General features: G+C 66.9%; 49 protein-coding genes and 2 pseudogenes (2 of these 51 cut by a window edge). 33 read left to right on the plus strand and 18 right to left on the minus strand.

From position 1 onward, the window contains the following. The 7 genes and pseudogenes from G6N46_RS14010 to G6N46_RS14040 all read left to right on the plus strand — a co-directional run. Positions 1 to 490: the 3' portion of a hypothetical protein gene (locus G6N46_RS14010; RefSeq protein WP_138248037.1), read on the plus strand. It extends 101 nt beyond the left edge of the window; only the last 490 of its 591 coding nucleotides appear in the window; the start codon falls outside the window, past its left edge; it ends in the stop codon at positions 488 to 490. Between the two features lie 83 nt (positions 491 to 573). Next, a complete protein-coding gene (locus tag G6N46_RS14015) occupies positions 574 to 1,686 on the plus strand; it encodes an ATP-binding protein (protein ID WP_064860737.1) in 1,113 nt (370 codons plus the stop codon). Positions 1,687 to 1,689: 3 nt separating this feature from the next. Beyond that, positions 1,690 to 2,775, plus strand: coding sequence for a MarR family transcriptional regulator (locus G6N46_RS14020; protein ID WP_138248036.1), 1,086 nt, complete (start codon positions 1,690 to 1,692; stop codon positions 2,773 to 2,775). Positions 2,776 to 2,847: 72 nt separating this feature from the next. After that, positions 2,848 to 3,462, plus strand: a complete 615-nt coding sequence (locus G6N46_RS14025) for a TetR/AcrR family transcriptional regulator (RefSeq protein ID WP_082934905.1) — start codon at positions 2,848 to 2,850, stop codon at positions 3,460 to 3,462. A gap of 69 nt (positions 3,463 to 3,531) precedes the next feature. After that, positions 3,532 to 5,040: pseudogene (locus G6N46_RS14030) on the plus strand (alpha/beta fold hydrolase); the annotation flags it as partial. Between the two features lie 54 nt (positions 5,041 to 5,094). Beyond that, positions 5,095 to 6,365, plus strand: a protein-coding gene (locus tag G6N46_RS14035; protein ID WP_109557393.1) for an IS3 family transposase whose coding sequence is annotated in 2 segments (ribosomal slippage) — positions 5,095 to 5,368 and positions 5,368 to 6,365 — 1,272 coding nt in all. Because the reading frame shifts where the segments join, the coding sequence is not laid out codon by codon here. 21 nt (positions 6,366 to 6,386) lie between these two features. Further along, positions 6,387 to 6,758: pseudogene (locus G6N46_RS14040) on the plus strand (alpha/beta hydrolase family protein); the annotation flags it as partial. Between the two features lie 66 nt (positions 6,759 to 6,824). On the opposite strand, the gene sucD reads toward G6N46_RS14040, so the two are convergent. Together sucD and sucC are read right to left on the minus strand one after the other, a co-directional pair. Beyond that, entirely contained in the window at positions 6,825 to 7,727 is a 903-nt protein-coding gene (gene sucD / locus G6N46_RS14045; protein WP_020099021.1) for a succinate--CoA ligase subunit alpha, read from the minus strand. Positions 7,728 to 7,742: 15 nt separating this feature from the next. After that, positions 7,743 to 8,906, minus strand: coding sequence for an ADP-forming succinate--CoA ligase subunit beta (gene sucC, locus G6N46_RS14050; RefSeq protein ID WP_138248035.1), 1,164 nt, complete (start codon positions 8,904 to 8,906; stop codon positions 7,743 to 7,745). A 269-nt stretch (positions 8,907 to 9,175) separates the two neighbouring features. Between sucC and G6N46_RS14055 the strand changes: the two genes are divergently transcribed. Both G6N46_RS14055 and G6N46_RS14060 read left to right on the plus strand, forming a co-directional pair. Next, on the plus strand, positions 9,176 to 10,261 hold the full coding sequence (locus G6N46_RS14055; protein WP_138248034.1) for a M23 family metallopeptidase: 1,086 nt from the start codon (positions 9,176 to 9,178) through the stop codon (positions 10,259 to 10,261). A 3-nt stretch (positions 10,262 to 10,264) separates the two neighbouring features. Continuing rightward, a complete protein-coding gene (locus G6N46_RS14060; protein ID WP_322790399.1) occupies positions 10,265 to 10,969 on the plus strand; it encodes a hypothetical protein in 705 nt (234 codons plus the stop codon). Positions 10,970 to 11,034: 65 nt separating this feature from the next. Here the strand turns inward: G6N46_RS14060 and pcrA are convergent, their stop codons facing one another. Then, on the minus strand, positions 11,035 to 13,374 hold the full coding sequence (pcrA, locus tag G6N46_RS14065) for a DNA helicase PcrA (RefSeq protein WP_138248033.1): 2,340 nt from the start codon (positions 13,372 to 13,374) through the stop codon (positions 11,035 to 11,037). Positions 13,375 to 13,606: 232 nt separating this feature from the next. Between pcrA and G6N46_RS14070 the strand changes: the two genes are divergently transcribed. Beyond that, entirely contained in the window at positions 13,607 to 13,900 is a 294-nt protein-coding gene (locus G6N46_RS14070; protein ID WP_020099016.1) for a chorismate mutase, read from the plus strand. Positions 13,901 to 14,115: 215 nt separating this feature from the next. Here the strand turns inward: G6N46_RS14070 and G6N46_RS14075 are convergent, their stop codons facing one another. Next, positions 14,116 to 15,564, minus strand: a complete 1,449-nt coding sequence (locus G6N46_RS14075) for an NAD-dependent succinate-semialdehyde dehydrogenase (RefSeq protein ID WP_138248032.1) — start codon at positions 15,562 to 15,564, stop codon at positions 14,116 to 14,118. Between the two features lie 50 nt (positions 15,565 to 15,614). Here G6N46_RS14075 and pgi point away from each other — a divergent pair, with 50 nt between their 5' ends. Beyond that, a complete protein-coding gene (pgi, locus tag G6N46_RS14080; RefSeq protein ID WP_138248031.1) occupies positions 15,615 to 17,279 on the plus strand; it encodes a glucose-6-phosphate isomerase in 1,665 nt (554 codons plus the stop codon). Between the two features lie 52 nt (positions 17,280 to 17,331). Here the strand turns inward: pgi and G6N46_RS14085 are convergent, their stop codons facing one another. Beyond that, positions 17,332 to 18,081: an SDR family oxidoreductase gene (locus G6N46_RS14085; protein ID WP_138248030.1), complete on the minus strand. Its 750-nt coding sequence runs from the start codon at positions 18,079 to 18,081 to the stop codon at positions 17,332 to 17,334. 60 nt (positions 18,082 to 18,141) lie between these two features. Here G6N46_RS14085 and G6N46_RS14090 point away from each other — a divergent pair, with 60 nt between their 5' ends. Continuing rightward, a complete protein-coding gene (locus tag G6N46_RS14090) occupies positions 18,142 to 18,687 on the plus strand; it encodes a chorismate mutase (RefSeq protein WP_138248029.1) in 546 nt (181 codons plus the stop codon). Position 18,688: 1 nt separating this feature from the next. On the opposite strand, the gene G6N46_RS14095 is transcribed toward G6N46_RS14090, so the two are convergent. Further along, the gene (locus G6N46_RS14095) at positions 18,689 to 19,552 is read right to left on the minus strand and encodes an Fpg/Nei family DNA glycosylase (RefSeq protein WP_138248028.1); all 864 of its coding nucleotides are present in this window, start codon (positions 19,550 to 19,552) and stop codon (positions 18,689 to 18,691) included. 40 nt (positions 19,553 to 19,592) lie between these two features. Here G6N46_RS14095 and G6N46_RS14100 point away from each other — a divergent pair, with 40 nt between their 5' ends. Further along, positions 19,593 to 21,377 (plus strand): FUSC family protein, encoded by a 1,785-nt coding sequence (locus tag G6N46_RS14100; protein ID WP_138248027.1) that lies wholly within the window; start codon positions 19,593 to 19,595, stop codon positions 21,375 to 21,377. Between the two features lie 43 nt (positions 21,378 to 21,420). Continuing rightward, entirely contained in the window at positions 21,421 to 22,512 is a 1,092-nt protein-coding gene (locus G6N46_RS14105; RefSeq protein WP_036429724.1) for an IS630 family transposase, read from the plus strand. A 51-nt stretch (positions 22,513 to 22,563) separates the two neighbouring features. On the opposite strand, the gene G6N46_RS14110 is transcribed toward G6N46_RS14105, so the two are convergent. Together G6N46_RS14110 and cobF are read right to left on the minus strand one after the other, a co-directional pair. Continuing rightward, positions 22,564 to 22,959 carry a phage holin family protein gene (locus tag G6N46_RS14110; RefSeq protein WP_138248022.1) on the minus strand — a complete coding sequence of 132 codons (396 nt, stop codon included), beginning with the start codon at positions 22,957 to 22,959 and terminating at the stop codon, positions 22,564 to 22,566. Beyond that, positions 22,956 to 23,702 (minus strand): precorrin-6A synthase (deacetylating), encoded by a 747-nt coding sequence (gene cobF, locus G6N46_RS14115; RefSeq protein ID WP_138248021.1) that lies wholly within the window; start codon positions 23,700 to 23,702, stop codon positions 22,956 to 22,958. The genes G6N46_RS14110 and cobF overlap by 4 nt, the downstream gene beginning before the upstream one ends. 115 nt (positions 23,703 to 23,817) lie before the next feature. On the opposite strand from cobF, the gene G6N46_RS14120 reads away from it, so the two are divergent. Both G6N46_RS14120 and G6N46_RS14125 read left to right on the plus strand, forming a co-directional pair. Continuing rightward, complete coding sequence (locus G6N46_RS14120) at positions 23,818 to 25,014, plus strand: diiron oxygenase (RefSeq protein WP_138248020.1); 1,197 nt, start codon at positions 23,818 to 23,820, stop codon at positions 25,012 to 25,014. Positions 25,015 to 25,073: 59 nt separating this feature from the next. After that, positions 25,074 to 25,949, plus strand: a complete 876-nt coding sequence (locus tag G6N46_RS14125) for an LLM class flavin-dependent oxidoreductase (RefSeq protein WP_138248019.1) — start codon at positions 25,074 to 25,076, stop codon at positions 25,947 to 25,949. A 10-nt stretch (positions 25,950 to 25,959) separates the two neighbouring features. On the opposite strand, the gene G6N46_RS14130 is transcribed toward G6N46_RS14125, so the two are convergent. Next, positions 25,960 to 26,319 (minus strand): DUF5709 domain-containing protein, encoded by a 360-nt coding sequence (locus G6N46_RS14130; RefSeq protein ID WP_064860749.1) that lies wholly within the window; start codon positions 26,317 to 26,319, stop codon positions 25,960 to 25,962. Positions 26,320 to 26,385: 66 nt separating this feature from the next. After that, entirely contained in the window at positions 26,386 to 27,546 is a 1,161-nt protein-coding gene (locus tag G6N46_RS14135) for an acyl-CoA dehydrogenase family protein (protein WP_064860750.1), read from the minus strand. Between the two features lie 94 nt (positions 27,547 to 27,640). Here G6N46_RS14135 and G6N46_RS14140 point away from each other — a divergent pair, with 94 nt between their 5' ends. The 4 genes from G6N46_RS14140 to rnhA all read left to right on the plus strand — a co-directional run bounded on the left by G6N46_RS14140 (position 27,641) and on the right by rnhA (position 29,585). After that, complete coding sequence (locus tag G6N46_RS14140; RefSeq protein ID WP_064860751.1) at positions 27,641 to 28,219, plus strand: TetR/AcrR family transcriptional regulator; 579 nt, start codon at positions 27,641 to 27,643, stop codon at positions 28,217 to 28,219. Then, a complete protein-coding gene (locus tag G6N46_RS14145) occupies positions 28,216 to 28,836 on the plus strand; it encodes a VOC family protein (RefSeq protein WP_138248018.1) in 621 nt (206 codons plus the stop codon). The genes G6N46_RS14140 and G6N46_RS14145 overlap by 4 nt, the downstream gene beginning before the upstream one ends. Before the next feature lie 108 nt (positions 28,837 to 28,944). Continuing rightward, on the plus strand, positions 28,945 to 29,124 hold the full coding sequence (locus tag G6N46_RS14150; protein ID WP_138248017.1) for a helix-hairpin-helix domain-containing protein: 180 nt from the start codon (positions 28,945 to 28,947) through the stop codon (positions 29,122 to 29,124). Then, positions 29,121 to 29,585 carry a ribonuclease HI gene (gene rnhA / locus G6N46_RS14155; RefSeq protein ID WP_138248016.1) on the plus strand — a complete coding sequence of 155 codons (465 nt, stop codon included), beginning with the start codon at positions 29,121 to 29,123 and terminating at the stop codon, positions 29,583 to 29,585. Before G6N46_RS14150 ends, rnhA begins: the two co-directional genes overlap by 4 nt. Here the strand turns inward: rnhA and ligD are convergent. Then, positions 29,572 to 31,788: a non-homologous end-joining DNA ligase gene (ligD, locus tag G6N46_RS14160; protein ID WP_138248015.1), complete on the minus strand. Its 2,217-nt coding sequence runs from the start codon at positions 31,786 to 31,788 to the stop codon at positions 29,572 to 29,574. The genes rnhA and ligD overlap by 14 nt on opposite strands. A gap of 46 nt (positions 31,789 to 31,834) precedes the next feature. Here ligD and ku point away from each other — a divergent pair, with 46 nt between their 5' ends. The 4 genes from ku to G6N46_RS14180 all read left to right on the plus strand — a co-directional run bounded on the left by ku (position 31,835) and on the right by G6N46_RS14180 (position 36,578). Then, positions 31,835 to 32,674: a non-homologous end joining protein Ku gene (gene ku / locus G6N46_RS14165; RefSeq protein ID WP_138248014.1), complete on the plus strand. Its 840-nt coding sequence runs from the start codon at positions 31,835 to 31,837 to the stop codon at positions 32,672 to 32,674. A gap of 248 nt (positions 32,675 to 32,922) precedes the next feature. Continuing rightward, on the plus strand, positions 32,923 to 33,714 hold the full coding sequence (locus tag G6N46_RS14170) for an SDR family oxidoreductase (RefSeq protein WP_138248026.1): 792 nt from the start codon (positions 32,923 to 32,925) through the stop codon (positions 33,712 to 33,714). A gap of 11 nt (positions 33,715 to 33,725) precedes the next feature. After that, complete coding sequence (locus tag G6N46_RS14175) at positions 33,726 to 34,802, plus strand: NAD(P)H-dependent amine dehydrogenase family protein (protein WP_138248013.1); 1,077 nt, start codon at positions 33,726 to 33,728, stop codon at positions 34,800 to 34,802. Between the two features lie 126 nt (positions 34,803 to 34,928). Next, positions 34,929 to 36,578: a hypothetical protein gene (locus tag G6N46_RS14180; protein ID WP_138248012.1), complete on the plus strand. Its 1,650-nt coding sequence runs from the start codon at positions 34,929 to 34,931 to the stop codon at positions 36,576 to 36,578. A 68-nt stretch (positions 36,579 to 36,646) separates the two neighbouring features. On the opposite strand, the gene G6N46_RS14185 is transcribed toward G6N46_RS14180, so the two are convergent. Beyond that, positions 36,647 to 37,534, minus strand: a complete 888-nt coding sequence (locus G6N46_RS14185; RefSeq protein ID WP_138248011.1) for a LysR family transcriptional regulator — start codon at positions 37,532 to 37,534, stop codon at positions 36,647 to 36,649. Between the two features lie 74 nt (positions 37,535 to 37,608). Here G6N46_RS14185 and G6N46_RS14190 point away from each other — a divergent pair, with 74 nt between their 5' ends. Beyond that, complete coding sequence (locus G6N46_RS14190) at positions 37,609 to 40,149, plus strand: AAA family ATPase (RefSeq protein ID WP_138248010.1); 2,541 nt, start codon at positions 37,609 to 37,611, stop codon at positions 40,147 to 40,149. A 73-nt stretch (positions 40,150 to 40,222) separates the two neighbouring features. Then, positions 40,223 to 41,458 carry an Nramp family divalent metal transporter gene (locus tag G6N46_RS14195; RefSeq protein ID WP_138248009.1) on the plus strand — a complete coding sequence of 412 codons (1,236 nt, stop codon included), beginning with the start codon at positions 40,223 to 40,225 and terminating at the stop codon, positions 41,456 to 41,458. On the opposite strand, the gene G6N46_RS14200 is transcribed toward G6N46_RS14195, so the two are convergent. Genes G6N46_RS14200 through G6N46_RS14210 form a run of 3 tightly spaced genes read right to left on the minus strand, consistent with a single transcriptional unit; the run spans position 41,448 to position 45,031 of the window. Next, complete coding sequence (locus G6N46_RS14200; protein ID WP_456093941.1) at positions 41,448 to 42,674, minus strand: lysine N(6)-hydroxylase/L-ornithine N(5)-oxygenase family protein; 1,227 nt, start codon at positions 42,672 to 42,674, stop codon at positions 41,448 to 41,450. The two genes, G6N46_RS14195 and G6N46_RS14200, sit on opposite strands and share 11 nt — an antisense overlap. Continuing rightward, positions 42,661 to 43,470 (minus strand): GNAT family N-acetyltransferase, encoded by an 810-nt coding sequence (locus G6N46_RS14205; protein WP_064858317.1) that lies wholly within the window; start codon positions 43,468 to 43,470, stop codon positions 42,661 to 42,663. Before G6N46_RS14205 ends, G6N46_RS14200 begins: the two co-directional genes overlap by 14 nt. A 46-nt stretch (positions 43,471 to 43,516) precedes the next feature. Then, positions 43,517 to 45,031, minus strand: coding sequence for an MFS transporter (locus G6N46_RS14210; RefSeq protein ID WP_306308002.1), 1,515 nt, complete (start codon positions 45,029 to 45,031; stop codon positions 43,517 to 43,519). Between the two features lie 64 nt (positions 45,032 to 45,095). On the opposite strand from G6N46_RS14210, the gene G6N46_RS14215 reads away from it, so the two are divergent. Beyond that, positions 45,096 to 45,917 (plus strand): TIGR03621 family F420-dependent LLM class oxidoreductase, encoded by an 822-nt coding sequence (locus G6N46_RS14215; protein ID WP_138248008.1) that lies wholly within the window; start codon positions 45,096 to 45,098, stop codon positions 45,915 to 45,917. Here G6N46_RS14215 and G6N46_RS14220 read toward each other — a convergent pair. Further along, entirely contained in the window at positions 45,898 to 47,601 is a 1,704-nt protein-coding gene (locus G6N46_RS14220) for an alpha/beta hydrolase family protein (protein ID WP_163692762.1), read from the minus strand. The two genes, G6N46_RS14215 and G6N46_RS14220, sit on opposite strands and share 20 nt — an antisense overlap. Before the next feature lie 144 nt (positions 47,602 to 47,745). Between G6N46_RS14220 and G6N46_RS14225 the strand changes: the two genes are divergently transcribed. The 5 genes from G6N46_RS14225 (at position 47,746) to G6N46_RS14245 (ending at position 53,416) form a co-directional block, all read left to right on the plus strand. Continuing rightward, positions 47,746 to 48,396, plus strand: a complete 651-nt coding sequence (locus tag G6N46_RS14225; protein WP_167526411.1) for a TetR/AcrR family transcriptional regulator — start codon at positions 47,746 to 47,748, stop codon at positions 48,394 to 48,396. 22 nt (positions 48,397 to 48,418) lie between these two features. Then, positions 48,419 to 48,976, plus strand: a complete 558-nt coding sequence (locus G6N46_RS14230; protein WP_133426582.1) for a type 1 glutamine amidotransferase domain-containing protein — start codon at positions 48,419 to 48,421, stop codon at positions 48,974 to 48,976. A gap of 22 nt (positions 48,977 to 48,998) precedes the next feature. Next, entirely contained in the window at positions 48,999 to 51,143 is a 2,145-nt protein-coding gene (locus tag G6N46_RS14235) for an MDR family MFS transporter (protein ID WP_166428034.1), read from the plus strand. A gap of 324 nt (positions 51,144 to 51,467) precedes the next feature. Beyond that, positions 51,468 to 51,851: a heme-binding protein gene (locus G6N46_RS14240; RefSeq protein ID WP_138248007.1), complete on the plus strand. Its 384-nt coding sequence runs from the start codon at positions 51,468 to 51,470 to the stop codon at positions 51,849 to 51,851. A 2-nt stretch (positions 51,852 to 51,853) separates the two neighbouring features. Then, positions 51,854 to 53,416 (plus strand): FAD-dependent oxidoreductase, encoded by a 1,563-nt coding sequence (locus tag G6N46_RS14245; protein WP_138248006.1) that lies wholly within the window; start codon positions 51,854 to 51,856, stop codon positions 53,414 to 53,416. A gap of 33 nt (positions 53,417 to 53,449) precedes the next feature. Here the strand turns inward: G6N46_RS14245 and G6N46_RS14250 are convergent, their stop codons facing one another. Next, a complete protein-coding gene (locus G6N46_RS14250; RefSeq protein WP_407665106.1) occupies positions 53,450 to 53,788 on the minus strand; it encodes a MerR family transcriptional regulator in 339 nt (112 codons plus the stop codon). A 258-nt stretch (positions 53,789 to 54,046) separates the two neighbouring features. On the opposite strand from G6N46_RS14250, the gene G6N46_RS14255 reads away from it, so the two are divergent. After that, the gene (locus G6N46_RS14255; RefSeq protein ID WP_138248005.1) at positions 54,047 to 54,334 is read left to right on the plus strand and encodes a hypothetical protein; all 288 of its coding nucleotides are present in this window, start codon (positions 54,047 to 54,049) and stop codon (positions 54,332 to 54,334) included. Between the two features lie 19 nt (positions 54,335 to 54,353). On the opposite strand, the gene G6N46_RS14260 is transcribed toward G6N46_RS14255, so the two are convergent. Continuing rightward, on the minus strand, positions 54,354 to 57,671 hold the 3' portion of the coding sequence (locus G6N46_RS14260) for a serine/threonine-protein kinase (protein WP_138248004.1). Its footprint extends 192 nt past the window's final position; 3,318 of the gene's 3,510 nt are visible here — the last part of the coding sequence; its start codon lies off the right edge, out of view — the gene reads right to left on this strand; it ends in the stop codon at positions 54,354 to 54,356.

Here is a 57,671-nt window from a genome sequence, read left to right on the forward strand (position 1 = left end):
TGGCGAGTCCGCTTCTGAATCGGCCCACGAAATCCCTGACTTCTCCGGATACGCCTCGGTCGATTGGCAACAGTTCGCCTCCGACGGCAGCCCCGGCAATGGGTACCTCGTACGCTTCAGCACGCCCGACGGGTCAACACGCTGCAGCATACTGAACGGCCTTTCGGCGTCATGCGTGGGCAATATCGTCGGGATGCCGAACTCTGCTCCCGATTACTCCAGAGATCGAGACACCTTCGCCGGTAACGACAGCGGCAGTTGCTCCGGCGTCTTGCACGACATCTCTGACTCCCAGAATCCCCAGTACGCGTTCCGCAAGAACGGCGGTGGATGCCCGCCCTTTGCCGACACCAAGACGCTCGGTACAGGCCAGAAACTCGTCAAGTACCAGATGACATGCGCCCTAGGCGAAGGCAGCCTCACTGCCTGCATCAATACCGCAACCAATCACGGCTTCGTTCTGCGACCATCCGGCAGCTGGACCTTCTAACCCACGTCAATCCAGACGTACAACCATCTAGACGTACATCTAAATCGACGTACAATTACGTCATGAACTGGCCCCTCAGACCCATGTCCCTCGTGGTCGGCGGCGTCGTCCCACCCGAGAACGTGGTGGGCCGCGTCCGTGAGCAGCAGGAAATCCTGGCCAGCCTGCCCGATGGCGGGGCGGCGCTCGTCGGCGACCGCCGGCACGGCAAGACATCGCTCGCCCGCCTCGTTGCGCACACCGCACGGCTGCAGGGCCTGACCGTCGTCTCGGTCAGTGCCGAGCGGCAGACCTACGCCGAGTTCGTCACCGCTCTTGCCGCGGAGCTCGGCCGCGTCGACAACGCCCTGCGCCAGGAGGTCGACCGCTGGAAAGTCGCTGTCGGCACCGGGCCGTTCAAGTTCGAGCGGGTCCGCGCCGACGCTGCGCTCGACGATCTGCTGCAGCGCGCCGTCGCCCGCACCAAGGATGGCCCACTGGTGCTGTTCATCGACGAGGTCACCGTGCTCGCGCGCAACCTCGAACGCGAAAAGCCCGGTGGCGGAGACGCATTCCTGCACCTGCTACGCCGCTTCCGACAGGAACACTCCGGGCGGCTGGCCACAGTCCTGTCCGGTTCCATTGGCTTCCACCATGTTTCGGAGGACGCACTCAGCTCAGTCAACGACATCCGTAAAGTCACCGTCGGCCCGATCCGTCACGACCACGCCACGTATCTGGCCGAGTGCCTGCTGCTCGGCGTGAACGTCCCGACCACCGACCGGCATCAGGTCGCGGAATCCATCGCGGCGGCGGCAGAGAACGTGCCGTATTACATCCAGCATCTGGTCGCGGGGGCGGCACGAGAAGGTTCGGTCAAGCCGGACCGCATCGCGGAACTGCTCGCCGCCGCCATCACCGATCCCCACGACCCCTGGGATCTGAGGCACTACCGCGACCGTCTGCGCAACTACTACGGCGACGACGCCCTCGCCATCGCGGGACTCCTCGACATCTACGCCCATGCGCCAACAGCGTTGAGCGTCAACGCAACACTGCAATTCCTGAAGACCGAGGGCTCACCCATCACCGATCGCGACCAGTTGGTGTCCTTCATCGAGCGGCTGGAACAGGACCACTATCTGCGCCGCGTCGGCGACGACGACTGCTTCGCCTCCGGCTTGGTGCAATCAGCGTGGCGGGCCATGAGGCGGTAGACGATGACCCACCCCGCCTTCTCCCCCGGCACCGTCGACCCCGACGACCTCGACGCCCGCACCGTCGGCCGCGGGCCGCTACTGAAGCGGTTGACGGACCGCATCATCAGCTCGGCACAGGACGGTTCGCGTCCGCACACCTTGCTCGTCGCACCGCGCGGCGCTGGTAAGACGCACACCCTCCAGGTCGCGCTCCATCGCGCGCTGAAACAGCGCAAAGCCGCCAAAGCCACACTGCTGCTAGAGCTTTCAGAGGATGCTCTCGCCATCGGCAGCTACCCAGATCTCCTCGTCGAGCTGCTGCGCACGCTGGGCCCAGACGTCCACGAGCGAGCACGGCAGCTTCGCGGCGACGCACTGGAGCTGGAACGGGAAATCCTCGACCTCGCTGCGGGCCGCATGGTGCTGGTCGCGATCGAGAACGCCGACCGAATCTTCGACGCCATCGGTGAAGCCGGGCAGGGCAGCTTCCGCGCCTGGGTCGAAACATCCACTGCCGTCCTGGTTTTCGCGACATCCCCGGCACTGTTTCCCGCCGTGTCCTCCCGCACCCACCCGTGGTACGGGTCCTTCATCATCGAGGAACTCCCCGATCTCACCGACGCCGACGTCGCCGAACTCCTCACGCAGCACGCCCGCGACCGCGAATTGGTTTCGTACGTCGGAACTTCCGAGGGTCGGCACAAGATCGACGACGTCGCCCAGATCGTCGGCTGGTCGCCCCGGGTATGGCAGATCATCGCCGATACCGTCGACAAAACCGGCCTACAAGAAGTAAGGCCCGCCGCAGACGCCGCACTGGAACAACTCACGCCGCACTATCAGCAGGTCCTCTGGCAGCTGCCCGCCGGCGAGCAACGCCTCATCGTCGAACTCGCCCGCGCCGACGGTGGCCGCACCGTCACCGATCTCGCTGCCGCCGTTGGCATTTCAAATCAGTCGGCGTCGGCCGCCCTCGGCCGCCTGACCACCGGCGGCTGGGTCCACCCCAGAAAAGCGGACTCGGGCGACCGTCGCGCCACCTGGTACGACCTCAGCGACCCGCTGCTCCGCAACTACCTGCACTACCGCGAGCGCCGCCAACGCTGACGCTCGACTCCTTGACGAACCTATCACTTAGTGACACAGTTGAACTGTCACTAAGTGACAGGAGGGCGGGCTATGAGCGACAAGCAGGACCAGGCACGGATTGCGGTGTCACGCATTGCCTGCGCCCTGTTCTGGGAGCGGGGCGTCGCCGGAACCAGCGGTGACGACATCGCCGCGGCCGCCGGGCTCTCGACCCGCACCATCTGGCGCTACTTCCGCAGCAAGGAGAGTTGCGTCGAACCCCTGCTCGCCAAGTCGGCCGACCGCTTCGTGGCGAGTGCCCGGCGCTGGCCGCACGAGCTGTCGTTGTCGGAACACCTTGCGGCAGATGCCATTGCGCATCCGCTGTCGCCGCAGGACATCGAGGACGAGCTCAGCGCGATCCGGCTGGCGACCATGACGGAATCCGACCCCGCGCTGCGCACTGCGTACCTGATGGTCCACGACCGCATGGAGCGGGGACTCATCCCGGTCATCGCCGACCGATTGGGCTTACCCGACGACGATCTCACCGTCCGCCTGTGCGCGGCAGCAGTCACCGGCGCCTTCCGCGTCGTCGACGAAGACGTGAGTAGGGCAATCGTCGTCGACGGCAAGAAGGTCAGCCAGGAAGAGGCGCTGACGCTCATGGACCGGGCGATCCGCGAAGCCACCAATGGCAGGCTGGGCGGCCCCGTCCAACGCTGAAAATCCCATATCCCTCACGAGCCGGCGACAACCGGCCCGGCGAACAAGCTTGTCCAAGAAAGGATTCCCATGGCGCTACCCGAACTCATCTCGGTCGAAGAACTCTTCAGCGCACCCGAGCGCACGGCGGCGACGATCTCGCCGGACGGCACCAGGATCGCGTACCTGGCACCGTGGAAGAACCGCCTGAATGTCTGGGTACAGGACGTCGACGACGACGCGACAGCGCGCTGCGTCACGGCCGACGAATCGCGCAGTGTGTACATCTACCGGTGGACCGACAACCCACGATGGCTGCTCTACATGCAGGACACCGGAGGTGACGAGAACTGGCACGTCTACCGCATCGACCTGGAGAACCCCGATACGCCCGCGGTGGACCTGACCCCGTTTCCAGGAACGCGGGCGAGTTTCGAACTACCCAAGAGGTTGCCGGGAAAGGCCATCGTCCAGATCAACAAGCGTAACCCCGAACTGTTCGATGTGTACGAACTCGACATCGCCACAGGCGAACTCACGCTCCGCGCGGAGAACCCGGGCAACGTCGTCACCTGGCTGAGCGGGCCGAGCGGCGACCTGTTCACCAACACCCTGACCGCGGACGGCGACGTCGAGATCTCGCATTGGGACTCGGCAACGAGCACCCTGCGTCCGGTCAAGGTCTACGACGGCAGCGACTACCCGGTGGGCATCTTCCCAGTCACCGTCACGCCGGACGGCAAGGGCATCTGGCTGCCTTCCTACGAGAACAGCGACCGGTCTCGACTGGTTCTGGTCGACGTGGCCAGCGGCGCCGAGACCGAGGTCGACAGCCACCCGACGTTCGATCTGGGCAACCAGATGGTCCTGCCGTCACCGTTCATCCTGTGCCAGCGGACCGGTGATCTGATCGGTGCCCGCTACTACGGCGAACGTCAGGTCATCCACCCGCTGGAGCCGAATTTCGCTGCGGTACTGGAGAATCTGGTCAAACTCTCGGACGGTGATCTCGCCACCGTGTCGTCCGACGACCGTGGCCGGCGGTGGGTGGTCAGCTTCACCCACGACCGCGATCCGTGGGCCACTTATCTGTACGACCACTCGACCGGCGAAAGCCGGCTGTTGTTCCGGCCATACGCGCGTCTGGATCCCGAAAAGCTCGCCCCGATGACACCCGTGACCATCACGTCGCGCGACGGGCTGGACCTGCATGCGTATCTGACCCTGCCGGTCGGGATCGAACCCCGTGATCTGCCGTTGGTCCTGCTGGTCCACGGCGGTCCGTGGGCGCGCGACTGCTGGGGCTTCCAACCCGATGTGCAGCTGCTGGCCAATCGCGGATATGCGGTGCTGCACGTGAACTTTCGCGGCTCGACAGGCTACGGCAAGGCCTTCACCAAGGCTGCGATCGGGGAGTTCGCGGGCAAGATGCACGACGACCTGATCGACGCCGTGGACTGGGCCGTCAAGCAGGGCTACGCCGATCGGGACAAGGTGGCGATCTACGGCGGCTCGTACGGTGGCTACGCCGCGCTGGTCGGCGTGACGTTCACCCCCGATGTGTTCGCGGCGGCCATCGACTACGTCGGAATCTCGAGTTGAACCGCCCCGAGTTTGATGCACACCTTCTTTCGAGGGAAGGTAGTTCGCATCATGCCGAAGAAGTACGACGAGGAGTTCAAGGTCCGGGCGGTGCGGTTGGTCGCTGACCATGCCGAGGAGTACGACACCCGCACGGCCTGCATCACCGCGGTCGCCAAACGGTTGGGCGTCTCCTACGAATCGCTGCGCCGCTGGATCAACCAGAGCGAGGTCGACGCCGGGGACCGGGCAGGGGTGCCCACCGACATTGCGCGCGAGAACAGAGAGCTCAAACGCAAGAACCGTGAGCTTGAAGAAACCATCGAAATCCTCAAGGCGGCAACAAGTTTCTTCGCGCGGGAGAGCGACCCGCGACGCCGCTGATCTGTGCGTTCATCGCCGAGCATCGTGCTCGGTTCGGGGTCGCTCCGATCTGCCGCGTGCTGTCCGAGCACGGCTGCCAGATTGCCCCGAGAACGTTCTACGCCTGGCTGGCGCGGCCGCCATCGGCGCGGGCCTTGTGGGATATGGCTATTACTGAGGTGCTGGCCGGCTACTACGAACCCGACGAACACGGACACCGCAAGCCCGAGTCGTTGTACGGCGCGGTCAAGATGTGGGCCCATCTGCGCCGTCAGGGCATCGAGGTGGCCCGCTGCACGGTAGAGCGCCTCATGCGGGACAACGGGTGGCGTGGGGTGACCCGCCGTAAGAAGGTTCGCACCACCATCGCTGACCCGGCTGCCGGGCGAGCCCCGGATCTGGTGGACCGCCAGTTCCGCGTTGAGACGCCCAACAGGTTGCTGGTAGCCGATTTCACCTACGTCAGATTGGCCGCCGGGGTGTTCGTCTACACCGCGTTCGTCATCGATGCCTACTCCGGGCGGATCGTGGGCTGGACCTGCTCAGCGGGCAAGAGTGATGCGTTCGTACGGCGGGCAATACGCCACGCCGCGCAACTCCGGCATCGTGAGGGTAATCCGTTGTCGGGCAGTACTATTCACCACTCAGATGCGGGCTCTCAGTATACGTCGGTGCGGTTCGGGGAAACCCTGTCCTTGTCCGGATTGGTGCCGTCGATCGGATCGGTCGGCGATGCCTTCGATAACGCGTTGGCCGAGACCACCGTCGGGCTGTACAAGAACGAAGCCGTCCGCGACGACTCCCCATTCCGTCGCGGCCCGCTGCACCGACTGACCGACGTAGAACTGCTCACCGCCGACTGGGTCCACTGGTACAACAGCGACCGGCTCATGCACCGCCTGGGCCGCATCCCACCGATCGAATACGAGACCATCTACTACGCTACGAACACAGCCCAATCAGAGGCTGCGCACCAATAAACCGGTGTGCACCAAACTCGGGGCGGTTCAAGTCTCGCGAACTTCATGCGCACCCTGCCCAACGTGGCCCGGCCCTTCCTCGCCACCAACTGGCACACGTATGTGGGTGACGCCAATGACCCCGTGCAGGAGGCCGACATGCTGGCCCGCTCGCCCATCACCAAGGTGGATCAGATCCGCACACCACTGCTGGTTATCCAGGGCGCCAACGATTCTCGCGTCGTGCAGGCAGAATCCGACAACCTCGTCGAGGCACTGCGCGCCCGCGGAGTCGAGGTCGAGTACATGGTCAAGGCCGACGAAGGACACGGATTCCTCAACCCCGACAACCAGATCGACATGAACCACGCCGTCGAGCGCTTCCTCGCCCAGCACCTCGGCGGTCGCATCTGACTTCACATTCAGCGCAAACACAACAGGCCCCCACCAGAAGGTGGGGGCCTGTTGTGCAGAAAGGAATTACAGCGACTGCAGGATCTCGCGAGCCAGCGCAGCGGTGGCCGACGGGGTCTTGCCGACCTTCACGCCGGCAGCCTCGAGGGCTTCCTGCTTGGCGGCGGCGGTGCCCGACGAGCCCGAGACGATGGCGCCGGCGTGGCCCATGGTCTTGCCCTCCGGAGCGGTGAAGCCCGCGACGTAGCCGACGACCGGCTTGGTGACGTTGGCCTTGATGTAGTCGGCGGCACGCTCTTCGGCGTCGCCGCCGATCTCGCCGATCATCACGATGACCTTGGTCTCCGGGTCCTTCTCGAACGCCTCGATGGCGTCGATGTGGGTGGTGCCGATGACCGGGTCGCCGCCGATGCCGATGGCGGTCGAGAAACCGAAGTCACGCAGCTCGTACATCATCTGGTAGGTCAGGGTGCCGGACTTGGAGACCAGACCGATCGGGCCCTTGCCGGTGATGTTGTTCGGCGTGATGCCGACCAGCGCCTCGCCGGGGGTGATGATGCCCGGGCAGTTGGGGCCGATGATGCGGGTCTTCTGACCCTTCTCGACGTTGTAGGCCCACGCGTACGCGCTGTCCTGCACCGGGATGCCCTCGGTGATGACGACCAGCAGCGGGATCTCGGCGTCGATGGCCTCGATGATGGCGTCCTTGGAGAACGCCGGCGGGACGAAGGCGATCGACACGTCGGCGCCGGTCTCCTTCATGGCCTCGGCGACCGTGGCGAACACGGGCAGCTCGATGTCGTTGCCGTCCTTGTCCACATGCGAGACCTTGGTGCCGGCCTTGCGCGCGTTGACGCCACCGACGACCTGGGTGCCGGCCTTCAGCATCAGCTTGGTGTGCTTGGTGCCCTCACCGCCGGTGATGCCCTGGACGATGACCTTGGAATCCTTGTTCAGGAAGATAGACATAAGTTGTTGGCTCCCTTACTTGTTCGCCAGCTCGGCGGCTTTGTCGGCACCGGAGTCCATGGTCTCGGCCTGGATCACCAGCGGGTGGTTGGCCTCGGCCAGGATGCGGCGGCCCTCTTCGACGTTGTTGCCGTCGAGACGGACGACCAGCGGCTTGTTGGCCTCGTCGCCCAGCATTTCCAGCGCCTTGACGATGCCGTTGGCGACTGCGTCGCACGCGGTGATGCCACCGAAGACGTTGACGAAGACGCTCTTGACCTGGCTGTCGCCGAGGATGACGTCCAGACCGGCAGCCATCACCTCGGCCGAGGCGCCACCACCGATGTCCAGGAAGTTGGCGGGCTTGACGTTGCCGTGGTTCTCACCGGCGTACGCGACGACGTCGAGCGTCGACATGACCAGACCGGCACCGTTACCGATGATGCCGACCGAGCCGTCGAGCTTGACGTAGTTGAGGTCGTGCTGCTTGGCCTTGAGCTCGAGCGGGTCGGTGGCTTCCTTGTCCTCGAACTCGGCGTGGCCGGGCTGACGGAAGTCGGCGTTCGCGTCCAGGGTGACCTTGCCGTCGAGGGCGAGGATCTGGTCGTCGGGGGTGCGAACCAGCGGGTTGACCTCGACCAGGGTGGCGTCTTCGGCGACGAAGACCTCCCACAGCTTCTGGATGGTCACGGCCGCGGCGTCGAGCACCTCGGCGGGCAGGTGGCCCTTCTCGGCGATCTCGCGGGCGAAGGCCAGGTCGACACCCTTGACGGCGTTGACGGGAACCTTGGCGAGACGCTCCGGCTTGGTGGCGGCGACCTCTTCGATCTCCATGCCACCCTCGACCGAGCACATGGCCAGGTAGGTGCGGTTGGCGCGATCGAGCAGGAAGGAGATGTAGTACTCCTCCGCGATGTCGCTGGCTTCGGCGACGAGCAGCTTCTTGACGATGTGGCCCTTGATGTCCAGACCGAGGATGTTCTGCGCGTGAGTGAGGGCGTCCTCCGGGGTGGCGGCGTACTTCACGCCACCGGCCTTGCCGCGGCCACCGACCTTGACCTGCGCCTTGATCATGACGGGCTTGCCGATCTCCTCGGCGATCGCCTTGGCGTCATCGGCGGACTCGGTGACCCGGCCCGGTGTAGTAGGGACGTTGTGCTTGGCGAACAGCTCTTTCGCCTGGTACTCGAAGAGATCCATGAGCTCTGAGAAATCCCGTTCTGTCTGCGTTGACGGTTGAATTCACTTCAGCATTGGGCCGCACTGGCTCGCTCGGCACTTTAGCCACGTACTACTGAGTAGCCAGCACCGCCTACTACCCATGTGGTACATCTCACCTGAGAGCCACGAGTGAGGCAAATCACAGTTCCCGGCCAATGACATCTATAGGTTGCCAATCGGTTCTGATTTTCAGTACCGTCATGGGCGGTCTCGGTAACGGTACGGTCACGGAGCAAAGGAATTTTCGGTTGGCTGAGCACGATTCGTCTGGCACTCCCCTCGGAGAGGCGACGGACGCCGGCATCACCGAGAACGCTACCCGCACCACCATCAAGCTTTCCCGCGCTGTGAGCCCTGCCGAAGTGACCGACATCATCCCGTTCAACGAGTTCGGCGATCTGCACGATCTGGACCTGTCCGAGAGCGCCTTCGACCGCGATTCCCGCGTCAACGCCGCCCCTGAGCTCGACGATCTGAACGACACCGACGACGAGACCCCCCTGACGCTGACCGTCCCGGCCGAATTCCAGCAGCCCGAGGGTGCCCAGCGGCTCTCCGCGAGCGCCTACCGCGACAGCCACACCGATACCAGCAACGGTCTCGACGACACCGACATCATCGATCTGCGCGCGAGCCGCGGCACCCACCGCAAGCCTGAGCCCGTCAATGGCGTGAAGGGCCGTCTGGTCGCCGCCGCGATGGCCGTGGGCGCCACTGCCGCCGCCGGGTACTCGATGATGACCAGCGCCGATCAGCCGACCAGCACGAAGCTCGCCGCTGACCAGGTTGTCCGGGCGGACGGGTCATCCGATGGCATCCAGATCGTCAACGTCGAACCCGCGGCGTCGTCCGGCGCGGTGCACGCCCAGGAGCTCGCCAACGGCGCGGCGTTCGCGCAGGAGCGCGCCGAGCGCGAAGCCCGACTGGCCCGCCCGCTGTTCGTGATGCCGACCAAGGGTGTGTTCACCTCCGGCTTCGGTTACCGCTGGGGCGCGCTGCACGGCGGCATCGACATCGCCGGCCCGATCGGCACCCCGATCGTCGCCGTGTCCGACGGCGTCGTCGTCGCAGCAGGCCCAACCGCTGGTTACGGCGCGTGGGTCAAGGTCCGCCACTCGGATGGAACCGTCACGCTGTACGGCCACGTCAACACCTGGGTCGTCTCGGTCGGCCAGCGCGTCTTCGCCGGCGACCAGATCGCCACCATCGGGAACCGCGGCAACTCGACCGGCCCGCACTGCCACTTCGAGGTGCTCCTCGGCGGCAGCTCGCGCATCGACCCCGTGCCGTGGTTGGCGCAGCGTGGCCTGAGCCCGGGTAACTACGTCGGCTGATCCGTGACGGACGACAACTCCGCCGATGGGCCGTTGTCCGACCCCACCCAAACATTTGGGCGACAGTCTGACGACGAACCCAAGACCAGTCTGATCCGTCGCGCCCCGACGGGTGCCATTCCGATCGTGCACCCCGCCGACGACAGCGCACCGGCGACCAGCATCATCCGACGCACGCCCACCGGCGCCATCCCCGTCGCCAATCCCGATACCGACGCTCCGCAGACCAGCTTCATCGAACCCTCCTCCACCGGCCTGATCCTGTCCGGGCTGGTCGAACCCGAAGCGCCGGGGACCGCCAACGTCGCGGCGCCGAGTGCGCCCAAGCCGAAGCCGCCGCCCGGGCCGTTCGCCGCCTGCGCCACCGCCACGGCCTGCATCTTGAGTGGCTGGGCCACCGCCGTCATCGCCACTTCACTGATCTCCGGGTGGTGGCGCACCGATCCGCTGTTCTGCGTCGCCATCGGCTTCCTCGCCGCGGTCGGCTGCGGCGCCACCATCGGCGGCCAGATCGCGGTGCTGCTACGCCACCGGACCGGACGGATGCTGGTGGTGGTCGGCGCCCTGGTGACCTTGGTGATCTTCGCCAGTTTGTTCGTCGCGGGGGCAAAACTGCCGCAGATCGTCTACGGCATCCCGATGCTGCCCATCGCGAGCATGGTGCTCGCGATGCTTCCCGTCACCGGGCGTTGGTGCACCAAAACCTGACGCGCACAGGCGAATCCGGTTAAAAATCAGCGCGATCGCGTGAGCCCTTTAGGCTCTCGGCGACGCTAGAGCTTCTGCACCGGCGCGTGGTTGTGCATCAGCTTGACCCGGCCGGAGCTGCCGAAGTCGATGAGCGACATGGCCGATTCACCGACGCCGCTGACCTCCTCGACGCGCCCCAGCCCGTACTTGTCGTGCGTGACGCGGTCACCCGGCGAGAGCACCACCAGTGGCTTGTTGCGGTTCGGCGCCGGCCGCATGGGCGACGGCCGTCCACCACCGAGGCCACCACCCGATCCGCCGGATCCGTAGCGGCTGGGCGCCGACAACGACGGTGGCGGCTCGACCCGGCGCCAGTCGATCAGCTCTTGCGGAATCTCCTGCAGGAAACGCGATTCCGGGTTGAGCATGGGCTGCCCCCACGACGACCGCACCTTGGCGCGGCTCAGGTACAGCCGCTGCCGGGCCCGGGTGATGCCGACGTACGCCAGCCGGCGTTCCTCGGACAGTTCGGTGGGATCGCCGAGCGCGCGCATGTGCGGAAACATGCCGTCCTCCCAGCCGGTCACGAACACCACGGGGAATTCGAGACCCTTGGCGGTGTGCAGCGTCATCATGGTGACGACGCCGTCGCCGTCTTCGGGGATTTCGTCGGCGTCGGCGACCAGCGAGACCCGCTCCAGGAACGCGGCCAGCGCCCCGGTGTCGGGCACGTCCTCATCCAGTTCCTCTTCCTGCAACGCCTGCGCGTTGGCCAGGTCGGTGCTGAATTCGTGTGCGACGCTGACCAATTCGTTCAGGTTGTCCAACCGCGCCTGGTCCTGCGGGTCACTGGACGCTTCCAGCTCGCGGCGGTAGCCGGTGCGGTCCAGCACCGTCTCGACCAGGTCGCCCAATTCACCGTCGAGCCCGCCGCGCAGGCTGTCCATGAGCTCGACGAAGCTGGCGATCGCCTTCTCCGAGCGGGAGTTCAGCATCGGCACCCGCCCCTCGGCTGCGGCCTGCAACGCGTCACTGAAGCTGGCGCCGGTGTTCTCGGCGTATACGGCGACGCATGCTTCAGCGCGGTCGCCGATACCCCGGCGGGGGGTGTTGAGAATGCGCCGCAGGCTTACCGCGTCGCCCGGGTTGTCCAGCACCCGCAGGTACGCGACGATGTCGCGAATCTCCTTGCGCTCGTAGAAGCGCATGCCCCCAACAACTTTGTACGGGATACCGGCCCGGATGAAGATGTCTTCCACCGACCGTGACGAGTTGTTGGTGCGGTAGAACACCGCGACGTCGCCGTAACTGAATTTCGTGTCGATCCCGCTGCCCTTGGTGGTCAGCGTGTCGATCTCCTCGGCGATGAACCGCGCCTCGTCGTGCTCGTTGTCGGCGACGTAGCCGACGATCAGCTCACCCTCGCCCGCGTCGGTCCACAGCTTCTTGTCGCGGCGCCCGGCGTTGCGGCTGATGACGCCGTTGGCGGCCGACAGGATGTTCTGCGTCGAACGATAATTCTGTTCCAGCAGAATGGTTTTCGCATTCGGGAAGTCGCGCTCGAAATCCTCGATGTTGCGGATGGTCGCGCCGCGGAACGCGTAGATGGACTGGTCGGCGTCACCGACGACGCACAGCTCGGCGGGTGGGACGTCGTCGGCGCCTTCGGGCGCGTGGTGTCCGACGAGTTCGCGCACCAGGACGTACTGAGCGTGGTTGGTGTCCTGGTACTCGTCGACCAGGATGTGCCGGAAGCGCCGCCGGTAGTACTGCGCGATCTGCGGAAAGCCTTGCAGCACAGCGACGGTCTCGCCGATCAGGTCGTCGAAGTCCATGGCGTTCGCGGCCCGCAGCCGGCGCTGGTATTCGCCGTACACCTCGGCGACGATCTTCGGCAGGTCCTCGTCGGCCTCGGACGCCTCCGAGGCCGCCTGCAGCGGATCGATCAGTTCGTTCTTCAGGTTCGAGATCGCGGTCGCCAGCATGCGCGGCGAGTACCGCTTGACGTCGAGGTTGAGATCCTTGCCGACCATCATCAGCAGCCGGCGCGAGTCGTCGGCGTCGTAGATCGAGAAGTTGGAGTTCAGTCCGGGCAGCAGCGAGGCCTGGTTGCGCAGGATGCGGACGCAGGTTGAGTGGAACGTCGACACCCACATGGACTTGGCCCGCGGACCGATCAGCTGGACGACGCGCTCACGCATCTCGGCGGCGGCCTTGTTGGTGAACGTGATGGCCAGGATCTGACCGACGCCGACGTCGCGGTTGGCCAGCAGGTAGGCGATGCGCCGGGTCAGGACCGCGGTCTTGCCCGAGCCCGCGCCGGCCACGATCAGCAGCGGCGAACCTTCGTGCAGCACAGCTGCACGCTGCTGCGGGTTGAGGCCTTCGAGAAGCTGATCGATGTCGGGGGCTGTGCTCGTCATATCAGTTCAAACTTACCGCCGGGGTGCGACAACCCACGCATTTGCCCGGCCGCTTCTGTCACCTCTTTGCGCTGGCACCGGCCGGGATGGCACACTCAGAACGTGCTCAATGCGCAGCAGCGATTTTTCTACGGGTACCGGACGCCGGTACCCGGGGTTTAGCTGCTTCCCTTCAGCCCCGTGGTCCGCATCCGGATCCGGGGCTCGTTTGTTGTGTGAGGCCTGAATTCGGATGACACCAGAATCCACCAACAGCGAGGAAACCATGTCGACCGAAACTGAACTCCCCAACATCGACGAGCTCCGCCTGGAGATCGACGAGCTCGACGCCACCATCCTGGCGGCCGTCGCCCGTCGGACCGAGGTCTCCAAGATGATCGGCAAGGCCCGGATGGCCTCCGGCGGCACCCGGCTGGTGCACAGCCGCGAGATGAAGGTCATCGAGCGCTACAGCGAGCTGGGCCCCGAGGGCAAAGACCTCGCGATGCTGCTGCTGCGCCTGGGCCGCGGCCGCCTCGGCCACTGAGCGACACCCGCGCTACCTCCCGCGAGCCAGAGCCTGGGGTACTTCCCGCCACCCGCGAGCGCCCGTGTTTGTACAGCAACACGCCGCCTTGAGCGTGTGGCTTGGGACCCCTCGCGGCCGGTGAGCGGCCCCATTTGCACACGCAACCACGGTGTGTCGCGTACAAACGCGGCCGCTCGCGGGAGGGGCGGCTACACGGTCGGGGAGTGAGGGCGTCAGGAGGTCAGGGCGATGTACTTGGTGTCGAGGTACTCCTCGATGCCTTCGGTGCCGCCTTCGCGGCCGAAGCCTGACGACTTCACCCCGCCGAACGGCGCCGCCGGGTCCGAGATGACGCCCCGGTTCACGCCGACCATGCCCGACTCCAGCGCCTCGGACACCCGCAGTGCCCGATCCAGCGACTGCGTGTAGATGTACGCCGCCAGGCCGTACTCGGTGTGGTTGGCGGCCGCGATCGCCTCGTCCTCGGTATCGAAACCCGTCACCGGAGCGACGGGCCCGAACACCTCTTCCTTGAGGATGCGGGCATCGGCAGGCACATCCGCCAGGACCGTCGCGGGATAGAAGTAGCCCGGGCCGCCCGGTGCGGTGCCGCCGACGGCCACGGTCGCGCCGCGCGACACCGCGTCGGACACCAGTTCGGTCACGGTGCCGACCTGTTTGGCGTTGATCAGCGGGCCCAGCGTCGCGTTCTCGTCGAGCCCGTTGCCGAGCGTGAACTCGCTCATCCGCTGCACCAGCTTGGTGGTGAACACCTCGCGGACCGAGTTGGCGACGTGGAAGCGGTTGGCCGCGGTGCAGGCCTCGCCGCCGTTGCGCATCTTGGCCAGGATCGCGCCGTCGACCGCGGCGTCGATGTCGGCGTCGTCGAACACCACGAACGGTGCGTTGCCACCGAGCTCCATCGACATGCGCAGCAGCTTCTCCCCGCCCTGCTGCACCAGCGCCCGGCCGACGCCCGTCGACCCGGTGAAGGTCAGCTTCCGCAGCCGACCGTCGTTCAGCAGGGCGGCGGTCAGTTCGCCCGGGCTGGTGGTCGGCAGCACGGACAGCACGCCCTTGGGCAGGCCGGCGTCGGCCATCAGCTTGGCGAGCAGCAACATGGTCAGCGGGGTTTCGGCAGCGGGCTTGACCAGCATGGTGCAGCCGGCGGCCAGGGCCGGGCCGATCTTGCGGGTCCCCATGGCCAGCGGGAAGTTCCACGGTGTCACCGCGTAGCACGGGCCGACGGGCGACTTGGTGACGACGATGCGCCCGGTACCGGCCGGGCTCGGGGTGTAGCGGCCGCCGATGCGGACGGCCTCTTCGGCGAACCAGCGGAAGAACTCGGCGCCGTATTTCACTTCGCCCCGACTCTCGGCCAGCACCTTGCCCATCTCGAGCGTCATCAACGTGGCCACGTCCTCGGCGCGGGCGGTGATGGTCTCGAACACCGATCGCAGGATCTCGCCGCGCTCACGCGCGGGGGTTGCCGCCCATTCCTTTTCGACGGCCGCCGCGGCGTCGAGTGCGGCGATGCCGTCCTGCGGGGTGGCGTCGGCGACGTGGGCGATGACGCCCTCGGTGGCCGGGTTGAGCACTTCGAATGTGGATTGACCGGCGCGCTCCTCACCGCCGATCCAGAGGCCAGTTGGGACAGACGACAACAGCGCGGCGATGTCCATACACCCATCATGTACGGCGGCGTTTCCTACGTCACACTAGGGTTTGGGGCATGGCTGATCACTCTCCCGCTGCCGACATCTCGACCACCTCAGCCTGGGAGGCGCTCACCGCGCACCACGCCGCGGTCGAGGCGACCACGCTGCGCGAGCTGTTTGCCGACGACCCGGACCGCGGCCGCGAGCTGACGCTGACCGTCGGCGACCTGTACATCGACTACAGCAAGCACCGGGTGACCAGGGAAACCCTTGCGCTGCTGCTCGATCTGGCCCGGGCGGCCGGGCTAGAGCAGCGGCGCGACGCGATGTTCGCCGGCGAGCACATCAACACCTCCGAGGACCGCGCGGTGCTGCACACCGCGCTGCGGCTGCCCCGCGGGGCGTCGTTGGTGGTCGACGGCCAGGACGTCGTCGCCGACGTGCACTCGGTGCTCGACGAGATGGGCACCTTCACCGATCGGCTGCGCAGCGGCGAGTGGACCGGGGCGACCGGCAAGCGCATCACGACCGTCGTCAACATCGGTATCGGCGGTTCCGACCTGGGGCCGGTGATGGTCGATCAGGCCCTGCGCCACTACGCCGATGCCGGTATCTCGGCCCGGTTCGTATCGAACGTCGATCCGGCCGACCTGGTGGCCAAGCTCGACGGACTCGACCCTGCCACAACGCTTTTCATCGTCGCCTCCAAGACGTTCTCGACGTTGGAGACGCTGACGAACGCCACCGCCGCCCGCCGCTGGCTCGTCGCCGCACTCGGTGATGACGCTGTCGCCAAGCACTTCGTCGCGGTGTCGACCAACGCAAAGCTGGTGTCCGAGTTCGGCATTGACACCGCGAACATGTTCGGTTTCTGGGACTGGGTCGGCGGCCGCTACTCGGTGGACAGCGCCATCGGGCTCTCCGTGATGGCCGTGATCGGCAAGGAGCGGTTCGGCGAGTTCCTGGCCGGCTTCCACCTGGTCGATGAGCACTTCCGCACCGCACCGCTGGAGGCGAATGCGCCGGCGCTGCTTGGCCTCATCGGCCTCTGGTACTCGGATTTCTTTGGCGCACAAGCACGTGCGGTGCTCCCCTACTCCAACGACATGGCCCGCTTCGCCGCCTACCTGCAGCAGCTGACCATGGAGTCCAACGGCAAGTCGGTGCGTGCCGACGGCACCCCGGTGAGCACCGACACCGGCGAGATCTTCTGGGGCGAACCGGGCACCAACGGCCAGCACGCCTTCTACCAGCTGCTGCACCAGGGCACGCGGCTGGTGCCGGCCGACTTCATCGGTTTCAGCGAGCCGACCGACGACCTGCCCACCGCCGACGGCACCGGCAGCATGCACGACCTGCTGATGAGCAACTTCTTCGCCCAGACGCAGGTGCTCGCCTTCGGCAAGACCGCAGACGAGATTGCCGCCGAGGGCACCCCGGCTGACGTCGTCCCGCACAAGGTGATGCCCGGAAACCGGCCCACCACTTCGATTTTGGCGACCAAGCTGACGCCGTCGGTGGTTGGCCAGCTGATCGCCCTGTACGAGCACCAGGTCTTCACCGAGGGCGTCATCTGGGGCATCGACTCGTTCGATCAGTGGGGCGTCGAACTGGGCAAGACCCAGGCCAAGGCCCTGCTGCCGGTCATCACGTCCGAGGCCGCGCCGGCCCCGCAGTCCGACAGCTCGACCGACGCCCTCGTGCGTCGCTACCGAGCGGAGCGCGGCCGCGTTTCCTGAGGGATTTGTGCACGATTTTCCGCGGCCGGCGCGGAAAATCGTGCACAAGTCCCTACGCGAAGTACTTGGTGAAGCGCGGCGGCATCAACTTCATCACCTCGACCAAGGGCCACCACGGCCAGCCGGGGACGACGGCGCGACCCTTCTCCTTCTCGATGGCGTCGACCATGGCCTTCACACCGGTCTCGTTGTCGACCATGAGCATGGTGGAGTTGGATTTGGCGGTCATCTCGGACTCGATGTAGCCGGGCTCCAGAACGGTGACCTTGATCGGACCGGACGGGTATTCGGCACGCAGCGACTCACCCAGCGACGTGACGCCGGCCTTGCTCGCGGCGTAGGCCGCCTTGTGCCCGGGCACGCCGACGTTGCCGAGCACCGACGACACCAGGACCAGGTGGCCCCGGCCCGCAGCCTTGAACATCTCCAGCGCCGTCTCGATCTGTACCAGCGCCGCAACGAGATTCGTCTCGATGGTCGCCTTGTTGGCCCACAATTTGCCGCCACCGAGCGGGTAGCCCTTGCCGATGCCGGCGTTGACGATGACGCAGTCGATACCGCCGAGCGCGTCGGACAGCTCATCGAAGACCTTGGGCACCTGGTCGTGGTCGTTGACGTCGAGCGCGGCGATGGCCACGTTCACCCCGGGGTACTGCGCCGTCAACTCGGCCTTGAGTTGTTCGAGGTTGTCCAGCCGGCGGGCACACAGGGCCAGGTCGCGGCCCTTGGCGGCGAACTGCCGGGCCATACCGGCGCCCAGGCCCGAGCTCGCGCCGGTGATGAGAATTTTCTGCCGAGTCATGCACTGCAGCGTAACCAACTCGACACGTGTCAAGAAAGGCCGCGGGTGCAAGATCGAGGTATGAAGCTCGCCGCCCTGTTGATCGCCGTCGTGGGCCTGACGTCAGCGCCTCTCGCACACGCCGACGACGATCCGCTGCTCCGCTTGGTCGACACCGCGGCCCAACGGCTGCAGACCGCCGATCCGGTGGCCGCGGTCAAGTGGCTCAAGGGCGGCTCGATCGAGGATCCGGCGCGGGTCGATCAGGTGCTGACAGCGGTCGGCGCCCAGGCCACAGCGTCAGGCGCCGACCCAGCGTTCGTGCAGAAGGTGTTCACCGACCAGATTCACGCCACCGAGGGCATCGAGTACCTGCGGTTCAGCCAGTGGAAGTTCGATCCGGCGACGGCTCCCACGACGGCGCCTGACCTGTCCGAATCACGCACGGCGATAGACGGTTTCAATCGCACCATGGTCGCCGAGCTGGCGGCACAACAGGGCCTCCTGCACGGCCCGGGGTGCGCGGCCGCGGTCGATGCCGCCCGAGCACAGGTAGTGACGAACCAGCACCTCGACGCGCTGTACCAGCAGGCGCTCACAGCGGCGACCAGGAATTACTGCAACTGAATCACTTGAGCAGCTTCGACATGCGCCGGTCGGCCAGCACCTTGCCACCGGTCTGGCACGTCGCGCAGTACTGAAAAGACTTGTCCGCGAAGGACACCTCACGGACGGTGTCGCCGCAGACCGGGCACGGTAATCCGGTGCGGGCATGGACCCGGAGCCCAGAGCGCTTCTCCCCCTTGAGGGTTGCCGCTCCTTGTCCGACACTTCGGGTCACGGCATCGGTGAGCACCGAGATCATCGCGTCATGCAAGGTCGCCAACTGTTCCGCGGTCAGCTTGCCCGCGGTCGCGAACGGCGACAGCTTGGCCACATGCAGGATCTCGTCGCTGTAGGCGTTGCCGATTCCGGCGATGGTCCGTTGGTCGGTGATGACGTTCTTGATCCGCCCGGTGTTCCCGGCCAGCACCGCGCCGAGTTCCGCCGGGCCGAGCGACAGCGCGTCGGGTCCCAACGTGGCGATCTGCGGCACGGCCAGCGGATCGTTCACCAGCCAGACCGCCAGCCGCTTCTGCGTTCCCGCTTCGGTGAGGTCGAAACCCGGTGCCTCACCTGGCTTTCCGAGATGCACCCGCAGCGCGATCGGCCCCTTACCCGGCTTCAGCGGTGCGGCCGCCAGCTTCTCCGACCAGCGCAGCCACCCCGCCCGGGACAGGTGGGTGATCAGGTGCAGATCGCCCACCTGCAGTCCGAGGTACTTGCCCCAGCGGTTGGCGCCCGTCACTTCCTTGTCGTACAACGCCGTGGGCGGCGGGTCGAAGGTCTTGAGCACGGACAGAGCGGAGACGTCGACACGGCCCACCGGCAGTCCGACCGCATGACGACGCAGGTGATCGGCGAGCGCCTCGACCTCGGGAAGTTCCGGCATGGGTTCAGGCTAGCGACTGGATGTACCGCATGCTGTACACATGGCAGACCGCTCGGCACCCGCCCCGGCCACCAATCCGTTGCGACGCATGCTGGTCATGAATGCCGTACCGCGCCGCTGGCCGTTCGCGCTACGGGCCTCGTTCTGCATGATGGTGCCGATTCTCGTCGGGTGGGCGGCCGGTGACGTGTCGGCCGGGCTCGTCGCCACCATCGGTGGCTTCACCTCGCTTTACGGCAGCGGACGGCCGTATCTCAACCGCGCCATGTATCTCGGCGCCATCGCCGTGTCGTTCGCGGTGGTCGTGGCGCTCGGCGATTGGGCGGCCGCAACCCCGTGGTCCGCGGTGCTCGTGGTGACCGTCATCGCGATGATCGCGGTCCTGATCTGCCAGGCGCTGTCGGTCGGACCGCCCGGCGCCTACATGCCCGTGCTGGCGTGCGCGGCGGCGGTCGGGATCGCCACCCAGCACTTGAGCCCGTGGCGACTGGGTGCGCTGGTGCTGGCCGGCGGCGCGTTCTCCTGGGTGGTGCACATGGCCGGAGTACTGGTCCGCCCGCGCGCGCCGGAACGGGCCGCGGTCGCCGGCGCCGCCGAAGCCGTGGCCACCTATATCGAAACCTCGTCGCCCGACGCCCGGCACCGCGCCGCCCAACTTCTGCACGAAGCGTGGATCACTCTCGTCACGTTCCAGCCCGTGCGACCCAAGCCCGACGACACCCTCTACCGGCTGCGGATGACGAACCGCCGGCTGCACGTGTTGTTCGCCGAAGCCATGGCCGCCGCCGACCGCGGCCAACCGATGTCCGTCGACGGCGCCGCGCTGGCCCGGAATCTGGGTACGGTGCCCGACGACATCGGCGGCAGTTTCGAGGGCCTGATCCCGCTGGGACGGCCGTCCGTCGCGACGCTGCTGCGCCGGGCGGTGACGCCGGGGTCTCCCGCACTGACCGCGGCACTGCGCACCGCGGTCGCCGTTGCGATCGCGGGCACCGTCACCGTCGGCCTGAACATGGACCACGCGTACTGGGCCATGGCGGCAGCGGTCCTGATGCTGCATCAGGGTTTCGATTGGCGGCGCACCGTACAACGCGGCATCGAACGCACTCTGGGCACGTGGCTCGGCCTGCTGCTGGCGGGCGGCGTCCTGCTCGCCGCGCCGGGTGGACCGTGGCTCGCCGTCATCGTCGGCACGCTGCAGTTCCTCATCGAGATGTTCGTGGTGCGCAACTACACCGTCGCGGTCATCTTCATCACGCCCGCGGCATTGACCATCGCGTCGGGCGGACACCACATCACCGACGTGCCCGCCATGCTGCTCGCTCGGGGCGTCGACACCGTGATCGGTTGTGCGGTGGCACTTCTCGTGTTGCGGCTGACCAGGCGCGGCCACCCCGCGGCGCGCCCCGCCGAGTCGATCGCGACGACGCTGGACGCCGTCGCCATCGTCGTCGGCCATCTGGCCGCGGGCGCCGTCACCACTGACCAGGCCCGCAACGACCGTCGCGACCTACAACTACGTGCAATGGCCATGCTTCCGGTGTACGACACCGCCATCGGCGGCTCGACCCGGAGCCGGGTTGCGGCAGAACGACTTTGGCCGACCATCGTCGCGACCGAGCAACTCACCTACCGGACGCTCGCCGCGGCATGGGCCACTGAGCATGCCGAGGCGCCGTTCACCCCCGACGACGCCGAGCGGTTGACCGCGACCATCGGCGACCTGGCCGACGCGGTCCGCACCGGTCGCCCAGCTGCGGACATCGCCGAGCTACCAGCCTTCGGCGCCAACGAATTACGCGCGATCTGGGCGTCGCTGGCCTAGTGTCCTGCGCCGTAAATTAGTTGATTAATTGTAGAATTGGCGGGTGGGAACCAGGGGTAGGCCGGTAGTCGAGTTGGTGTTGACCGACGACGAACGTGAGACGTTGCAGCGGTGGGCCCGTCGATCGAAGTCCTCGCAGGCGTTGGCCCAACGTTGTCGGATCGTGTTGGGTTGCGCGGCAGGGAAATCCAACAAGGAAGTCGCCGCTGATGAAGGTGTGTGGCCGCAAACGGTCGGCAAATGGCGTGGACGGTTCCTGGAGGCGCGACTGGAGGGTCTGGCCGATGAGCCGCGTCCTGGTGCGCCGCGCAAGATCACCGACGAGGCGGTCGAGCAGCTGATCGTGGCCACGTTGGAGCGTCAACCCAAAGGCGCCACGCACTGGTCGCGGTCTTCGATGGCGGCTGAGACCGGGTTGTCGAAGTCAACGGTCGGACGGATCTGGAAGTCGTTCGGCCTCAAGCCGCATCAGGTGGACACCTTCAAGATCAGCAACGACCCGCAGTTCGTCGACAAGGTCCGTGACGTCGTGGGGTTGTATCTGGACCCGCCGGAGAAGGCACTGGTGCTCTGCGTCGATGAAAAATCGCAGATCCAGGCCTTGGATCGCAGCGCGCCGGTGCTGCCGATGATGCCCGGCATGCCCGAGCGCCGCACCCATGACTACGTGCGGCACGGAATCACCACCTTGTTCGCCGCCCTGGATGTGGCCACCGGCGAGGTCTACGGCTCGATTCACCGCCGGCACCGCGCGATCGAGTTCAAGAAGTTCTTGACCAAGTTGGACAACACCGTGCCCGCTGACCTGGACGTCCATCTGATCTGCGACAACTACTCGACGCACAAATCGCCGACAGTAACCAAATGGCTTGCCGCCCATCCCCGATTCCACATGCACTTCACCCCGACCTACTCGTCGTGGCTCAACCAGGTCGAGCGGTGGTTCGGGTTACTCACCGACCAGAAACTGCGCCGCGGCGTTCACCGCTCAATTCAGGCCCTCGAGAAGGACATTCGCGAGTGGATCGCAGACTGGAACGACAACCCCCGCCCGTTCAACTGGACGAAGACCGCCGACGAGATCTTCGAACGACTCGGTTCATATCTTCAACGAATTCCCGGCGCAGGACACTAGGGATTTGTGCACGAAAATCCGCGCTTGCCGCGAAAAAAAGTGCACAAATCCCTACTTCTCGATGGCGCGCTGCACCAGACCCAGTGCCCAGCCGACGATCGACAGCAGAATCGCCGCCCAGATCGCGGTGAACCAGAACTGGTCGATGCCCAGGCCCCAGTGTGTGGTGTTCTCGGTGATCCACGACGTGATCCACAGCATCCAGGCGTTGATGACGACGTGGATCAGGCCGAGGGTGAGGATGTACAGCGGAATCGCGAACAACTGCACGATCGGCTTGATGATGGCGTTGACCAACCCGAAGACGAACGCCACGACCAGAATGATGCCGACGCGCTCGAGTTGCGAAGCGCCCACCGGGAAGACGAAGTAGATGCCCGACACCATGCGCGTGACCACCCACAACGCGAGGCCGGTCACCGCGGCCCGCAGCAGCAACGATTTCATGATGTCGATTCTGCCCGCAGCAGATAGATGTCCATGATCCAGCCGTGCCGCATCCGGGCCTCGGCCCGCTCCCGGGCGATCTGTTCCCCGACCGCGCCGACGGTGCCGGCGATGAGTATCTCGTCCGGTGTCCCGAGGTAGGCGCCCCACCAAATCCGGGTCTGCGGCGGGCATTCCAGAAAAGAGCATTCACCGTCGAGCATCACCACAGCGGCCCCAGTCAGCCCGTGCTCCCGCAGCTGACGGCCGGTGGTGATCAGCACCGGTTCGCCAATATCGTTGAGCGGGATGCGATGTCGGGCGGTGAGTGCCTGGATGGCGGTGATGCCGGGAATGACGTCGAACTCGAACTCGACGTGTTCGGCGACGCGGTCCAGGATGCGCAGGGTGCTGTCGTAGAGCGACGGGTCGCCCCACGCCAAGAACGCGCCGACACCGTCTGGACCGAGTTCGGTCTCGATGGCGTCGGCCCACAGCCGGGCCCGCGCGGCATGCCATTCGGCCACGGCCTCGTGGTACTCACGGTCTTTGGCCCGCTTGGGATCCGGCAGCGCCACGAACCGGTAGCCGGGCTTCTCGATGAACCGCTCACAGATCAGGCGGCGCAGCGCGACGAGGTCATCCTTGGTATCGCCCTTATCCATGGCGAAGAACACCTGAGTGTCGTTGAGCGCCGTGACGGCCTGGGCGGTGACGTAGTCCGGGTCGCCGGCGCCGATACCGATGACGTGGATGGTGCGCATCCGCGAAGGCTAGCCGCCCGCGGCAGCCGCACATTTATCCAGTACCGCAGGTATTGACTACCTCTGGTATCGGACGTAGCTTCGGATTACGGACACTTTCGAAGGGATGTCAACGATGACAGCTTCGGTCAAGGGCCAGACGACTCGCGAGGAATTCGCCGAGCGCCTGCTCAAGGGCTCTGTACGTAAGTCTTACGCGCCGATTGTCGACATCGACTGGGACGCGCCGATCGACCCGGACAAGTACTTCCTGCCACCGAAGGTCGTCTCGCTGTACGGCACCCCGATCTTGGAAGCGATGAGCCGGGCCGAGCAGATCGAGCTGTCCCGCCAAGAACTGGTGAACACCCTGTCGGCCGGCATCTGGTTCGAGAACATCCTCAACCAGGCCCTGCTGCGCAAGGCGATGCATCAGGACCCGACAGCGAGCGCCACCCACTACGAGCTGACCGAACTCGGCGACGAGACCCGCCACATGGTGATGTTCGGCAAGGCCATCGAGAAGGTGGGCGCCGACCCGGTGCGGCCCAAGTGGTACCAGCGCACGATCATCAACATGCTGCCGTTCGCCTTCCAGGGCTCGGTGCTGTGGGTGGCGGCACTGATCGGCGAGGAGATCTTCGATTCGCTGCAGCGGCAGATGATGGACGATCCGGAGTTGCAGCCAATGGTGCAGCGGCTCATGCGAATTCACGTCACCGAAGAGGCCCGGCACATCCAGTTCGCCCGCGACGGGCTGCGTAAGCGCGCGCCGGAGATGTCGTGGCCGAAGCGCTTCTGGATCGGCAACCTCAACGGGGTCGGCGGCCTGTTCTTCCGGTTCCTGTTCACCAACAAGGTGCAGTACCGCCGCGTCGGATTGGACGCCCGAGCCGCGCGCCGGATGGCGCGGACCTCGCCACACCGGATCGAGACGCAGATCGCGGGCTTCGCCCCACTGGCCTCGTTCCTGGAGGAAGTCGGACTCCTGGGCCCCATCGCGCGACGGTTGTGGCGGCGCAGCGGTTTCCTGCCCGGCGGCAAGATTGCGCCGGCGACGCGGGCCGAGATTGCCGAACCCGAGGACCTGTACGACGGGCCCGCCACCATCGACGGCCGCGAGGTGCGGGTCCGGCTGGCCGGGCACCTGGATCCGATCGACGGCCAGTACCACTGGCGCGGAACGGTTTTCGAGACGCTCGACGAGTTGCCGCGCACGGCCGTCACCGTGGCGGTCGGCGAACGCACCGCGACGGCGCGCGTCACCGAGCGCAGCCAGCAGGGCGGCTACGCGATCTGTGGCGCCGGCTTGCCGCCGTTCCCGCTCACCTGACAACCACTGAATGGGCGGTACCCATTCCGCAAAACTAGAACACGTTCTAGCATCGGTTCATGAGGTTCACCTACGCCGAAGCGATGACCGATCCGAAGTACTACATCCCGCTGGCCAAGGCGGCTGACGACGCCGGCTACCACGCGATGACCATTCCGGACAGCATCGCGTACCCCTTCGAGTCCGACTCGTCCTACCCGTACACCGCCGACGGCAGCCGCGAATTCCTCGACGGCAAGTCGTTCATCGAGTCGTTCTCGCTGATCGGCGCCCTGTCGGCCGTCACGACCAAGCTGCACTTCAACATCTTCGTGCTGAAGCTGCCCATCCGGCCGCCGGCCCTGGTCGCCAAGCAGGCCGGGTCGCTGGCCGCACTGTTCGACAACCGCCTGGGCCTGGGTGTCGGCACCAGCCCGTGGCCGGAGGACTACGAAGTCATGGGCGTGCCGTTCGCCCGCCGCGGCAAGCGTATGGACGAGTGCATCGACGTCATCCGCGGTCTGACGTCGGGCGACTACTTCGAGTACCACGGCGAGTTCTACGACATCCCCAAGACCAAGATGACGCCCGCGCCGACCAAGCCGGTGCCGATCCTGGTCGGTGGCCACGCCGACGCCGCGCTCAAGCGGGCCGCCCGCAACGACGGCTGGATGCACGGCGGCGGCGACCCGGCCGATCTCGACCCGCTGCTCAAGAAGCTCGCGCAGTACCGGGAATCCGAGGAGCGCATCGGGCTGTGTGACGAGTTCCAGATTCACGTCATCTCGATCGACGGCTTCACCGTCGACGGCGTGAAGCGTCTCGAGGACAAGGGCGTCACCGACGTCATCGTCGGCTTCCGCGTGCCCTACATCATGGGCGAGGACACCCAGCCGCTCGACGAGAAGATCAAGCACCTGGAGATGTTCGCCGAGAACGTCATCGCGAAGGTCTAGTCACACTTCGCTACTCGTCGACGATGTGGACCGCGGCCTCTTCAGCGGAGGCCGCGCTCCCGTCGATGCCGACGTCCCCCGCGAGCAGCTCACCGTCCTGCTCGCCGGCCACGAGCCGACCGGACCGCCGGTCGCCGACCTCGTCCTCTCCCCACTGCTCGTCGGGATCGTCCACCTGGTCCAGTTGCATGGCCGGGTCCGGCTCTTCCTCGGCGAGCAGTTCATCGAGAGTCTCGTCATCCCGGGGCTCGCGCCACTTGTCCGGCGGCACGTAGCCCTCGTCCAGCAGGTCGTCGACGCCGCGGTCGATCAGCATGTCCTCCTGCGTCAGCTGATCGTCATCCTCGTCGGTGTAATCGCCTGAGCTCATGGCCCCAGAATGCCATCGAACGGCCCCTTTCGCGAGCGGGTGGTACCACCCGCTCGCGGAACGGGATCACAGCGTGCGGCTGATGATCTCCTTCATGATTTCGCTTGTGCCGCCATAGATCTTGTTGACACGTGCCGCGGCGTAGGCCCGTCCGATGGGGTACTCCATCATGTAGCCGTATCCGCCGAAGAACTGCACACAGCGGTCGACGACGGCCACGGCCCGGTCGGCGGCGATGAGCTTGCCCATGGAGGCGATCGCGGGATCGTTGTCGCCGTCGATCAGCGCCTGCACGCAGTAGTCCACCGTGGTCTTGATGGACAGCACCTCGGCCTTGAGCTCGGCGAGCTGGAATCGGTTGTGCTGGAAGTTGATCAGCGGCTTACCGAACGCCTCGCGCTGCTTGGTGTACTTGATGGCCTCCAGCACCGCAGCCTCGGCCATGCCGGCGCAGATCGATCCGATGACGAGCCGCTCGCGGGCCAGCTGCGACATCAGTTGGTAGAAGCCCAGCCCCTCCTGCTCACCGAGCAGGTTGGCGACGGGAACCCGCATGTCGGTGAAGAACAGCTCGCGGGTGTCCTGGCCATGCTGACCGACCTTCTCCAGCACCCGGCCGCGCTCGAAGCCCGGCAGGTCGTTGACCTCGGCGACGATCAGCGACACCCCGGCCGCACCCTGCGTGGGATCGGTCTTGGCGACGATCACCACCATGTCGCACAGAGATCCGTTGGAGATGAAGGTCTTTGAGCCGTTGATGACGTAGTGGTCGCCGTCGCGAATAGCGGTGGTACGGACGGCCTGCAGGTCGGAACCGGTCCCGGGCTCGGTCATCGCGATGGCCAGCACCGTCTCACCGCTGATGATCTTCGGCATCCAGCGGGCCTTCTGCTCGGCGTTGCCGTAGGTGTCGATGTAGTGCGCCACGATCGGCGAGTGCACCGACCAGCCCGAGGCCGAATCATGCGCCAGCGCAAACTCTTCGGCCACCACGGCCGAGAACCCGAAGTCGCCGCCGGCGCCGCCGTACTCCTCGGGCAGGTCCAGGCCGAGCAGGCCGGCGTCGCCGAGTTTGTTCCAGAACTCGCGGTCGACCTGGTGATTCTTCGCCCACCGCTCCTGGTTGGGCGTGGCCTCCTTGGCCAGGAACGCCGCCGCGTGCTGCCGCAGCTCGCGGTGCTGATCGGTCTCCCAGCTGGCCCGGTACTTCGGGAAGAGCTCTGACATTGGTCCACCTCGCTAGTTTTCCGCGCGCTATACAACTGTATAGGCCCCTGTTCATGTGTACAGTACATTGATCTGGTTGCCGACGGGAGGTCTGATGGTTGATCCGAGGGCAACTGTCGACGACCTGACAGCCAAGGCGCGCATTCGCAACACCGCGCTGGACCTGTACGCCACCCACGGCGAAGACCGAATCTCGTTGCGCGCCATCGCCGCCGAGGCGGGCGTCGCGGTCGGCCTGGTGCAGCATCACTTCAAGACCAAGGCCGGCCTGCGCAACGCCGTCGACCAGTTGGTGGTCGACTACTTCGCGGGCGCCTTGGCCGAGGTGCCCGAGGACGCCTCCACCGCCGTGCGCGACGACGCCGTCCGCGCCATGCTGCGGGCCAACCCCGCCGTCGTCGCGTATGTCCGCCGGGCGTTGCTGGACCCCGCCGCCTCGACAAGCCATCTGGTCGACGTGCTCGTCGACCTGACCCAGCGCGAAGTGCGGGCAGCCCGCACGACAGGTCGCGCATCTACCGCCCGCCGCGAGAACACCCAGGTCGTCGCCGTGTTGGCGCGCCAAATGGGCGAACTACTGTTGGCACCCATGGTCGATGCGGTGTGGGCCCGGGTGGCGCCGGATACGAAACCGCCACGGCTGCGAGTGACGGTCGACGAGGCCGGGCAATGAGCGTCAGCGTCGACGAGTTCCAGGTCGCGGACACCGCCGATTCGTGGACCGCCGCCGGCTTCACCGTCGACCCCGATGGCGTGTGCCGGATCGGCGGCGTCCGCATCCGACTGGCCGGACGCGAGCGCGGCACGGGCATCGTCGGATGGTCGCTGCGCGGCGTGCCGTCCGATCAGCCGCTCGACGGCATTTCCACGGCCCGCTCGGATGCGCCGCCCTCGGCGCCGGCCGCGCACGCCAATGGCGCCGTGGCGGTCGACCACGTCGTACTGCTGTCACCCAACCTAGACAGGACGGTCGCCGCGCTGGCGGCCCTCGATGTCGACCCGCGCCGGGAACGGGACGGCCAACTGGGCGGCCGGCCGATGCGGCAGATCTTCTTCCGGGTGGGTGAAGTAATCCTCGAAGTCGTCGGCTCGCCTGACGCCACGGGAGACGGCCCGTCGACGTTGTGGGGTCTGACGTACGTCGTCGAGGACATCGACGCCACGGCCGCGTACTTCGGTGACCGCACCGCGCCGGTCAAGCCTGCGGTACAACCCGGACGCCGGATCACCACACTGCGGCATCAGGAATTCGGGATGTCGGTGCGCACGGCGATGATCTCGGCGCGCTGAGTCCCGACGCAATGTCGGTCTGAGAGCGCCGATAATACGTATATACGGTTAGCGACACGCTCAGACCGACATTGTGATCGCGCCGGCCCGGGACGCTAACCTCGCTCCATGACCGACCGCGGGCCCGTCTTCGACGGCATCTCGATCGGCAGGCCCGCGACCGGGGCACTGATCGACGCCGGCTACCGCACCATCGCGGACCTGCCCGCTGATCTCGATGAACTTCTTCCCCTGCACGGTGTCGGTCCGAAAGCCGTGCGGCTTCTCAAGGAGGCGCGCCAGTCATGAGCGACGACGTCGTGGTCATCCACACCGACGGCGGCTGCCGCCCCAATCCCGGCCCGGGCGGCTGGGGCGCGGTGCTGCGCATGCGCCACCACGTGCGGGAAATGTTCGGCGGCGAGCCCGGCGAGACCAGCAACAACCGCATGGAACTGACGGCGCCCATCATGGCGCTCGAGGCGTTGACCCGGCCCGTCGTGGTGCATCTGCACACCGACAGCACCTACGTCCGCAACGGCATCACCAAGTGGGTGTACGGCTGGGAACGCAATGGCTGGATGACGGCGTCGAAGCAGCCGGTGAAGAACGTCGACCTGTGGAAGCGGCTGCAGGCGGCCTGTGCCCGGCATGAGGTCGAGTGGTTCTGGGTGAAGGGGCACAACGGCGTCGCCGACAATGAGTTGGCTGATCAGCTGGCGACCCGTGGGCTGGAAGAAGCGGTCGCCGGCGCACTCACTCCCATGTGACCTCGGCCGGCGTCTTGTCCGGGCGCAAGCCACGCCAGCTGGGCTGCCGTAGCCGATTGTCCGTCGTGCGCTCGCTGTAGCGCACCTCGCCGACGAGCTCGGGCCGCACGAAGGTCACGCCGCGTCCGTCCAATGTGGAAAGCGGTGCGGTAAACGGCGATTCGCTGGTCTCCAGTGGTTTCAGCATCGCCTTCAGATCAGCCAGCATCTTGTCGGTGAACCCGGTACCGACGCGGCCGACGAACTGCAGGCCGTCCCCTTCGGGCACCCCGATGAGCAGCGCCCCGATACCGCTGGTGCGGCCACCTTCACCGGCACGCCAGCCGCCGATCACCACTTCCTGGGTGCGCCAGAACTTGTCCTTCACCCAGGCCTCCGACCGCCCTGGCCGGTATCCGGAATCCCATTTCTTCGCCACCACACCTTCAAAGCCGCGCTCGTCCGCGAACTTCAGGGGGTCGTCCGCCGGCAACAGCGGCGGCACCGTCAGCGCACCGCCAGAAGCCAGGGTTTCCAACAACTTTCGCCGATCTCGATACTTCGCGCGTGTCAGGTCGCGGCCGTCGAGCGACAGGATGTCGAAGCACCAGAATTCGATGTGACTGCCGGAACCGCGGTTCTGCATGGCCTGAAAACTCGGTACGCCATCCTGCAGGGCCACGACCTCGCCGTCGAGGATCACATGATGATCGGCGAGATCGGCTGCCAGCGACTGCAATTGCGGATACTCCCCGGTGACGTCGCGGCCGCTGCGAGCGGTCAGCCGGATTCGGCCGTGGTCGGCATCGACCAGGAGCCGGTAGCCGTCCCACTTTCCCTCGAACGCCCAGTGGTCCGCAGAGAGTCGATCCACCGATCCGTGCGTGGCCAGCATGGGTTGCAGCCGTTGCTCTTTCATCCGGCGCACCAGCCAGTTCTTACCTTCGGTCTGGATCAGCACATACCGCCCCGAGACCCGGTTTCCGTGCAGGTTGACGATCACCTCACCGTTTTCGCCTGAGTCCCGGAACTTTTCGGTGTCATAGGTGCCCGAGTCCCAGATCGCGACATGGCCGCCGCCGTATTCGCCCTTGGGGATGTCACCTTCGAAGGTGGCGTATTCCAACGGGTGGTCTTCGGTGTGCACCGCCAGGTGGTTGACGGTCGAGGTGTCCGGAAGGTTTTTCGGCACAGCCCAACTGACCAGCACACCATCGCGTTCCAGCCGGAAGTCGTAGTGCAGCCGGCGGGCGTGATGCTCTTGAATGACGAAGCGATTGTTCTGCCCCGACGCAGGCTGGGCCGCCGGCACCGGTTCCGGGGTCCGGCCCGGGTCCCGCATACTGCGGTAGGTGGTGAGCCGATCGGCCACCGGCGCGTCGACATCCATGCCCGCGAGCAGATCGCCGTCGCGAGCCAAGCGGGCCAGCACCTCGTCGAACCGCAGCTGGCGCAACTCCGGATCGTCGAGTTCCTCCCAGGTGCGCGGCGCGGCGACGGTCGGTTCGTCGCGGCCGCGTAACGAGTACGGCGCGACCGTCGTCTTGGCCGCGGAGTTCTGGCTCCAGTCCAGGAACACCTTGCCGGCCCGCAGACTGCGGGTCATGGTCGCGGTGACCAGCCCACCCATCGAGGATTCGAGTTGCTGGGCAACACGTTTGGCGACGGCCGACGCACCACGGGAACTGACGGGCGAGGTCAGCGGCACATAGAGGTGCAAACCCTTGCTGCCGCTGGTCACCGGATAGGCCTCGAGATCCATACCGGCGACGAGTTCACGGACGGCCTGCGCCACCTCGCACAGCTGGGCCATGACGACACCCTCGCCCGGGTCGAGGTCGAACACGATGCGGGTGGCGGGGCCCACCGTCGCGTCAACAAAGCGCCATTGCGGCACATGCACTTCCAAGGACGCCTGCTGGGCGATCCAGGCCAGCCCCTCGGGGGTGTCAATGACCGGGTAGACGGTGGTCCCGCTGCGATGCGTGATCGCGCCCCGCGCCAGCCACTCCGGCGCCGACGACGCGAGCTGCTTCTCGAAGAACGGCTGCTGCGCAACACCATTGGGCCAGCGTTTGCGGGTCACGGGACGGCCCGCGATGTGCGGCAACATGGCGTCGGCAACGGCCAGGTAATAGTCGAAAACGTCGGCCTTGGTCGTGCCCGTCGCCGGATAGAGCACCTTGTCGGGGTTTGTCAGCCGCACCCGTCCGAATTGCTCCACACCTCAAGTATCCAAGCCGTGGCGCGATCATGGGCCATACTGGGGTATGCGGTCCATCTGGAAGGGGTCAGTCGCCTTCGGACTGGTCAATGTGCCAGTGAAGGTGTACAGCGCCACTGAGGATCACGACATCAAGTTTCATCAGGTGCACGCCAAGGACAATGGCCGCATCCGATACAAGCGGGTGTGCGAGGTCTGCGGCGAGGTCGTCGAGTTCCGGGACATCGCCAAGTCTTTCGAATCGGAGGACGGCCAGACCGTCATCATCACCGACGAGGACATCGCCACGCTGCCGGAAGAGCGCAGCCGCGAGATCGAGGTCGTCGAGTTCGTTCCGGCCGAGCAGATCGATCCGCTCATGTACGACCGGAGTTATTTCCTCGAGCCCGACTCGAAGTCGTCGAAGTCGTACGTGCTGTTGGCGCAGACGCTGGCGCAGACCGACCGCGTGGCCATCGTGCACTTCTCGCTGCGCAACAAGACGCGGCTTGCGGCGTTGCGGGTCAAGGATTTCGGCAAGCGCAACGTGATGGTCGTGCACACGCTGCTGTGGCCCGACGAGATCCGCGATCCCGATTTCCCGGTGCTGGACAAGGAAGTCGAGATCAAGAAGGCCGAGCTGACGATGGCCGGCCAGGTCGTGGACTCGATGACCGAGGACTTCAAGCCCGAACAGTTCCACGACACCTACCGCGAGCAGATGGAAGAGCTCATCGAAGCCAAGATCGCGGGCGGCGAGGCGTTCACCACCGAGGAAGCCGCGACCGAACTGGACGCGACCGAGGACGTCTCCGATCTGCTGGCCAAGCTGGAGGCCAGCGTGAAATCCCGGAAGTCGAACGCGAAGCCCACCGCGAAGTCGACCGCGAAGTCCCGGAAGTCCTGAGCCACCGCAGGCATGTCGAGATGGGGATCCCGCGGCCCTACGACGAACGTGTAGCTTCCGCGCGCGTTCTCCGCTGGATCCGGCCCTGAACCCGCACACCCGCCGTAGCACCGCGGGCGGCACACGCGACCGGCCAGGTCGACGCACCTCCGCGAGCAATTGAAACGTGTTCTAGAAATCCGTTCCCGCAGCGCCCCAAACTTGCTAGCGTGCCTAACAACGACCCCGACGACGCGAGTGAGGCACACGTGATTCTGGACAGATTCCGGCTCGACGACCAGGTAGCTGTAGTGACCGGCGCGGGCCGCGGGCTGGGCGCCGCCATCGCCGTCGCATTCGCCGAAGCCGGTGCTGACGTGGTGATTGCGTCGCGCACCGAGTCCCAACTGCAGGAGGTCGCCGCGCAGATCGAGGCCGCCGGCCGCAAGGCGCACGTCATCGCCGCCGACCTCGCCCATCCGGACGAGACCGCCAAGCTCGCCGCCGCGGCAGTGGAGGGGTTCGGCCGACTAGATGTCGTCGTCAACAACGTCGGCGGCACCATGCCCGGCCCGCTGATGTACACCTCGCCGCAGGATCTCAAAGACGCCTTCACGTTCAACGTCGCCACCGCGCATGCGCTGACCCAGGCGGCGGTCCCGTTGATGCTCGAGCATGCCGGTGGCGGCAGCGTCATCAACATCACCTCGGCCGTCGGCCGGCTCGCGGGCCGCGGTTTCGCCGCGTACGGCACCGCCAAGGCGGCACTGGCGCACTACACGAAGCTCGCGGCCATGGACCTGTGCCCGAAGATCAGGGTCAACGGCATCGCGCCGGGTTCGATCCTGACCTCCGCGCTGGACATCGTCGCCTCGAACGAGGCATTGCGCGACCCCATGGAGAAGGCCACCCCGATGCGCCGCCTCGGCGACCCGGAGGACATCGCCGCCGCAGCGCTGTACCTGGCTTCACCGGCCGGCGCCTACGTCACCGGCAAGGTGCTGGAGGTCGACGGCGGCCTCACGTTTCCCAACCTTGATCTCCCCATCCCGGACCTGTGAGGAACATCTACATGCCCATCAAAGTCGCCGCAGTCGGCACTGGCAACGTCGGCCGCCATGCCCTGACTCAGCTCATCGATGACCCCGCCTACGAACTGACCGGCGTCTGGGTCTCCTCTGCCGCCAAGGCCGGCAAGGACGCCGGCGAGCTTGCCGGCCTTGGCATTTCGACGGGCGTCACGGCCACCAACGACCTCGATGCCATTCTGGCCGGCAAGCCCGACTGTGTCGTCTACACCGCCATGGCCGACAACCGGTTGGCCGAGGCGCTGGAGGACTACCGCCGCATCCTCGCCGCCGGCGTCAACGTGGTCGCCAGCGCGGCGGTGTTCCTGCAGTATCCGTGGCAGGTGCTGCCCGCCGAACTGATCGCGCCGCTCGAAGATGCCGCCAAAGAAGGCAATTCGTCGCTGTTCGTCAATGGCATCGACCCCGGCTTCGCCAATGACCTTCTGCCCCTTGCTCTCATGGGCACCTGTCAGAGCGTCGAGCAGGTCCGGTGCATGGAGATCGTCGACTACGCCACCTACGACAGCGCGACGGTGATGTTCGACGTGATGGGCTTCGGCAAGCCCATCGACGAGTTGCCGATGCTGCTGCAGCCCGGCGTGCTGAGCCTGGCCTGGGGTTCGGTCGTGCGGCAACTGGCCGCAGGCCTGGGCATCGAACTCGACGAGGTGACCGAGACGCACACCCGGGTGCCGGCACCCGAGGACTTCGACATCGCGTCGGGCCACATCCCGGCAGGCACGACGGCAGCCATGCGGTTCGAGGTGCGCGGCATGAAGGACGGCCACCCGGCCGTCGTGCTCGAGCACATCACCCGCCTGCGCGACGATCTGTGCCCAGACTGGCCGCAGCCCGCGCAGGAGGGCGGCTCGTACCGCGTCGAGGTGACCGGTGAGCCGTCGTACGCCCTGGACCTGTGCCTGAGCAGCCGCAAGGGCGACCACAACCACGCCGGACTCGTTGCCACCGCAGCACGTGTCGTGAACGCGATCCCGGCGGTCGTCGCCGCCGAGCCCGGCATCCGTACCACGCTGGATCTGCCGCTCATCACCGGGAAAGGCCTGTACCGCCGCATCTGACGCCGTCGAAAATAGAGTCATTCGTCGCTAGCGGGCGACCCACCTGTCAACGCCAGAATCAGGGCGAACTTACGCAAAAGTCAGTTCGCCGAATGTCCGATTCTGAGCCTTTTGAAAGGGCCCGCTATGCACACCGCCGCTCGACCGTTCGCTTCCGTCGGCGTGTCCCTGGCCGGGGCCGCGGCTATCGCCGTCGCCCCGGTCATGGCGCCGACCGTCAGTACCCAGATTCACCACATGGAAGCTCAGCTCGAGCGCGCCGCCGTACACCTGACCGCCGCCGTCAATCCGTTCGAGGCATATGCCCAGGCGTTCAACAACACCGTCGCCAGTCTGCAGACCATCGTGAGCACGGCTCAGACCAACGGGCCGACGCCGATCCTCACGGCGGCACTCAACAACCAGCTCGCCGCGCTGCAGGACCTACTGAAGCTGGTGTCCTCGCCCGGTTCGGTGAAGGTCGATCCCAGCCCGCAACCGGCCGTTCCGTTCGCTTCTGCCCCGCCGCTACTGAACGCGCTGGGCAGCACGCTCGGCCAGATCGGGACCAACCTCACCACCGCGGTGCCGCCGCTGCTGGCCGCCGCCGTCAATGATCTGGCGAAAGGCAACGTCGAAGACGCGACCAATCGGCTGCTGCTGGTCGGACTGAACGCGCTGATCCCGCTGACCAATCTGCTCGGCCCCGGTATCAACTCCATCGCCTATCCGCTGCAGGGTCTGGTCAGCGCGATCGACAAGCTCGGCCCGCTCGGCGTGATCGCTGCCAACCCGCTGCAGAACGCCGTCAACGTGCTCAACACGCTCAACCGAGGCTTCGGTGGGCTGCAGCCGTCGAACGCGCTCGTCATCGTCGGTGGTCTGCTCGGCCCGCTGATCCAGGCGCCCGCGGCCCTGGGCGCCGCGGTGCAGGACGTCATCGATGCCACGCGCACCGGTGATCTCGGGAAGGTGGCCACCGCTCTCGTCTCGATTCCGGCGACCGTCCTGAACGGCGTCCTCAACGGTGGCTACGGCCCCGACCTGTCGACCGTGATCGACACCGGGCTCCCCGGCGTGCCGCTGTACGCCGGCGGACTGCTGACCTCGTTCGGCATCAACATCGGCGACGGGCCGCTTGGCTTCACCGTCAACCTGCCAGGTCCGGTGGCCGCGCTGCAGCTGCTGCAGAAACTCGTCGCCGACGCGCTCAAGCCGCCGCCGGTCACGACGGCCAAGACAGCGGCTGCCGCCACCACCGCGCCCGTCGCGGCCAACACGGTGCCGGCGACCGATGCGACGACGATTGCGCTGCCGGCCGCGACCGTCGTGAAGGCCCTGCCCGCCAAGGCGGCAACCGACGCCACCAAGCCGGCCGACCAGACCACGAAGACGGACACCACCAAGACGGACACGACGAACCCGACGGACGTCACCACGAAACCCGCTGTGACCAAACCGGATTCGTCGACCGGCACCGGCACGGACACCGCGACCGACACCAGCGGCACGACCAAGCCCGCGGACACCGGAAGCGGCAGCACCACCGGCAGCACGTCGGGCAGCAGCGACACCGGCAGCACCGGCACCCCCGGGACCGGGACGACGCCCACCAAGGGGCAGGGCAAGGGCGCTGACCACGCCACGGGCGGTGACTCGAAGTCCGGCGCCGCCGGCGGTGACACCAAGGGCGGCACCAAGTCCGAAACCAAGCCGGGCAAGACCGGCACCAAACCCGCCAAGGCTCCGCGCGGCGCCGGGCATACCAAGGAGGGCAAGAGCAGCCACGCCAAGTAGCCATCGAATGTTGGCTTGTGGTCGGGGATCTCGATGATTCTCGACCACAAGCCGATGCTCGCCGGGAACTAGCTCGGTGCCGCCTGGATCAGCATGTCCGCCAGGGCCGCGGTCGCCGGCGTCAGGCGGTCTCTGGGTTGCGATGCCAGATAGACCTGCCACGTGACGGTCTGCCGCAGTTCGATGGCCCGCAGGTCCTCGAATTCCGCGCACTCGGACGCGGGCATGAAAGTGGTCCCGAGGCCTTGGCGAACCAGTTCACCGACAACCGAGAAGCCGGCAGGGATCACATGGACGGGCCGCGACTGCACGCCCGCAGACAGAAAGGCGTTGTCCAGCAAGGACCGGAAACCCCAATCGGGCGGGAACCCGATCAGGTCCTCCGCCGCCAGATCGAGCAGGCCGACGATCTTCTCCGCTGCCATGGGGTGATCCTCGCGGCACACGAAGAACATCGGCTCCTCGAACATGAGCCGCATCTCGAGCTGCGGCGGAAATCTGTTGGGCACCGAGACGAGCGCCAGATCCAGCGAGCCGTCAACAAGCGCCGACAGGTACGACGAGGCACCGGATTGGTTGAGTTGCAACCGAAGCCGAACGAGCGGGTGCGCTCGATGGAACTCCCCGAGGACCCGGGCGACGGCCATCGGCCCATAGGAGATCAATGACCCGAACTCGACGCTGCCCATCAGCCGGCCGCGACTCGACGCCACCGATTCGGCGGCCGAACCCGCGACGCGCAACAGTTCGTGCGCCTGGGCGAGAAAGCGTTCGCCGGCGACGGTGAGCTCGATCTGCTGACGGGAGCGATCGAACAACTGCACACCGAGCTCACGCTCCAGCTTCGCGACCGATGTCGAGACCGCGGACTGCACGACGTGGACGCGGCGTGCCGCGCGGGTGAAGCTCCGCTCGATGGCGACCGCCACGAAGTGTTCGACCTGTCGTAGCTCCACGCACCAGATTATCTACGTCATAGATGGGACATATCAATATCTGTCATTAGACGTGCTGACCGATCGGATGTCTCATGGATCGGGTGAACACCGCGCCGACGCAGCTCATCGGGCGCGACGCGGAACTTGCGGTCCTGCGGGAGACCATCGCGTCACCGCCGCACGGGCAGGTGATCGTCATCGCCGGAGCCCTGGGCTCGGGAAAGACGTCGCTACTCACCGCAGCCCAGCTTCAGGCAGAAGCGTTGGGCCACCGTGTCCTCGGGATCGCCGGACTGCCCGGCGAGACCGGCACTCCGCTGGGCGGCCTGCACCGGCTCCTGCGGGCGTTGAACGGCGCCGAGGCCAACCCGTACGGCCGCGCTGACATCATCGAGACCCTTTTCAGCACACCGTTGTTCGGCGATCAGATCCACACCGCCCGACTGGCCACGGCACTGCTCGAACTCCTGGATGCGGTGCCGCGGCGACAGCCGGTCCTGGTCACCGTCGACGATGCCCATTGGCTCGATGACCAATCCCGCAGCGTCCTGCTGTTCGCCGCCCGACGCAGTGCCGGCCGCCCGATCGCGGTGGTGCTGACGCTGCCCGACACCGTCGCAGCAACGGGTTTGGCGGGCCGGTCCGCCGTCGAAATCCCGCTCCGGCCAATGACCATCGACCAATCGCTCGAGCTGCTGGAGGCGCAACCCGCGCCGCCGAGCGGAGTCCTGCGCGAGCAGATCGTGAAGCAATCCGCGGGCAACGCCGCGGCGATGATCCACTTTTCCAGTGCGACCGCCGGCCCGGCAGCCATGGCGGGCTACGCGCCGGACCCGTTGCCCCTGCCGATCAGCGTCCACGCGGTCTACGCGCAGCATCTGGCACACCTGCCGGCGGCCACGCGCGCCGCGCTCGTCGTCGTCGCCGCGGCGTCCGCTGCGGATCTGCGTGTGCTGCCCCCTGGCGCACTGACCGATCCGGCGGTCCTGGCACCGGCGGAGACCGCGGGCATCGTGCGGATCGCGTCAGCGCGGATCGACCCCGTCAATCCGCTGATCCGCTCTGCGGCGTACTACGGCGCGCCGCTGGCCGCCCGGCAGGACGCACACCAACTTCTGGCCGATGCGCTGAACGCGTTGCCGCAGCGCCAGACCTGGCACCAGGCCCATGCCGCATCCGCCGCGGCGCGCAGTCCACATGACCGGATTCGCGCACTGACCGCCCACGGAATGGCGATGATGTGGAACGACGGGCGGGCCGCGGCCGCCACGCTCCTGGCCGCGGCGGACGAAGCGCTCCAGCTGGAACCCGCACTGGCCTGGGAACCGCTACGTGTGGCGGCCGCCGCCGCCTTCCTGTCCGGTGATCCGGCCGTGTATCAGGACACGGCGAAAACGCTTCAGCGACTTGATGACTCGATGCCGGCGGCACAGGACGGCGCGTCGACATCGCGGCTGTGGGTGCGCGCGGTGGCCGATGCCCCGCGCGCACGCGCCGAGTTGACTGCACTCGGCACCCGGCCGATCGGCGGCCTGGGAGTGCTGGACCTGAGCCTGATCGGGCTCGCCGCCGGCGTCACCGACGAATCAGAACTCGGCATCCGGACCCTGCGCGCCGCCCAATCCCTGATGACGCAACATGATTCGACGGACGGGCACGCGCTGACGGCAGCGATGCTCGCGTGGTCATGCGTCGACACCGGGCGCTGGGATGAGGCGCTGCGCATCACCGGCCAGCTGCACACGCTCGGGGCCGTCAGCGATCAGCCGTTGGTCGGCGCCACCGGGGACCTGATCAGAGCGGTGGTGGCAGCGCGGCGCGGTGACACCACATCGGCGCGTGGACACCTGACCGCTGCCCTCGACGTACTGGATTTCCACGACAACCGCTTGCACTCGGCGCGGGCACACCACGTCCTCGGGTTGATCAATCTCGTCGACGGCAACGATCTCGGGGCCTACGGCCATCTGGCCGAGTTGTTCACCGACTCCGGCGCACCGCTGCACCCCCACGTCTCCTTCCCCGCTCTCGTCGACTACGCCGAGGCGGCCGTGCGGACGGGCATGACCGACGACGCGCGGCGCAGATTCACCGCAGCACTCAACCACCTCTCGCAACCGCACTCCGCGCGCGTCGACCAATTGGTGAACCATGCCTCGGCCCTGCTGGGCATCGGGGACCCCGGTGACACCCTGGCCCGGTCCCTGGCCGACACCGTGGGTGAGCGGTGGCCGTTCGAACGTGCGCGGGTGCGGCTCGGCTACTCGGGGTGGCTGCGGCGCAGTCGACGACGCAAGGAAGCGCGCCGGCACATCTCCGCCGCACTGGCGACGTTCGAAACGCTCGGCGCCAGACCGTGGCTGGACATCTGCGCCCGGGAGCTGCGCGCTTCCGGCGTCCCGACGACAGCACCGACGGTGCCGTCCACCGGGCGGTTGAGTCCCCAGGAGCACCAGGTCGTCTATCTGGCCGGCCGCGGTTTGACCAACCCGCAGATCGCGGCGCGGCTCCAACTCTCGACGCGCACGGTCTCCGGGTACCTCTACCGCTCATTTCCGAAGCTGGGCGTCACCAGCCGGCATCAGATCCGCGACATCCCGCCGCCACCCGACGGACGCTCGACCGCCGGCTGACCAGGTTTCCCCAATCACGAGATTTCGGCTAACCTAACTTTTCTATTCGCAAACCCGGATAGAGAGTGAGTGCATGCTGACCGAGACCCGCGCACCGTCGCGCTCGTCGCGCCCGACCTGGTCCCTGTTGGGCCCGGCGTTCGTCGCTGCCATTGCCTACGTGGATCCGGGCAATGTCGCGGCCAACATCAGCGCCGGCGCGAAGTTCGGTTTCCTGCTGGTGTGGGTCATCCTGCTGGCCAACGTGATGGCCGGCCTGGTGCAGTACCTGTCGGCCAAGCTCGGCCTGACGACCGGCCGGTCCCTGCCGGAACTGGTCGCCGAGAACTGCCGCACCCCGACCCGGCTGGCGTTCTGGGTACAGGCCGAAATGGTGGCCGTGGCAACCGATCTCGCCGAAGTGGTGGGCGGCGCCATCGCACTGCAACTGTTGTTCGGGCTCCCCATGCTGGTGGGCGGCGTGATCACCGGCGTGGTCTCGATGTGCCTGCTGTCGGTACAGAACCGGGGCAGCCAGCGGGCGTTCGAACGGATCATCGCGGGACTGCTGATGATCATCACCATCGGCTTCCTCACCAGCCTGTTCGTCGACCCGCCCGCGCCGGGCGCCGTGCTCGGCGGGGTGGTTCCCCACTTCGCGGGACCCGAGAGCCTGCTGCTGGCCACCGCGATCCTGGGGGCGACGGTCATGCCGCACGTCGTCTACCTGCACTCCGGCCTGGCCCGCGACCGGCACGGCAAGCCCGAGACCGGCGCCCCGCTGCGCCACATGCTGCGCGTCACGCGCTTCGACGTCGGCCTGGCGATGGTCGTGGCGGGCGCGGTGAACCTGTCGATGCTCCTGGTCGCGGCGACACACCTGCAGGGCGTCGAAGGCACCGACACCATCGCCGGAGCGCACGCCGCCGTCGGCCATGCCCTGGGCCCGGCGGTCGCACTGTGCTTCGCGGTCGGCCTGCTGGCTTCGGGCCTGGCGTCCTCGTCGGTCGGCGCGTACGCCGGCGCGATGATCATGCAAGGCCTGCTGAACCGGTCGTACCCGCTGTTGCTCCGGCGGGCGGTCACGGTCATTCCGGCGCTGGTGGTGTTGGCCATCGGATTCGACCCGACACGCGCGCTGGTCATCTCCCAGGTGGTGCTGTCGTTCGGCATCCCGTTCGCGCTCATCCCGTTGGTCCGCCTCACCAGCAACCGCGCTGTGATGGGCGAGAACATCAATCACCGCATTGTCACGACACTGGGATGGGCTGTGGCCGTGCTGATTTCGGTGCTGAACGTGGTGCTGATCTACCTGACCGTCACGGGCTGATCGCCGCCGCGATCTCACCGCTGCGGACGGCGACGTTCGACAGCAGCGTCGCACCGAGCCCGTGACTGTGCTCGACGGTCGCGCCGTTGAGGTAGATGTCACCGGGAGCGCCCGGCTTGGCCACCAACCTGTAGTCGCGGGTGGCCACCGGACGGCCCTGTGCGTCGAACTCGTAGCAGGACGCCACCTCGCCCAGGAACGCCGGCACGTCCATCGGCGCATAGCCGGTCGCGTAGACCACGGCATCGCAGCGCAGCGTCTCGGTCGTGTTGTCGATGAGGTTGCGCACGCCGAGCCGGACCTCCGCGCCGTCTTCGTCGGCGCCGGTGACGCTGCAGGCGCGATGCAGGAAAAGCCGGCGGGCCCCACTCACGCGTTCGCCGTACTCGCGTTCATACAGTTCCGCGATGAGATCGACGTCGACGGCCGAGTAGTTGGCCGAGCGGTGGTAGTCGAGCAGCCGCTGACGCTCCACGCTGTCCGCGCCGTAGAACTCGTCGACCGCGGCGGGATCGAAGATGCGATTCACGAAGGCGCTGTCGTCGGCGAGGCTGTACCCGTACCGGCCGAACACCGCGTGCACCTCGGCGCGCGGGTAGGTGCGATGGAGGTAGGAAACCACCTCGGCGGCACTCTGCCCCGCGCCCACCACGGCGAACCGGCCGCGTTCCACCGGACCGAGGGCAGCCACAGCACTGAGCAACTGGTGGCTGTGCCATTGCCGCAGACTCGGGTGCGTGCTCGGCGGCAACACCGGATGCAGGCCCGTACCCAGCACCAGGACGCGCGTCGAGACGACCTCGCCGGGTTCCAGCCGCACCCCGAAACCGTCCTCGTTTCCCGTCACCCCGACCACGCGGTGGCCGTAGCGCACGTCGGCGGCGAACTGATCGGCGGCCCACTGCAGGTAGTCATGGAACTCGTGCCGGCTGGGAAACACGTCATGGCGGCCGATGAAGTCGACGAGCCGGCCCCGGGCACTCAGGTAGTTCACGAACGTGAACGCGCTCTGCGGATTGCGCAGCGTCGCCAGGTCTTTGAGAAAGGGGATCTGCATCCGGGTGCCGGGTAACAACATGTCGCGGTGCCAGCCGAACCGCGGCTGGGCGTCGACGAAGCGGCCGCGCACGCCGCGCTCGGCCAGGGCCACCGCCAGCGCCAGGTTCGACGGCCCGAACCCGACCCCCAGCATGTCGGCGGGCTCAGGTCTGGACATGGTTGCGGGTGAGCCGAGCAAGGTAGAGCTGATGCACCATGTCCCGATTGATCAGCACCACGAAATCGGCCATGTCGAATTCCGGGTCGTACGACGGTTCCCCACAGATGACGCCGCCGATCCGGAGGCTGCCCGCCACCATCGGCGGAATCCGCACGCGACCGGGATCGGGTAGGTCAGCGAGGGGTATGCCGTTGACCTGCACCGGGTTTCGCGGTGTCACCAGGAACTCCGGCGGCGCCGGATGCTGCCGGTAGGCCCGGTCGAGAACGCCGCGCACCAGCGCACCGCGCGATCCGCCGTCCGCCATGCGCACCGAGAGACTCCCGATCGCCCACCGGTAACCGGTCAGTTCCTGATAGCGCAGGATGCCGGCCCACAGCATCGCCATGACGGTGCCGCTGCGATGGTCGGGATGCACGCTGGCACGGCCCAATTCGACCAGCGACGGCCGCAACGCGTCGATGCCGGCACTCATCTCGAAGTTGGTGTCGGTGAAGATGCCGCCGGCCGCCCGGGCGCCGTCCGGGGGCAGCAGCCGGTAGCACCCGACGATCGCCCCGGTCTGTTCGTCTCGGGCCAACAGGTGATCGCTGAATGCGTCGAAGCGGTCGACGTCGATCATCTCGCCGGTGCGTGGTCCGCGAATCGCTTGTGGGAGTGCGGCACCCAGCTCTTCGGCGAACGTCTGATACCGCAGGCGCTGCGCTGCTTCGATCTCGTCGGGGTCGTCGGAGATGACGATGCTGTAGCGGCCGGAATCGGTCGCTGGGATGAGAACAGCAGCGCCGACCATAAGGTCTGAAAATATCCGCATCGCGGCGCGGCCGTAGCAACTTCGGCTAATCCACAGACTCTGTTCGGTTTGTTTGCCGGGAACCTGTCCGGATGAGCAGCGCCACGAACAACGTGGCCGTGGTGGCCGCCAGCGCGGCGGCGGTCAACGCGGACTGCATGCCGGCCGCACTCGCTTCCCGCGCTACCGTCGCAAGCGCGGGACGCAGCCGTTCGGGCACGACCTCGAGCGCCCGCAGCCCGGCCCCGGCGGCCAGCCCGTCACTGAGCTGCCGCCCCGCTTCGGCGCCCAGGCCCGGCACTGCGGAAAGACGGGACGTGGCAACGTCGCCCGCGTGCCGGCTGAACAACGCACCGAGCCCGGCGACGCCGGCCAGGATGCCGATCTGGCGCGCCGTGCTGACCGTTCCCGTCGCCATCCCGGCGTCGGCGACAGGCACGAAGCGCAGCGCCGCGTCGGAGGTCAACGCGGAGAGCCCACCGAGTCCCAGCCCGGCGACGACCGAGCCCGAGATGAAGTGCGTCCATGTCGTGTTCGCGTTTACTGCGGTCATCATCCACATCCCCGCGGCAATCAACGCGACGCCGGCCGGGATGGTCGCGACCACCGGTATCCGCCGCGCCGCGACCATCGCCACCGGAGCGCCGAGCACGATCGCCAGGGTGAGCGGCAGCGACCGCAGCCCGGCACCGAAGGGGCTGAATCCCAACGTGTTCATGAAATACAACGCGAGGTAGTTCGTCGACGCGATCAACGTCCCGGTTGCGGCGAACGCGGCCAGGGAGACACCCGCGAAGCCGGGGCCGGCGAGCAGCCGCACATCCAGCATGGGCTCGGACAGCCGGGACTCGCGGAGCCCGAAGGCGCTCAGAGCAACCACACAGAAAGCGCTCAGCCCCAACGTGATCGGACTATCCCAGCCCAAGTGGTTACCTTCGATGAGCACGTACACGCCCGCGAACAGCGCCGCCGTCAACACCACCGTGCCCCAGATGTCGACCGGCCGGGACCTCGGGACGACGCTCTCGGGGACGGCGAAGATGACGATGTACAGCGCGAGCACCCCGACCGGCAGGTTGATCAGAAAGATCGACGGCCACCCGTACGCAGTGACCAGCGCACCGCCCAGCAGCGGCCCGACGGCACCGCCTGCCCCCATCGCCGCGCCGTACGCCGCGATGGCGCCCGCCCGCTGCCGCGCATCGGGGAACGCGGCCGCGAGCATCGGCAACGACACCCCGAGCAGCACCGCGCCGGCCGCGCCCTGCACCGCCCGCAGCCCGTTGAGTGCGTCGATGTTGCGGGCCAGCGCGCACCCGGCCGACGCGAACATGAACACCACCAGGCCGCCGAGATACAACCGCCGCCGCCCCAACCGGTCCCCCACCGTCGCCGCGGTCAGTAGCAATCCGGCCATCGGCAGGGCGTAGGCGTCCACCACCCACTGCGAACCGGACAGCGGCGCGTGCAATGACGCCTGGATGTCGGCCAGTGCCGCGGCGACGATCGTCATGTCGAGCAGCAGCATGAACACCACGACGCAGACCGCGGTCAGGGTCAGTCTGGCGCTCACACCTGAAGTTTGCACCGGCGGGCGCGGCCCGCGCGTCCGTAAGGTCGAACACATGACGAGAGATTTCCGGTTCGGCGTGGGCCTGCGGCACACCGACAGTGGGTCAGCGGTCCAGGACGCGGCGCGCCGCGCTGAGGACCTCGGCTACGACGTCCTGCTGGTGCCCGACCATCTGGGCGCTCCGGCCCCGTTTCCGGTGCTGGCGACGGCCGCGACCGCGACCAGCACGCTGCACCTGGGCACCTTCGTGTTCAACGCGTGCTTCTACAAGCCCGCGCTGCTGGCCCGCGATATCGCGGCCATGCGCGACCTGACCGAGGGACGCTTCGAGACGGGCCTCGGCGCCGGGTACGTCAAGGAAGAATTCGATGCCGCCGAGCTGCCGTTCCCCAGCGCCGGGAAACGGGTCGAGTACACCGCGCACGTCACCTCGTATCTGCGCACCCACCTGCCCGATGTGCCGGTGATGATCGCCGGTGCCGGCGACAAGCTGCTGACGGTCGCCGCCCAGCAGGCCCAGATCATCGGACTGACCGGTGGCGGGCCGCGCACCGAAGCGCACGATCCCCTCGCCGAGCGTATTTCTTTCGTGCGCAACGCCGCTGGCGACCGTTTCGCTGAGCTGGAGCTGAACCTGGCCATCACCGCGGTGCCGACCGATGAATCCGGCATTCCGAACCTGTCGATCACCCGGCACTTCCAGCCGGAACTCAGCGACGCCGAACTGATGACGACCCCTGGTGTGCTCAGCGGCAGCACCACCGACATGGCCGACCGCATTCGCGAGCTACGGGATCGCTACGGGGTGAGTTACTTCATTGTCCAGCAACAGCATTCGGAAGCCTTCGCGAAGGTCATCGCAGAACTGCGCTGACGGCGCGACTGGTGGTCGTCTGCGCCATGGGCTCGTAGACAGCCACCTGCATCACGGCGTTCAGGATCAGCTGCGCGAGGCCGTCCCACGGCGTGGCCTGCACCGGCTGCTCGGAAGCGAAAGGCAATGTCACCGCGGTGGCCGTGCCCGCCTTGGTACCGATCTCGATGGCCTGCTGCGGCGATCCGTAGCTGCCGGTGTGGGTACCGGCGAACATGTCGTTGATCCATCCGCCGGCGAGGATCTTCACCGCTTCCACGTTCGACGGTTTCGAGAACCCGGCGACTGCGTACTCGGCGAACTGCAGCACCGGATTGGCACCCTGCAGCGCGTCGATATGCCGGCCGCCGACAAGCATGACCCCGTTGAACTGGCCGGGTCGCGCCGCTTCGAGTTCCCGGCCGACCAGACCGTCCCGGTTCCATACGTACGGCTCGGATGAAATGTCGTAGACCGGGCGGTAATCGGCGCCGGTCAACTTCTGCAGCGCGGTGGGCACCACGTTGTTCAGGTCGACCGAGTCCATCAACACCACGCCCTGCAGGTTCGCGACGGCGCCGTTGTCCACCATGCGGCCGGCGGCGCCGGTGACCAGCGCGCCGCCGAGCGAATGCCCGACGAGGACGAAACTCGTGGGCAACGTCACCTGGTGTCCGGCTGCGGCACTTGCGCTTTCGGTCAACGCCGAACGGTCACCGGCGAACAGGTCCGCCACGGCCTGCTGATCTGCCGAACCACCGAGCCATCGGGCTTTCGGATCAAATGCATTGGAGGACAATGTCGGAGCAACCACAATGCTGTTGGTGCTCTGCGCCAGCGCAGCGAGGGTGTAGCTGTACATCGGGGCGACGGCCATGAAGCCGTGCTGGAAGTAGATCATCCGGGTCGTCGTATCGGCGTTCTGCGGGAAGTACCAGTTCGCCTGAACCTTTTGCCCGGTGTCCGGCATGGTCAGGCTGGACACCTTGACCGTGACCGTGCTCCCCCGCGGCAGTGCCGGCGGGCCGGCGAACGCAAGCATGGCGCCGCCGATGACGTTGAACACGAACGATCCGATGGCGTTGATCAGGCTGGGCCGCGCGGTTTTGACGGCCGTGGTCGTGGCGCCGGCGGTGGTCGTGGCGCTGGTGGCGGTCGTGGCGCCGGCGGTGGTCGTGGCGCTGGTGGCGGTCGTGGCGCTCGGCTGCGATGCCATCGCCGAGGCTGGCAGCGCGGCGACGCCCGGGGACTGGGGCTGCTCGACCGCCATTGCGTTCGGAAGCCTCACCGGCGGCACTGTCGGCCTGAGCCGAACCGTCTGCGCCCGAACCACTTTCTCCGGGCGGATGGGGCCGGCCGGCGCCGTGCCGCGCTCGGACTTGCCCTCATCGGGCTTTCTCTTGTCGACCTTGGGCGGGTCGTCGGCCTTCTTGTTGCGCGGGGAATGCCCGGCGGACTTACGCGCATGCGCGTCGGTCGCGGGCTGCGACTTGCCGGTCTGCGACGTGGACTTCTGCGACGTGGACTTCTGCGACGTGGACTTCTGCGATGTCGTGGCCCCCGACGTCGTTGTCTGCGACGAGGGACCCGCTGCGCCGGGTTGGGAACCGGTCGCGTCGTCGGCCAACGCCGGCGCGAGCGGCAGCCATAGCGCCAGACCTCCCGAGGCCAGCAGTACCCACGCTTGTGCGGACAACCTCATCATCAACCGCACGCTAGCCCGCGTCGCTGCCCGCCGCGGGAAAATGAACAAATTGGTTTGCATGTGTCATTAAAGTGCGGCCCGGCGACCAGTCAGGGCTACGGCATACTGATGGTCCCATTGGCCCATCCCCGGTAGGACCGTCGAGTGTCAGCTCCGCAGCGCAGGCCCCGTGGGCGTCCGGTCGGTGGCGGCAACAACACCGAGCAGTCCCGGCAGGTACTGCTCGACGCCGCGGAGCAGTTCTTCATCGACGGTGGCAGCGGGACCTTCACCATGGAGGTCATCGCCGCCGAGGCCGGCTACTCGCGCAGCGCGATCTACCGGCAGTTCGCCACCCGGAAAGAACTGATCGCAGCGTTGGTGCAACGCACTACCCAACGGCACATGCTGACGATGCTGCAGCAGGTGGCCGCCGACGCCACGCCGGTCGACCTGCTGATCGACAGCCTCGTCATCGTCGCGACGCAGCTGGTGCACGATCCACTGCTGCAAACCATCGCCGACCAGACGCCCGACGGCGCCGTCGCCACGCTCATCGCCAACGACGGCTCGCTGACCAGGACGGTCCAGTCGATGGTCGAAGGCATGCTCGCCAACAGCACGACAGGCCAGTTCCGGCCCGGCCTGCATCCGCATGACCTTGCGCAGTTCCTCATCTCGACGGCACTGAGCCTGCTGCTGGACGTGGTGCCCGGCAGCAGCGATCCGACGGTGGCGCGGAACTACCTCCGGACCTTCGTGTTGCCGGCAATTGTCGACAGTCCCCCACCGGCGACGCGCGTGTTTCCGGAGTAGCCGACACGGGTAGCCCACCCAGGTGCTCAAGGAACTGCAAGGCCGCCGGATCGCCATCCTCGCCGCCGATGGGGTCGAGAGAGTCGAGCTCGAGGAACCGCGCGCCGCGGTCGAGGAGGCCGGCGGCGCCGTCGAGGTGTTGTCGCTCAAGGCCGGTGAAATCCAAGCCCGCAACCACGATCTCGAACCAGCGGGCAGCATTGCGGTGGACCGCACCGTCGGTGAAGTGCGGGTCGACGCCTTCGACGCGCTGATCCTGCCGGGCGGCACGGTGAACCCCGACAAGTTACGGGTCGACGACACCGCGGTGGCGTTCGTCGGCGACTTCGTGCGCTCCGGCAAGCCCGTCGCCGCCATCTGTCACGGCCCGTGGACCCTCGTCGAGGCGGACGTCGTGCGCGACCGCAAGGTGACGAGCTATCCGAGTGTTCGCACCGATCTGCGTAACGCCGGGGCGACCGTCGTCGATGAAGCAGTGTGTATCGACGGCAATCTCATCACCAGCCGTTCGCCCTCCGATCTACCGGCGTTCTGCGAGGCCATCACCGAGGCATTGGCGAGCAGTCCGGCCCAGACCTGACAGCGGCCGGACCGTGGCAACCATGACCACTCATCCGCCTGCTGATGTCGCGGACGCGGCCCCCAGCATTCGGCAGCGCAACTTCGTCTTCCTGGCCGTCGTCCTCGGGATGCTGCTGGCGGCACTCGACCAGACCATCGTGGCGACGGCCCTGCCGACCGTCGTCGCCGACCTAGGTGGCGCCGGCCATCAGTCCTGGGTCGTCACCAGCTACCTGCTCGCCTCGACGATCGTGACCGCGGTGGTCGGCAAGCTCGGTGACATCTTCGGCCGCAAGAAGGTCTTTCAGGTCGCGATCCTGCTGTTCCTGGCCGGCTCGGTCCTGTGTGGACTCTCGGAATCGATGGGGATGCTCGTCGCGTCGCGGGCGCTGCAGGGCCTGGGTGGTGGCGCGATCACCGTGACGGCCGTCGCGGTGATCGGCGAGGTCATCCCGTTGCGCGAAAGAGGCAAGTACCAAGGCGCTTTGGGCGCCGTGTTCGGCGTCACGACCGTCGTCGGGCCGCTGCTCGGCGGGCTGTTCACCGACCACCTCGGGTGGCGGTGGGCATTCTGGATCAACGTGCCGGTGGCGGTGGTGGTCATCGGGATCGCGGCAGTGGCCATTCCCGAACTGACGCGCGCCGGACGACCCGTCGTCGACTATGCGGGCATCGTCCTGGTCGGGCTCGGGGCCGCCGGCCTTACGCTGGCGACCAGCTGGGGCGGCACCACCTATGCCTGGGGTTCGGCGACGATCATCGGGTTGTTCGTCGCGTCGGCGTTGGCGCTCGTCGGCTTCGTCATGGTGGAACGCCGTGCGCCCGAGCCGATTCTGCCGATCCGCTTGTTCGCGAACCCGGTCTTCACGGTGTGCTGTGTGCTGTCGTTCGTCGTCGGGTTCGCGATGCTGGGTGCGCTGACGTTCCTACCGACCTACATGCAGTTCGTCGACGGCGTCTCGGCAACCGCGTCCGGGCTGCGCACCTTGCCGATGGTCGCCGGTCTGCTCGTCACCTCACTGGGCAGCGGCGCGATCGTCGGCCGCACAGGGCAATACCGGATTTTCCCGATCGCCGGCACTGCCATCATGGCGCTGGGGTTCGTGCTGCTGTCCCGGATGGACGCCGACACCTCGACGCTGACCCAATCGTTGTTCCTGCTGATCCTCGGTACCGGGATCGGGCTCAGCATGCAGGTGCTGATTCTGGTCGTGCAGAACACCGTCGACTTCGCCGATCTCGGCGTCGCCACCTCGGGTGTGACGTTCTTCCGCACCATCGGAAGTTCTTTCGGTGCCGCGATTTTCGGCTCGATGTTCGCGAACTTCCTGGGCGACCGCATCCCGTCGGCCATGAGGGCCGCCGGCGCACCACCCGAGGCGGCAACGTCTCCGAAAGTGCTGCACAGCCTTCCGCACGACACCGCCGCCCCGATCATCAACGCCTACGCCGACTCCTTGAGCCAGGTGTTCCTGTTGGCGGCGCCTGTCGCGGTCGTCGGCTTCGTGCTGGCCCTGTTCCTCAAACAGGTGCCGCTGCGTGACGCTGCCGCCAGTGGCAGCACCGACATGGGCGAGGGCTTCGGCATGCCGACCACCGAGTCGCCGGAGAAACTCATCGAAGTCGCCGTCGGCCGGTTGTTGCAGCGTAGCAACGGCATTGACCTCGAAGCGGTGGCGCGCACCTCGAACAGCCGCCTGGGGACCGCGCAACTGTGGGCGCTGATGCTGATCTACCGGTACGCCGCGGTGACAGGGGCAGCCGACCTGCTCGACATTGCGGATGATCGACGGGTGCCACATCAGGTGCTCGAACCGACCTTCGGTCGTTTGGTGGCCACCGGATTCGCAACGCGCTCCGGAAGCGAATACGCACTGACGGCCGCGGGCTCCGCCGAGGTCGGCAGGGCACGCAATGTGATCTCCAGCTGGATCACCGAAACCCTCACGCAGTCAGACGAATTCCAGGGCGTGCCCGAGCGCATTCATGTCCAGAGCGCGTTCGACCGCATCGCCAGCGGTCTGCTGATCGAGCGGGAGTCCGCCCGGCGCGAGAGGCGGACCACCAAACTCGGCCCCCCGCATCAGTTTGTCGCCGAGCAACCCACCACCCGGATGCGCGCGGTGCGGCACGAAGAGCCCCCGACTCGACCGTTCCGCCCGCACGCCACGCTCCCGCGCGGCTGACATGGTGGCCGGGACGGTCCTGTTTGCGGCTGGACCGTCCCGGCGGTGCCAGTGCGGACCGACCGGACGCCCGGATCTGTGGAACCGGAGAGAAGCGACGGCGATGTCGGAGCCACTCCAGCGGACGTCGAGTTCGGGATCCGCCTGACGGTGGCTGAATACCCGCTCCACGATTTTCAAACATGCGCTGTGACGAAGAGGCAGCAAAGCCGGGGATTGAGATTCACGACCGCGGGTATATGACACCGGTGCCCGACGGATGCCGTGCGGCCATCTCGGCTGATCTGCATCCAATCGGCCGCGAAACACAGAGGAGGACATGCAATGAAGCTCTCGACTCGAATCACGGGCCTGATCCCGGCGCTGGCCGCCGTACCGGTCTGTCTGAGCCTGGTCACGCCCGCAACCGCCGCCGCAGAAACCGACTGCAGCCCGGATTCGGTTGCGAATACCGTCAGTTCGGCCACCGGCGCGGCCAGCAATTACCTGACGGCGCAGCCCGACGCCAATCAGGTTGTGGTGGCGTCATATTCGCAGCCGCGGCCGACGGCGTCGGCCAATCTCCGGGCCTACTTCACGGCCCACCCCCAGCAGTATCAGGACCTGCGCGGAATTCTGGCGCCCATCGGTGACACCCAGCAGCGGTGCAACGTGACGGTGCTACCACCCGAATTGGCCTCCGCCTACGCCGAATTCATGGCCGGCTAGGCATGGCGGAGACCGGACCTCCAGAAGGTTGCCACCTGACCTCGTTGTGGTTGGCCGACCGCGAGATGTCGCCGACTTCGCCGCCGTCGCCGGAGTCGACGGATATGGCGTCACCCGCCGACGTGGTCGTGATCGGCGCCGGCATCGCCGGGCTGACCACCGCGGTGCTACTGGCCCGGGCGGGCAAGAACGTCACGGTCGTCGAGGCACGGCATGTGGGTGCCGGCACAACGGGCAACACCTCCGGTAAATTGAGCGTGCTGCAGGGCAGCAAGCTGGCGCGCATCGCCGCCAAGCACAACGCGGATGTGCTGCGCGACTATGTCCGCGGTAACGCCGAGGGCCGTGACTGGCTGGTGCGGCATTGCGAGAATCACGCGATCCCGTGGCAGGCCGAACCCGACCATGCCTACGCCCAGACGGTCTCCGGCATCGCCACCGCGCGCGATACGTTCAGCGCCTGCCAGGAAGCGGGATTGACGCGAGCCGAGTGGATCGACACCGCCGATGTCCCATTTCCCTTCCACGGCGGCGTACGGCTGCGTGATCAAGCGCAGCTCGACCCGATGCCCCTGCTGAACAGTCTGGCGGTCGAACTCGAAACACACGGCGGCACGCTGTTGCAGGGCGTGCGCGCCGTGTCGGTGGCCGACGACGGACTGTTACGCGTGGCGTTGCGAGCAACACACCCCACCGTCGATACCGCCGGATCCGAGATGTCGGTCACCGCACACCGGTGCATCCTGGCAACCGGGACGCCGATCCTGGATCGCGGCGGATTCTTCGCCCGGCTGACGGCAAAACGCTCCTACTGCATGGCATTTGACGTCGCTCGCGAGGCGACGGGCGGCATGTTCATCTCGGTCGATTCACCCACCCGGTCGGTGCGCTACGCACCCACCGCGGCCGGCGAGAAGCTCATCGTCGGTGGTGCCGGCCATCCGGTGGGCCGTGGGCACGCGCCCGCACATGACGTGGCCGAACTCGCCAAGTGGGCGGAGCTGCACTATCCGGGCGCCCATCCGACACACTTCTGGTCGGCACAGGACTATTCGCCCGTCGATGAGTTGCCGTACGTCGGTCCACTGCTTCCTGGTTACGAAAAAATCCGGGTGGCAACAGGTTTCGACAAGTGGGGCCTGACCAACGGCGTTGCGGCGGCGCTGGCCCTGTCGGCACAGCTACTCGGTGGCCACATCGAGTGGGCGCGCGCGTTCGCCAGTTGGAGTCCGCACGAACTGCGCGGCATGACTGCCGCGCTGCGCGCGAATCTCGAGGTCGGACTGAACCTGGCCAAAGGCTGGATCGCCCCGATCGCCACCTCGCCGGATGGCCTCGCCGAAGGTGCCGGAGTGGTCAGCGGTCCCCCGTGGCAGTTGCGCGCCAACAGCCTGGTCGACGGACAACAACGCTCCGTGTCGGCGATCTGTCCGCACCTGGGCGGCGTGGTGCGGTGGAACGATGCGGACCGGGCCTGGGAGTGCCCGCTACACGGCTCGCGGTTCGCGCCTGACGGGCGACTTCTGGAGGGGCCCGCGACCCGCGGACTCTCGGAGAAAGCCTGACCTCATCAACCGCGCGAACTGGTCAGCCGGCCGTCACTTCGGCCGGTTGCGCCGGTCGGCAGCGCTGCGCAGCGCGCTGTTGTCATCCTCCAATTCGAGGATCCTGCCGATTCCCGCGATGTTGACGCCGGAGGCGACCAGGGCGACGATGCGCCCGATCCGGGCCACGTCGTCTGCGCTGTAGCGGCGGGTACCGCCATCGGTGCGCGCCGGCGCGAGAAGCCCATGGCGTTCCCACAGCCGCAGCGATTGTGTTGGCGCGCCGGAAAGTTCGGCAGCGACCGTGATCCCGTAGACCGCATGATCAGATGCCGGACCCGCGGCGGAGGGTCCTGCGTTCGGCGGCATCAGCCGGCGATCTGCATCGTTCATGAGATTTCCTGTTCCACTACTTGCATTGAATCATGGCACAGTGCTATATAGAAATCTATGTCAATCAAAACAGATTATCTACCCTGAGCCGCATAGGTGGTAAACGAAAGGTGGTGAGGTGACCGCCATGGGGCCCGGCCTTCCCGGCTGAGCTGACGAACATGAGCTTGTGTGTCAGATCCGGTCCGGATGTGACACACAAGCTCAGCCCCGGCGCCCGGACCGACCACGGGCTTCAGAACGCTTGGAGCACAGGAGATGTCAGCAGAGAAGCAGGAATTGCGTCTCGCATACCTCGAGCGCATCAGCGCCGCGCACCAGGCGCTGCGCGCCGCCCAGACCGAACTGCGCGAGGCTGTCGAGGCGGCATATGCCGCCGGCCAAACCTGGGACGTCATCGCAACAGCGTTGAGCAACAACGTATCTCCCGCGACCGATACGTTCGATGACATTCCCAGCATCGATGCCGTCGTGCAGACGGTTCTCGGGATGGACGACGCCGGTCCACCGGGCGGCGAACAGACGTCGGCAGCCGGTCTGCAGTGACAGCGGGCCACCAGGCAAATCAACCCGCGTGGTGCAGCGAAGCTGCCTCGAGCTGGTGGACGAAGTCACTGATACCGGCCGCAGTGGCGACGTCAACTGTTTCCCAGCCGACCGCGACGTCATGCGCGACGCGCAGCACTGCCGGCCCCTCGTCGATGAGGAGCCGGCTCAACCCGAGCGCAGCACAGGTTTTCAGCGCCGGGGCCAGCACCCACTGAGCTTTTTCGTCCTGCCCGGCGGCCGCGAGACACTGGGCATATTGAACCCTGGCCTGCAGGCGCGCCCGCGGCCGCTGCAGCTTGTCGGTGTGGTCGAGCCGGGCCCGGGCCCGTTCGCACGCCGACGCCAATGCCGCAGGCTGCCCGTCGCGCAGTAGCAGCCTGATCTGTGCGTCTTCTCTGAATTCTGCTGTCAGATCTCTGCTTTCGTCGAGGTCCTGCACGCCGTATGCCATGACGCGACGCGTCAGCGCCGAGTCGATCTCCTTGCCGGACAGCGCCGCGACGCGAATGTGCGTCAGCACCAGTCCCGCTTCCAACCGCGGCAACCCCAGCGCCCGGGCATGGCCGATACCTTCCGACAGTCGGAGCTCGGCACCGGCCGTGTCGCCGCGGGCACTCATGGCATAGGCACCCGCGCGATAGGTCGCGAGCATCACGTCCACGATGCCGCCCTCCACGCCGAGGGCGTACGCGTCGTCGAGCAGAACCTGCGCCTCGTCGAGTTGCCCACGCTCGTATAGCAATTCACCCAGCAGCGCCCCGGCGAGTTTGGCGATGTGGGTCGGATGCCCGGACGGCGACAGGGCGATCCTGATCGCGTGCCGCAGATGCGCCTCGGCGCCGGCGACATCGAGTTGCTCGTTGGCGGCGAGGGCGGCGATGAGGTAGCCGTAGCCGACGGTCATCGGCCCCGCGATGGACCGGCGGTATTTGTGCCCCCATCGGTGCCAGCGCAGTGCCCCGTCGAAGTCGAATTTGCGCAGCGCGACGTAGGAGAGGGTGTAGGCCGCTCGGCACAGCACGAACGGCGCCAGGGTGTCGGTTCGGGCCACACAGGCCTGCGCCGCTGTTTCGGTGAATGCATCGATGTGGTCGGCATGCCCGGCCATCACCACGCGCAGCAGATCCAATTCGCAACGGACATCGTCAATTTCGTCGTCGCCGAGCAGGTCGATGTTGTCTTCGGCCAACTGCAGCGCGTCGGCCACAGCGGCAGGCCGGCGGAGGATCACGTTGGCCCACGCCAGGTTGGCCTGCAGCCGCGGCCGCTCCTCGGCGAGATTCGGGGGCAACTTGGCCGCCAGCCCGATCAGCTCCATCAGTTCGCATTGTTCGAGGAGGTCCGGGGACACCTGCTCGACAGCGTCGACCGCTTGTTCGTCGTCGCCGGCGGCCAGCCAGTGATCGACGGCGTCGTTGTACATCCGGTGCTTCGTGAACCACTGTGCGGCCGTTCGATTCAACGCCACGACCCGGTCCTCGTCGTCGCGCTTCAACCGGTGCCGAAGGTGGTCCGCGAACAGATTGGCGTATCGGAACCACGTCCCGTCGGGGTCGGTCCGCCGCAGGAACAGGTCCCGCCGCTCGATGTCCTCGAGCATTTCCCGGCTGCGCGGACGGCCCGTGAGCGCAGTTGCCAGGCCACTGCAGATCTGTTTCGTGATGCACGTCGCCGACAGGAACTCGACGAGTTCGGGTTCCAGGCTGTCCAGCACGTTGGACGTCAGGTAGTCGCCGATGACCTTGTCCGAGCCGGAGAGCCGGCCGACGAGGGCGGCAGCATCGCCGCCGTCCCGCAGGCTCAGCGATGCCAGCTGCAAGGCGGCAGGCCAGCCGTCGGTCGACTCTTCGAGGTCGGCCACGACGGCCGCGGGCAGGTCCAGGCCGCACCGGTCGACCAGGAGCGTCCGGGCCTCGCCGAGATCGAATCGGAGCTGCGACGCGTCGATCTCGACCAGTTCACCCTGCACACCCAGGGTGCCCAGCGGCAGCCCGGTGCCGGCCCGGCCGGCCACGATCAGGTACAGGTGATGGCAGCCGTTCTCGAGCAGATAAGCCAGCGTGTCCAGGCTGTCGGCGCTGGTGACGCGATGCCACTCATCGATCAGCAGGGCCAGCGTCTGCTTGTGGGAGTGCAGCCACTCGATCAACAGGTTGGGCACCTGCCGCAGTGCGGAGTCCGGCCGTTCATCGAATTCCTGCTGCAACGCGTCCGCGAGCTCGGGCAACACGACACGCACCGCGCCGATCAGATGGGCCACGAACCAGAAGGCATTGTCGTCGTCGGCATCGACAGTCAGCCAGGCCGCCGGCACACCGTCGCGGACCAGCGCCTCGACCCACTGCGTCGCCAGCACGGTCTTGCCATAGCCTGCCGGCCCGTGGATGAGCACCAGCTTCGGCCTGCGCCCGGCACCGAGGCGGTCCAGGATGCGCCGGCGCGGCACCGACGGGCGGCTGAAAGTCGGCGGCCGAAACCTGGCCGGTGAACTGGGCGGATAGGTCGACCGTCCGGAACCGTCGGTCCGTAGTCCGATTCCTCCGGTAGAGCGTCCGCCAGTGTCCGGCGACGATTCCACCCCGGCGTACTCGACTTCCGGCAGCTCCAGCGGCACGTCGGCGATGTTCAGTCCGATGCGCACACCCGCGGCCCGCAACAACTCGCCGAACTCCGCGGCCGTCGCGGGGCGCTGTGCGGGATCGACGTTCAGCCCCTGCTCGAGGACGGTGCAGACGGCGTCGGCAACGCCGTTCGCGCGAAGGTCCGGCACCGGTCCGGCGAGCACCCGCCGGGCGAACGCGATGGGGTTCTCCCCCTTCTGGAACTGGAACGGCGGCTCCCCCTTGATCAGGGTGAAGACGGTGGCCGCCAGCCCGTAGATGTCCACGCCGGCCGTGGGCGTCGCGCCTTCGAACAGCTCCGGCGCGGTGTACGACGGCGATCCGACGAAAACGTTCATCGTGGCCTCGCGGCCGCCCGCGATGCGCGCGATGCCGAAGTCGCACAGCTGCGGCTCCCCGTACGCCGAAAGAAGTACGTTGGGCGGCTTGATATCTCGGTGCAGTACGCCGGCGCGGTGCGCGGTTTCCAGCGCTCCCGACAGTCGCACTCCGACCGTCAGCGCCTCCCCGACGGCCAGCGGGCCGTGCTGCCGGATCCATGCCGACAGCGTGTTCCGGCCGAGGTACGGCATGACGATGAACGGGCGCCCCGTGAACGTCAGCCCGCTGTGCAGCACCGGCACGATGTTCGGGTGACCTGACACGCGGCCCATGGCCCGCTGCTCACGTTCGAAATTCTCGAGGTCGACGTCGTCCGAGTCGGCGTTGAGGAC

Source organism: Mycolicibacterium phocaicum (assembly GCF_010731115.1).
GTDB lineage: Bacteria > Actinomycetota > Actinomycetes > Mycobacteriales > Mycobacteriaceae > Mycobacterium > Mycobacterium phocaicum.

Coding starts and splice junctions, on each gene's coding strand:
- G6N46_RS14015 (WP_064860737.1), top strand. CDS start 574: ATGTCCCTCGTGGTCGGCGGCGTCGTCCCACCCGAGAACGTGGTGGGC.
- G6N46_RS14020 (WP_138248036.1), top strand. CDS start 1,690: ATGACCCACCCCGCCTTCTCCCCCGGCACCGTCGACCCCGACGACCTC.
- G6N46_RS14025 (WP_082934905.1), top strand. CDS start 2,848: ATGAGCGACAAGCAGGACCAGGCACGGATTGCGGTGTCACGCATTGCC.
- sucD (WP_020099021.1), bottom strand. CDS start 7,727: ATGTCTATCTTCCTGAACAAGGATTCCAAGGTCATCGTCCAGGGCATC.
- sucC (WP_138248035.1), bottom strand. CDS start 8,906: ATGGATCTCTTCGAGTACCAGGCGAAAGAGCTGTTCGCCAAGCACAAC.
- pcrA (WP_138248033.1), bottom strand. CDS start 13,374: ATGACGAGCACAGCCCCCGACATCGATCAGCTTCTCGAAGGCCTCAAC.
- G6N46_RS14070 (WP_020099016.1), top strand. CDS start 13,607: ATGACACCAGAATCCACCAACAGCGAGGAAACCATGTCGACCGAAACT.
- G6N46_RS14075 (WP_138248032.1), bottom strand. CDS start 15,564: ATGGACATCGCCGCGCTGTTGTCGTCTGTCCCAACTGGCCTCTGGATC.
- pgi (WP_138248031.1), top strand. CDS start 15,615: ATGGCTGATCACTCTCCCGCTGCCGACATCTCGACCACCTCAGCCTGG.
- G6N46_RS14085 (WP_138248030.1), bottom strand. CDS start 18,081: ATGACTCGGCAGAAAATTCTCATCACCGGCGCGAGCTCGGGCCTGGGC.
- G6N46_RS14090 (WP_138248029.1), top strand. CDS start 18,142: ATGAAGCTCGCCGCCCTGTTGATCGCCGTCGTGGGCCTGACGTCAGCG.
- G6N46_RS14095 (WP_138248028.1), bottom strand. CDS start 19,552: ATGCCGGAACTTCCCGAGGTCGAGGCGCTCGCCGATCACCTGCGTCGT.
- G6N46_RS14100 (WP_138248027.1), top strand. CDS start 19,593: ATGGCAGACCGCTCGGCACCCGCCCCGGCCACCAATCCGTTGCGACGC.
- G6N46_RS14110 (WP_138248022.1), bottom strand. CDS start 22,959: ATGAAATCGTTGCTGCTGCGGGCCGCGGTGACCGGCCTCGCGTTGTGG.
- cobF (WP_138248021.1), bottom strand. CDS start 23,702: ATGCGCACCATCCACGTCATCGGTATCGGCGCCGGCGACCCGGACTAC.
- G6N46_RS14120 (WP_138248020.1), top strand. CDS start 23,818: ATGACAGCTTCGGTCAAGGGCCAGACGACTCGCGAGGAATTCGCCGAG.
- G6N46_RS14125 (WP_138248019.1), top strand. CDS start 25,074: ATGAGGTTCACCTACGCCGAAGCGATGACCGATCCGAAGTACTACATC.
- G6N46_RS14130 (WP_064860749.1), bottom strand. CDS start 26,319: ATGAGCTCAGGCGATTACACCGACGAGGATGACGATCAGCTGACGCAG.
- G6N46_RS14135 (WP_064860750.1), bottom strand. CDS start 27,546: ATGTCAGAGCTCTTCCCGAAGTACCGGGCCAGCTGGGAGACCGATCAG.
- G6N46_RS14140 (WP_064860751.1), top strand. CDS start 27,641: ATGGTTGATCCGAGGGCAACTGTCGACGACCTGACAGCCAAGGCGCGC.
- G6N46_RS14145 (WP_138248018.1), top strand. CDS start 28,216: ATGAGCGTCAGCGTCGACGAGTTCCAGGTCGCGGACACCGCCGATTCG.
- G6N46_RS14150 (WP_138248017.1), top strand. CDS start 28,945: ATGACCGACCGCGGGCCCGTCTTCGACGGCATCTCGATCGGCAGGCCC.
- rnhA (WP_138248016.1), top strand. CDS start 29,121: ATGAGCGACGACGTCGTGGTCATCCACACCGACGGCGGCTGCCGCCCC.
- ku (WP_138248014.1), top strand. CDS start 31,835: ATGCGGTCCATCTGGAAGGGGTCAGTCGCCTTCGGACTGGTCAATGTG.
- G6N46_RS14175 (WP_138248013.1), top strand. CDS start 33,726: ATGCCCATCAAAGTCGCCGCAGTCGGCACTGGCAACGTCGGCCGCCAT.
- G6N46_RS14180 (WP_138248012.1), top strand. CDS start 34,929: ATGCACACCGCCGCTCGACCGTTCGCTTCCGTCGGCGTGTCCCTGGCC.
- G6N46_RS14190 (WP_138248010.1), top strand. CDS start 37,609: ATGGATCGGGTGAACACCGCGCCGACGCAGCTCATCGGGCGCGACGCG.
- G6N46_RS14195 (WP_138248009.1), top strand. CDS start 40,223: ATGCTGACCGAGACCCGCGCACCGTCGCGCTCGTCGCGCCCGACCTGG.
- G6N46_RS14200 (WP_456093941.1), bottom strand. CDS start 42,674: ATGTCCAGACCTGAGCCCGCCGACATGCTGGGGGTCGGGTTCGGGCCG.
- G6N46_RS14205 (WP_064858317.1), bottom strand. CDS start 43,470: ATGGTCGGCGCTGCTGTTCTCATCCCAGCGACCGATTCCGGCCGCTAC.
- G6N46_RS14215 (WP_138248008.1), top strand. CDS start 45,096: ATGACGAGAGATTTCCGGTTCGGCGTGGGCCTGCGGCACACCGACAGT.
- G6N46_RS14220 (WP_163692762.1), bottom strand. CDS start 47,601: ATGATGAGGTTGTCCGCACAAGCGTGGGTACTGCTGGCCTCGGGAGGT.
- G6N46_RS14235 (WP_166428034.1), top strand. CDS start 48,999: ATGACCACTCATCCGCCTGCTGATGTCGCGGACGCGGCCCCCAGCATT.
- G6N46_RS14240 (WP_138248007.1), top strand. CDS start 51,468: ATGAAGCTCTCGACTCGAATCACGGGCCTGATCCCGGCGCTGGCCGCC.
- G6N46_RS14245 (WP_138248006.1), top strand. CDS start 51,854: ATGGCGGAGACCGGACCTCCAGAAGGTTGCCACCTGACCTCGTTGTGG.
- G6N46_RS14250 (WP_407665106.1), bottom strand. CDS start 53,788: ATGAACGATGCAGATCGCCGGCTGATGCCGCCGAACGCAGGACCCTCC.
- G6N46_RS14255 (WP_138248005.1), top strand. CDS start 54,047: ATGTCAGCAGAGAAGCAGGAATTGCGTCTCGCATACCTCGAGCGCATC.